General features: G+C 73.2%; 50 protein-coding genes, 3 tRNA genes and 1 pseudogene (2 of these 54 only partly in view). 37 read left to right on the top strand and 17 right to left on the bottom strand.

From position 1 onward, the window contains the following. The 3 genes from E4P39_RS23095 to E4P39_RS02470 all read right to left on the bottom strand — a co-directional run. Positions 1-175 carry the start of an ATP-binding cassette domain-containing protein gene (locus E4P39_RS23095; RefSeq protein ID WP_280790771.1) on the bottom strand. The gene continues 179 nt to the left of window position 1, outside the view, so the window shows 175 of its 354 coding nt (coding positions 1-175); its start codon is at positions 173-175; its stop codon lies off the left edge, out of view. A gap of 499 nt (positions 176-674) precedes the next feature. Next, positions 675-1,139, bottom strand: a complete 465-nt coding sequence (locus tag E4P39_RS02475; protein ID WP_135134773.1) for a pyridoxamine 5'-phosphate oxidase family protein — start codon at positions 1,137-1,139, stop codon at positions 675-677. A 414-nt stretch (positions 1,140-1,553) separates the two neighbouring features. Beyond that, positions 1,554-1,627: transfer RNA gene (locus E4P39_RS02470), tRNA-Gly, on the bottom strand. Positions 1,628-1,983: 356 nt separating this feature from the next. Between E4P39_RS02470 and E4P39_RS02465 the strand changes: the two genes are divergently transcribed. Further along, on the top strand, positions 1,984-2,862 hold the full coding sequence (locus E4P39_RS02465; protein WP_135134772.1) for a cobalamin-binding protein: 879 nt from the start codon (positions 1,984-1,986) through the stop codon (positions 2,860-2,862). Between the two features lie 72 nt (positions 2,863-2,934). Here the strand turns inward: E4P39_RS02465 and E4P39_RS02460 are convergent, their stop codons facing one another. Then, positions 2,935-3,924, bottom strand: coding sequence for an SMP-30/gluconolactonase/LRE family protein (locus E4P39_RS02460; protein WP_135134771.1), 990 nt, complete (start codon positions 3,922-3,924; stop codon positions 2,935-2,937). 143 nt (positions 3,925-4,067) lie between these two features. Between E4P39_RS02460 and E4P39_RS02455 the strand changes: the two genes are divergently transcribed. Further along, positions 4,068-4,141: transfer RNA gene (locus E4P39_RS02455), tRNA-Pro, on the top strand. A 48-nt stretch (positions 4,142-4,189) separates the two neighbouring features. Here E4P39_RS02455 and E4P39_RS02450 read toward each other — a convergent pair. Next, complete coding sequence (locus E4P39_RS02450) at positions 4,190-5,302, bottom strand: alpha/beta hydrolase fold domain-containing protein (RefSeq protein WP_135134770.1); 1,113 nt, start codon at positions 5,300-5,302, stop codon at positions 4,190-4,192. Between the two features lie 359 nt (positions 5,303-5,661). Here E4P39_RS02450 and tig point away from each other — a divergent pair, with 359 nt between their 5' ends. From tig to clpX, 4 genes are all read left to right on the top strand, one after another. After that, a complete protein-coding gene (gene tig, locus E4P39_RS02445; protein ID WP_135134769.1) occupies positions 5,662-7,071 on the top strand; it encodes a trigger factor in 1,410 nt (469 codons plus the stop codon). A 313-nt stretch (positions 7,072-7,384) separates the two neighbouring features. Then, positions 7,385-7,966, top strand: a complete 582-nt coding sequence (locus tag E4P39_RS02440) for an ATP-dependent Clp protease proteolytic subunit (RefSeq protein WP_135134848.1) — start codon at positions 7,385-7,387, stop codon at positions 7,964-7,966. An 18-nt stretch (positions 7,967-7,984) separates the two neighbouring features. Continuing rightward, positions 7,985-8,614, top strand: coding sequence for an ATP-dependent Clp protease proteolytic subunit (locus tag E4P39_RS02435; RefSeq protein ID WP_135134768.1), 630 nt, complete (start codon positions 7,985-7,987; stop codon positions 8,612-8,614). Positions 8,615-8,947: 333 nt separating this feature from the next. Then, a complete protein-coding gene (clpX, locus tag E4P39_RS02430) occupies positions 8,948-10,222 on the top strand; it encodes an ATP-dependent Clp protease ATP-binding subunit ClpX (RefSeq protein ID WP_135134767.1) in 1,275 nt (424 codons plus the stop codon). Between the two features lie 59 nt (positions 10,223-10,281). Here the strand turns inward: clpX and E4P39_RS02425 are convergent, their stop codons facing one another. Further along, complete coding sequence (locus E4P39_RS02425) at positions 10,282-11,160, bottom strand: DUF559 domain-containing protein (RefSeq protein ID WP_135134766.1); 879 nt, start codon at positions 11,158-11,160, stop codon at positions 10,282-10,284. A gap of 243 nt (positions 11,161-11,403) precedes the next feature. After that, positions 11,404-13,989, bottom strand: coding sequence for a valine--tRNA ligase (valS, locus tag E4P39_RS02420; protein WP_135134765.1), 2,586 nt, complete (start codon positions 13,987-13,989; stop codon positions 11,404-11,406). Positions 13,990-14,177: 188 nt separating this feature from the next. On the opposite strand from valS, the gene E4P39_RS02415 reads away from it, so the two are divergent. The 11 genes from E4P39_RS02415 (at position 14,178) to def (ending at position 26,484) form a co-directional block, all read left to right on the top strand. Then, a complete protein-coding gene (locus E4P39_RS02415) occupies positions 14,178-15,533 on the top strand; it encodes a folylpolyglutamate synthase/dihydrofolate synthase family protein (protein WP_135134764.1) in 1,356 nt (451 codons plus the stop codon). After that, positions 15,530-15,928 carry a DUF4233 domain-containing protein gene (locus E4P39_RS02410; protein ID WP_135134763.1) on the top strand — a complete coding sequence of 133 codons (399 nt, stop codon included), beginning with the start codon at positions 15,530-15,532 and terminating at the stop codon, positions 15,926-15,928. The genes E4P39_RS02415 and E4P39_RS02410 overlap by 4 nt, the downstream gene beginning before the upstream one ends. 11 nt (positions 15,929-15,939) lie before the next feature. Continuing rightward, on the top strand, positions 15,940-16,350 hold the full coding sequence (gene ndk / locus E4P39_RS02405) for a nucleoside-diphosphate kinase (protein ID WP_135134762.1): 411 nt from the start codon (positions 15,940-15,942) through the stop codon (positions 16,348-16,350). An 86-nt stretch (positions 16,351-16,436) separates the two neighbouring features. Continuing rightward, on the top strand, positions 16,437-18,359 hold the full coding sequence (locus tag E4P39_RS02400) for a TIGR03960 family B12-binding radical SAM protein (RefSeq protein ID WP_135134761.1): 1,923 nt from the start codon (positions 16,437-16,439) through the stop codon (positions 18,357-18,359). Next, a complete protein-coding gene (locus tag E4P39_RS02395) occupies positions 18,359-19,126 on the top strand; it encodes a TIGR03936 family radical SAM-associated protein (RefSeq protein WP_135134760.1) in 768 nt (255 codons plus the stop codon). The genes E4P39_RS02400 and E4P39_RS02395 overlap by 1 nt, the downstream gene beginning before the upstream one ends. Positions 19,127-19,498: 372 nt before the next feature. After that, positions 19,499-22,483 (top strand): ribonuclease E/G, encoded by a 2,985-nt coding sequence (locus E4P39_RS02390; protein WP_135134759.1) that lies wholly within the window; start codon positions 19,499-19,501, stop codon positions 22,481-22,483. A gap of 209 nt (positions 22,484-22,692) precedes the next feature. Next, positions 22,693-23,004 carry a 50S ribosomal protein L21 gene (rplU, locus tag E4P39_RS02385; protein WP_135134758.1) on the top strand — a complete coding sequence of 104 codons (312 nt, stop codon included), beginning with the start codon at positions 22,693-22,695 and terminating at the stop codon, positions 23,002-23,004. 7 nt (positions 23,005-23,011) lie between these two features. Then, the gene (gene rpmA, locus E4P39_RS02380; RefSeq protein ID WP_135134757.1) at positions 23,012-23,269 is read left to right on the top strand and encodes a 50S ribosomal protein L27; all 258 of its coding nucleotides are present in this window, start codon (positions 23,012-23,014) and stop codon (positions 23,267-23,269) included. A 92-nt stretch (positions 23,270-23,361) separates the two neighbouring features. Further along, on the top strand, positions 23,362-24,849 hold the full coding sequence (gene obgE / locus E4P39_RS02375; protein ID WP_135134756.1) for a GTPase ObgE: 1,488 nt from the start codon (positions 23,362-23,364) through the stop codon (positions 24,847-24,849). Then, on the top strand, positions 24,846-25,988 hold the full coding sequence (gene proB, locus E4P39_RS02370) for a glutamate 5-kinase (protein WP_135134755.1): 1,143 nt from the start codon (positions 24,846-24,848) through the stop codon (positions 25,986-25,988). Before obgE ends, proB begins: the two co-directional genes overlap by 4 nt. Positions 25,989-26,001: 13 nt before the next feature. Then, a complete protein-coding gene (gene def / locus E4P39_RS02365; RefSeq protein WP_135134754.1) occupies positions 26,002-26,484 on the top strand; it encodes a peptide deformylase in 483 nt (160 codons plus the stop codon). 9 nt (positions 26,485-26,493) lie between these two features. On the opposite strand, the gene E4P39_RS02360 is transcribed toward def, so the two are convergent. Beyond that, positions 26,494-26,805, bottom strand: coding sequence for a hypothetical protein (locus tag E4P39_RS02360; RefSeq protein ID WP_135134753.1), 312 nt, complete (start codon positions 26,803-26,805; stop codon positions 26,494-26,496). Beyond that, positions 26,802-27,449, bottom strand: a complete 648-nt coding sequence (locus E4P39_RS02355) for a maleylpyruvate isomerase family mycothiol-dependent enzyme (protein WP_135134752.1) — start codon at positions 27,447-27,449, stop codon at positions 26,802-26,804. The genes E4P39_RS02360 and E4P39_RS02355 overlap by 4 nt, the downstream gene beginning before the upstream one ends. Before the next feature lie 72 nt (positions 27,450-27,521). Between E4P39_RS02355 and E4P39_RS02350 the strand changes: the two genes are divergently transcribed. The 8 genes from E4P39_RS02350 (at position 27,522) to E4P39_RS02315 (ending at position 34,848) form a co-directional block, all read left to right on the top strand. Further along, complete coding sequence (locus E4P39_RS02350; RefSeq protein WP_245159586.1) at positions 27,522-27,968, top strand: MarR family transcriptional regulator; 447 nt, start codon at positions 27,522-27,524, stop codon at positions 27,966-27,968. Positions 27,969-28,029: 61 nt separating this feature from the next. Continuing rightward, on the top strand, positions 28,030-29,283 hold the full coding sequence (locus E4P39_RS02345) for a glutamate-5-semialdehyde dehydrogenase (RefSeq protein WP_209306288.1): 1,254 nt from the start codon (positions 28,030-28,032) through the stop codon (positions 29,281-29,283). A gap of 24 nt (positions 29,284-29,307) precedes the next feature. Next, complete coding sequence (locus tag E4P39_RS02340) at positions 29,308-30,195, top strand: MoxR family ATPase (RefSeq protein WP_135134751.1); 888 nt, start codon at positions 29,308-29,310, stop codon at positions 30,193-30,195. Next, positions 30,195-31,622: a VWA domain-containing protein gene (locus tag E4P39_RS02335; RefSeq protein WP_135134750.1), complete on the top strand. Its 1,428-nt coding sequence runs from the start codon at positions 30,195-30,197 to the stop codon at positions 31,620-31,622. Before E4P39_RS02340 ends, E4P39_RS02335 begins: the two co-directional genes overlap by 1 nt. Before the next feature lie 462 nt (positions 31,623-32,084). Further along, positions 32,085-32,741 carry a nicotinate-nucleotide adenylyltransferase gene (gene nadD / locus E4P39_RS02330; protein ID WP_135134749.1) on the top strand — a complete coding sequence of 219 codons (657 nt, stop codon included), beginning with the start codon at positions 32,085-32,087 and terminating at the stop codon, positions 32,739-32,741. Then, positions 32,738-33,148 (top strand): ribosome silencing factor, encoded by a 411-nt coding sequence (gene rsfS, locus E4P39_RS02325; protein ID WP_135134748.1) that lies wholly within the window; start codon positions 32,738-32,740, stop codon positions 33,146-33,148. The genes nadD and rsfS overlap by 4 nt, the downstream gene beginning before the upstream one ends. Continuing rightward, positions 33,145-33,897 (top strand): histidine phosphatase family protein, encoded by a 753-nt coding sequence (locus E4P39_RS02320; protein ID WP_135134747.1) that lies wholly within the window; start codon positions 33,145-33,147, stop codon positions 33,895-33,897. The genes rsfS and E4P39_RS02320 overlap by 4 nt, the downstream gene beginning before the upstream one ends. A gap of 60 nt (positions 33,898-33,957) precedes the next feature. Beyond that, positions 33,958-34,848 carry a DegV family protein gene (locus E4P39_RS02315; protein WP_135134746.1) on the top strand — a complete coding sequence of 297 codons (891 nt, stop codon included), beginning with the start codon at positions 33,958-33,960 and terminating at the stop codon, positions 34,846-34,848. Between the two features lie 71 nt (positions 34,849-34,919). On the opposite strand, the gene E4P39_RS02310 is transcribed toward E4P39_RS02315, so the two are convergent. Both E4P39_RS02310 and E4P39_RS02305 read right to left on the bottom strand, forming a co-directional pair. After that, the gene (locus tag E4P39_RS02310) at positions 34,920-35,408 is read right to left on the bottom strand and encodes a hypothetical protein (RefSeq protein ID WP_135134745.1); all 489 of its coding nucleotides are present in this window, start codon (positions 35,406-35,408) and stop codon (positions 34,920-34,922) included. 20 nt (positions 35,409-35,428) lie between these two features. Beyond that, complete coding sequence (locus E4P39_RS02305; RefSeq protein WP_135134744.1) at positions 35,429-35,971, bottom strand: hypothetical protein; 543 nt, start codon at positions 35,969-35,971, stop codon at positions 35,429-35,431. Positions 35,972-36,370: 399 nt separating this feature from the next. Between E4P39_RS02305 and E4P39_RS02300 the strand changes: the two genes are divergently transcribed. The 3 genes and pseudogenes from E4P39_RS02300 (at position 36,371) to holA (ending at position 40,681) form a co-directional block, all read left to right on the top strand. Continuing rightward, the gene (locus E4P39_RS02300; protein WP_135134743.1) at positions 36,371-37,252 is read left to right on the top strand and encodes a ComEA family DNA-binding protein; all 882 of its coding nucleotides are present in this window, start codon (positions 36,371-36,373) and stop codon (positions 37,250-37,252) included. Further along, a pseudogene (locus E4P39_RS22785) lies at positions 37,249-39,321 on the top strand (ComEC/Rec2 family competence protein); the annotation flags it as partial. The gene E4P39_RS02300 and the pseudogene E4P39_RS22785, both read left to right, overlap by 4 nt. A gap of 355 nt (positions 39,322-39,676) precedes the next feature. Beyond that, the gene (gene holA, locus E4P39_RS22780) at positions 39,677-40,681 is read left to right on the top strand and encodes a DNA polymerase III subunit delta (protein ID WP_245159585.1); all 1,005 of its coding nucleotides are present in this window, start codon (positions 39,677-39,679) and stop codon (positions 40,679-40,681) included. Positions 40,682-40,852: 171 nt separating this feature from the next. Here the strand turns inward: holA and rpsT are convergent, their stop codons facing one another. Then, a complete protein-coding gene (gene rpsT / locus E4P39_RS02290) occupies positions 40,853-41,113 on the bottom strand; it encodes a 30S ribosomal protein S20 (RefSeq protein WP_135134742.1) in 261 nt (86 codons plus the stop codon). Between the two features lie 193 nt (positions 41,114-41,306). Here rpsT and lepA point away from each other — a divergent pair, with 193 nt between their 5' ends. The 7 genes from lepA (at position 41,307) to E4P39_RS02255 (ending at position 52,901) form a co-directional block, all read left to right on the top strand. Beyond that, positions 41,307-43,151 carry a translation elongation factor 4 gene (gene lepA, locus E4P39_RS02285; protein WP_135134741.1) on the top strand — a complete coding sequence of 615 codons (1,845 nt, stop codon included), beginning with the start codon at positions 41,307-41,309 and terminating at the stop codon, positions 43,149-43,151. A gap of 122 nt (positions 43,152-43,273) precedes the next feature. Further along, a complete protein-coding gene (locus tag E4P39_RS02280; protein WP_245159584.1) occupies positions 43,274-43,846 on the top strand; it encodes an MOSC domain-containing protein in 573 nt (190 codons plus the stop codon). Between the two features lie 67 nt (positions 43,847-43,913). Further along, the gene (locus tag E4P39_RS02275) at positions 43,914-44,618 is read left to right on the top strand and encodes an LppX_LprAFG lipoprotein (protein ID WP_135134740.1); all 705 of its coding nucleotides are present in this window, start codon (positions 43,914-43,916) and stop codon (positions 44,616-44,618) included. Then, entirely contained in the window at positions 44,587-46,335 is a 1,749-nt protein-coding gene (locus E4P39_RS02270) for an MFS transporter (protein ID WP_135134739.1), read from the top strand. Before E4P39_RS02275 ends, E4P39_RS02270 begins: the two co-directional genes overlap by 32 nt. Before the next feature lie 59 nt (positions 46,336-46,394). Further along, positions 46,395-50,027: a BTAD domain-containing putative transcriptional regulator gene (locus E4P39_RS02265; RefSeq protein WP_135134738.1), complete on the top strand. Its 3,633-nt coding sequence runs from the start codon at positions 46,395-46,397 to the stop codon at positions 50,025-50,027. After that, entirely contained in the window at positions 50,024-51,406 is a 1,383-nt protein-coding gene (locus E4P39_RS02260) for an FAD-binding oxidoreductase (RefSeq protein WP_135134736.1), read from the top strand. Before E4P39_RS02265 ends, E4P39_RS02260 begins: the two co-directional genes overlap by 4 nt. Positions 51,407-51,506: 100 nt before the next feature. After that, complete coding sequence (locus E4P39_RS02255) at positions 51,507-52,901, top strand: FAD-binding protein (RefSeq protein WP_135134734.1); 1,395 nt, start codon at positions 51,507-51,509, stop codon at positions 52,899-52,901. A 72-nt stretch (positions 52,902-52,973) separates the two neighbouring features. Here E4P39_RS02255 and E4P39_RS02250 read toward each other — a convergent pair whose 3' ends face one another. From E4P39_RS02250 to E4P39_RS02230, 5 genes are all read right to left on the bottom strand, one after another. After that, positions 52,974-53,516, bottom strand: coding sequence for a Clp protease N-terminal domain-containing protein (locus E4P39_RS02250; RefSeq protein ID WP_135134732.1), 543 nt, complete (start codon positions 53,514-53,516; stop codon positions 52,974-52,976). Between the two features lies 1 nt (position 53,517). Then, on the bottom strand, positions 53,518-53,751 hold the full coding sequence (locus E4P39_RS02245; RefSeq protein WP_135134730.1) for a helix-turn-helix domain-containing protein: 234 nt from the start codon (positions 53,749-53,751) through the stop codon (positions 53,518-53,520). A 125-nt stretch (positions 53,752-53,876) separates the two neighbouring features. Further along, entirely contained in the window at positions 53,877-54,842 is a 966-nt protein-coding gene (locus E4P39_RS02240) for a zinc-binding dehydrogenase (RefSeq protein ID WP_135134729.1), read from the bottom strand. A 68-nt stretch (positions 54,843-54,910) separates the two neighbouring features. Continuing rightward, positions 54,911-55,918, bottom strand: a complete 1,008-nt coding sequence (selD, locus tag E4P39_RS02235) for a selenide, water dikinase SelD (protein ID WP_209306287.1) — start codon at positions 55,916-55,918, stop codon at positions 54,911-54,913. Next, positions 55,915-56,547, bottom strand: coding sequence for a WYL domain-containing protein (locus E4P39_RS02230; protein ID WP_135134727.1), 633 nt, complete (start codon positions 56,545-56,547; stop codon positions 55,915-55,917). The genes selD and E4P39_RS02230 overlap by 4 nt, the downstream gene beginning before the upstream one ends. 62 nt (positions 56,548-56,609) lie before the next feature. On the opposite strand from E4P39_RS02230, the gene E4P39_RS22100 reads away from it, so the two are divergent. Further along, a tRNA-OTHER gene (locus tag E4P39_RS22100) sits at positions 56,610-56,705 on the top strand. 29 nt (positions 56,706-56,734) lie between these two features. Continuing rightward, positions 56,735-57,671, top strand: partial view of an L-seryl-tRNA(Sec) selenium transferase gene (gene selA, locus E4P39_RS02225; RefSeq protein WP_135134725.1) — the 5' portion only. 371 nt of this gene lie beyond the right edge of the window; the window shows 937 of its 1,308 coding nt (coding positions 1-937); it begins with the start codon at positions 56,735-56,737; the stop codon falls past the right edge of the window.

The following is a 57,671-nucleotide window of genomic DNA, read 5'->3' as shown; positions in this document are numbered from 1 at the left end:
CGGTCGTCGCGCCGACGCCGTAGGTCCGGCGGGCACCTTGCACGAGGGCGGCGAGCCCACCGGTCGGGCGGCTGCTGTCGGACGCGGGCGACGAGACGCGGTCGAGCGTGCCGATGCTGGACGGCTGCGGTGCGACACGAAGTTCAGGGGACACCGGGGTGCGTTGTGCGGGCATGGTTCACCCTGACCCCGATGGCCGGTTGCCGCACGGGGACCGATGCCCTGCAACCCGCGGGGAGAAGTCCTCTCGCGCTCCTGAGAAGGACTGGTGGAGGCGACCCGCACGCACACCCAGCGACCAATGGCCCGCGCCGTCGGGCCGCATGCCTCTACCCGGCTTGCCGGGGCGCGAGGATCGGGCTGTGCCCGTTGGAAGACTGGCCTGCAGTTGGCGGCGGTTGTTGAACCGTCGCCAGCACCTCCTCGCCGAGACGGCAGGGGCCCGCATTGCTGATACGCCTGCCTGGCAACGCTCAGCGTCCTGGCACTGACCGTCGTGCGGGCTGGGTCCGGGCGCACCTCATGCCGGCCCGGCGGGTTGGACAGCCGGTGGCCCAGGAGATCGCCTCGGATCGTCGCCTACCCCTCGGCCTGGACTACTGCGTAGGGGGTCGCGGCGGGGGATCCCGATGGTCGCGGCGGCACCTTTGGGCAGTGCAAACACGGGGCGATCGCTATTCCATCGACGCGCGCTTCACACCCGAAAGCGGCGTCAGCCACACACTCGGGTCGGCGACCGGGAAACGCCGACCGCTGGTCGTTGTCGGAACGATTCGCACGAAGCGTCCTTTGTCTCCTGCCTGCCATGGGAAGAGTGCTAGCTCGACGGTGTCGAGCAAAGCCTGACTTGTGGTGATCTCCTCGGCGTGTCCGGTGATGACGACGCTCCACGCCTCTGCGCTGTCGGCGTCGAAACCGTCAGCTTCGAGGCCGACCAGGGAGTCGGACAATGCGGCGGACATCTTGGTGCCGGCCGCCGAGCGGAAGACCACGGTTCCGTGGTCGACCGCATAGTTGATCGGGAAGATGTCGGGTTGGTTGTTCATGCACACGGCCAGTCGGCCGACGCTGGTTGTACGGAGCAGCGCCCAGCACCCGTCTTCGGACAAGTTCCGGACCGTCGATTCCGTCTCAGCCATGGCTCTCGCACTCTCTCGATCGCGGCAACAGGGACATGTCTCCTTGGACCAGCGGCACGCGGGTGACACCTCTCGGGTGAGGAGGACCCGGTTTCCCGCCGCCCTCACGCCTTGCGCTGACTGGACCCGCCCAACAAGGCGGACGACTGGGCGCGTATGACCACCCCTTTCGCTGGCCCAGCGGAAACCGACTGTCCGTCCCTCCACGGTTCAGGAGCCGCATGTCTCCGCACAGGGATGTAGGCCGAGAGAGCGCCCGGAACTCTGGGCCATGGCGAACATCGTGGCCGAGGCATCAATCCGCCGTCCACGGTCGAACGACCCGGATCGGTCGTCGAACGGCCTCACTTGTGGTCCGTCACCGTGCGCGAACCGCCCGACAGACCTTGGTGGACGCCACTCCCGCGACATCGCTGGAGCGGGTGACCGGGATCGAACCGGCATGGCCAGCTTGGAAGGCTGGGGCTCTACCATTGAGCTACACCCGCGGGACGTGGGACAGGTCGGGGGATCCCGGCCGCTCCCGGTGAGTGACCCGCCGGATCATGGCTCCGCGGGACCCTCGGTCCGGGTCGAGAGTAGCGCCCGACGATTCCGGGCTGCGTCGGGGCGCGACAGCACGTCGGTCGCGCGCATGTCGAGTCTCGGCAGGTGGGGCTCTCCGAGTCTCCAGCCAGGACCGCCGGCAACGTGGGCGAGCACCTCGAGGACGACACGAGGTGGCGCACGGCCACCGCCGCCGCCACCCTCGCCGGTCGTACCGCGATCCCCACAACGGGAGCCGACGCCCCGCCTCCTCCTCCTCGCGAGGATCTTTGCCGCCGCCCGGCCCTACGGTGACCGGGTGCGCATCGCCTCGCTCCTGCCCGCCGCCACCGAGATCGTGAGCGAGCTCGGCATCGCCGATGAGCTGGTGGGCGTCACCTTCGAGTGCGCCGGAGACGCTCGGGAGCGTTGTCCTGTCGTCGTCGACACCGCCCTTCCGCCGGACCTCTCGCCGCAGGAGATCGACGCGTGGGTGCGCCAACGCACCGCCCTCGGCCTCCCGATGTACGAGCTCGATCGCGCTGCCCTCGTCGCCCTGGCGCCGGACCTGATCCTCACCCAGGACCTCTGCCGCGTGTGCGCGCTCCCGGCCGGCACGGTGGAGGAGGCGTGCAGGGCGATCGGCACCGACGCCGCTGTGCTCTCGCTCGACCCCCATTCGCTGGACGACGTCCTGGACTGCATCACCGCCGTCGGGAATGCCGCCGGCGCAGCAGACGCGGCGACGGCGTTGAACGCGGAGCTCCGGACACGGTTGTCCGCAGTCGAGCGGGCCGTGGCCGGCCGGTCCAGGCCACGGGTACTGGTCCTGGAGTGGACCGATCCGCCGTTCCTCGCGGGGCACTGGGTGCCGGAGCTGGTCGTCCGGGCCGGGGGTGATCCGGTCGGTGGGGCGGCCGGCGGCCGCAGCGTGGCCACCCGGTGGGCGGACCTCCCCGCGGCCGACGTCGTCGTGGTCGCGCCGTGCGGCTTCGGGCTGGACGCCGCCCTCGAGCAGTGCTCCCCGGTGGCAGCCCGGCTGCCAGAAATCCCACTGGTCGCGATCGACTCCGCACGTCTCGTCGTCCAGCCCGGTCCGGGGCTGGTCTCGGGCGTCGAGGCGCTGGCGTGGCTGCTGCACCCCGATGCCGTCGCCGAGCCGCCGCCCGGGCGGGTGGCTCGGATCGGCCACAGCTGACACGAGGCGCGGTCGGAGCCGTACGACCGCGGCCACGGCGACGGGGCGAGGACGAGCGGGCTTGGGGAGGCGTCAGGGCCGGAAGGGCCGCGCCACGACCTCCGAGTCGGGGGAGGGCGGCTCCTCGTCGAACTGGCTGTCCACCAGCAGCAGGCGCCGCTCGGCGACGTCCCCGGTGGTGAACACCCGGTCGGGATCGGTCGGCACCTCGGCGAGCAACTCCGCCGACGTGACGTCGTCGTCCAGCCGCAGGTAGGTGAGCACCTGCGGGAAGTTGCGGACGGCGACGAGCGTGTCGCCCTTCACCACGAGACCGTCGGTGGACGTGAGGTCGACGTCGCCGGCGTCGATCCGGGTCGGTTCCGCCGTCTCCAGGTCGTAGCGCCACAGCGCGCCGACGTCGCTCTGCGCGACGATCACCGACCGGCAGTCGGGGCCGACCTCGATGCCGTTGAGTCCGAATCCTTCTCCGGGCTCGGGTGCCCCGGGCGCGTCGGCCGCGGCCCAGACCGTGGCCTGCCAGTCGCCGTCCTCGCGGGCGATCCGGAAGATCTGCGGGGTCACCGAGTCGGTGACGTACGCCGCGCCGTCCGGGCCGACGACGACGTCGTTGAGGAACACCGGACCGTCGGCGGGCACGCGCAGGGAAGCCAGCAGTTCGCCGTCCTCGTCGTAGACCCAGAAGTCGGGATCGTCGGCCGCAGCGTCCGGTTGGGTCGCGTTGTCACCACCTGCGACGTAGACCCGGTCGCGGTGGTCGGTGGCGAGTCCGATGGCGGCGCGACGGCCGTCCCTGATGGCGTCGTCCGCGTCGAGCCAGACCTCCGTCCCGGCCTCGTCGACCTCGCCGCGGTGGATCTCCCCGCCGGTGATCTCGCTGACGTAGAAGGTCTCCCGGTCGCGCGACACCGCGATGCCCTCGAACAGCGAACCCTCCGGGTCACCGTGCAGCCGGTAGGCGGCAGGGAGCTCGTCGTGCGCGAGGGCGGGCGCCGCGGAGGCGAGGAGCAGCGGAGGGAGGAGAACGACGGCCGCGGCGGCGTGCCGGAGTGGACGGCGCATGAGGTCCCCCTGAGAACTCGTCATGGTTGCCCGTCGTCGGTCAGCCTGGCGCGGACCGGCGGGTGCCGCCAGGGCCTCCTGCGCGAGAGGCCCGCAGATCCGCCCGCGCCCCGGTCGGGCCTGGACCTAGACTCGGGCGGCCACGGGGTGTGGCGCAGCTTGGTAGCGCACCTGCTTTGGGAGCAGGGGGCCGCAGGTTCAAATCCTGTCACCCCGACCGTGAGCGCTGTAGGTGGCGCAGCCCGCCACACGACGTCAGGTTCGGTCAGAGGCTGCCTGCGAAGCCGCGGATGTCGCGGACCGTCGCCTTGTACGCGTCCATCACCGCCTGACGGAACGACATGTCCGCGGCATGGGTCAGACCCAGGTTCACCCGCCCGACCACCGGGACGCCGGCGCGCTGCAGCAAGCGGAAGTAGGCGATCCCCTCGTCCCGCAACGGATCCAGTTCGTTGACGCTGATGACGTGCGGCGGCATGCCCTCGACGTCGGCCTCGGTGGCGAAGTACGGCCAGCAGAGCGGGTTCTCGGCGTTCTCGCCGGTCGGGTCGTAGACCGCGACCAGCATGTCCATCATCGCGCAGTTGAGGTAGTGCCCTTCGTTCTCCACCATCGACGGCAGTTCCCGCAGCTTGCGGTCGGTGTACCAGCCGTAGCCACCGCTGATGTAGGGCACCATCGCGTAGACGCCGTCGATCCGGTCCAGGCGCCCTTCCCGCTTGGCCTTCAGCGCGGTCGCGAGCACGAGGTTGGCGCCGCCGGATTCCCCCTGCAGCACCAGCGTCGTCATGCCCAGTTCGTCGCGGTGCTCGTGGATCCAGTCCAGGGCGGTGCTGCAGTCGTTCAACCCGGCCGGGAACGGCTTCGCTCCGTCCGGGGTCCACGCGTTGCGGAAGCCCACGGTCACCACGACCATCCCGGACGCGGCGAGGTCCTCGCTCCACTGCCGGTGCACGCGGTTGTGCGCGTCGAGGATCGTCATCCCCCCGCCGTGGATGTAGACGGTGCCCGGCAGCGGTCCGTCCGCCCCGGCCGGTCGGTAGATGTGCAGCGGGATCTCGTTGCCGTCCACGCCCTGCACCGTCTCGGTCCGGTGGGTGACGCCGGACGGCGCCTCGTCGGGCCATTCGTTGGGCAGGGCCGCGTACAGCCCCTCGAATCCTGCGTGCACCTGGCCGACGAACTCGGCGAGTGCCTCCGGCGGCGCGCTCCGATCGATGGACGGGCCCGCCGCGTGTCCGTCGAGACCGAACGCGGCCAGCGCGGCCAACAGCCGCGGGTGCAGCCGGGGGTCGTTTCGCAGCTCGATGGTCGGGTCACCCAGCCGGCCTTCCTGCCGGGCGTGCTGGGACGGCGGCGCCTGGCTCGTGTCGGTCATGCCGGCGACTGTGTCGTGGGTCACTCTGCTCGTCAAGATCGCCGGAGGCACGCAGCGAGAGTGGATCGGTCGGCGCGGGAGGACGCGCACCTCGGCGGTGGAGAGTCCGTCCGGCCGGCGGTGGACCCGGGGCTCCGGCCGGTGAGCACCGTCAGCAGCCCCGGGCCTCCTCGGCCGGCTCGGTCCCTTCGTCACCGGTCAGCCGGTGGAATGCGGTCGCCTCCGCCCTGCATGTCCAGGGCTGCTCCGCCCGCCACGGCGGCGGCGCGCCCGACGTCTCTAGACTCGGGGGCGATCCGGCGCCGTCCACCCCCTGGACGCGCCCCACCCCCCGCCTGCGATCGAGGAGCACTGCCGCTGTGAAGAGCACCATCGAGGAACTCGGCCCCACACGGGTCCGGATGGCGATCGAGGTGCCCTGGGGGGACCTGGACCACGCCTTCGGTGAGGTCTACAAGGAGCTCGGCAAGCAGGTGCGCGTGCCTGGCTTCCGCCCCGGCAAGGTGCCCAACCGCGTGCTCGACCAGCGGATCGGCCGCCCCGTCGTCCTGGAGCAGGTCGTCCAGCACGCCATCCCGGAGGTCTACTCCGAGGTCGTCCGCGAGAACCAGGTCCGCGTCCTGGGCCAGCCCGACATCGAGGTCACCCGCCTCGACGACAACGACACCCTCGCCTTCACCGCCGAGGTCGACGTCGCCCCGCAGGTGGAGCTCCCGCCGCTGGAGAACCTCGCCGTCACGGTCGAGGACGTCGAGGTCGCCGACGAGGACATCGACAAGCAGGTCGACGTCATGCGCGAGCGCTTCGCGATGCTCACCGGCGTCGAGCGCGCGGCGCAGGACGGCGACTTCGTCTCGATCGACCTCGAGGCCAAGCTGAACGGCGAGGTCCTCGAGGACGGCTCGACGACCGGCATGTCCTACGAGGTCGGTTCGGGCAACCTGATGGAGGGCCTGGACGACGCCGTCCGCGGGCTGTCCGCCGAGGAGTCGAAGACCTTCTCGACGGCCCTGCTCTCCGGGCCGAACGCCGGCGAGTCCGCCGACGTCACCGTCACGGTCCGCTCGGTCAAGACCAAGGACCTGCCGGAGCTGGACGACGAGTTCGCCTCCACGGCGAGCGAGTTCGACACCCTGGCCGAGCTGCGCGACGACGTCCGCACCCGGCTGGCCCGCACCAAGACGCTCCAGCAGGGGGCGCAGGCCCGCGACAAGCTGGTCGAGCACCTGCTCGAGGTCGTCGAGGTGCCGGTGCCCGAGAAGCTGGTGGAGCGCGAGATCGAGTGGCGCAACCGCGCCTTCGAGCAGGAGCTGCAGCAGGCCGGCATGGACTGGGACAGCTACCTCAAGATCGCCGGCACCGAGGACCGCGAGGCCTACGAGGCCGAGCAGCGCAAGACGGTCGAGGAGGCGGTGCGCACCCAGTTCATCCTGGATGCGATCGCCGACGCCCGTGAGGTCACCGTCGACAACGAGGACCTCTCCGCGCAGATCATGGCCCAGGCCCAGCGCAGCCGGATGAGCCCGGAGCAGTACGCCCAGCAGCTGCAGCAGGGCGGCAACATCGCCGAGTTCGTGGCCGACGTCCGCCGCACGAAGACCCTCGCGAAGCTGCTCGAGGAGACGACGATCACCGACGCATCGGGCAACGTCGTCGACCTCGAGGCGCTGCGCCCGAAGACGGTCCAGGCGCCGGCCGCGGCCGCCGACGACGACGCCGCACCGGCCAAGGTCGCCGACGTCGAGGTCCAGGAGGGCGCCGACGGCTGACGCCGGCGAGCCCGACGACGCCGCCCCCTCCCGATCCGGGACGGGGCGGCGCTGTCGTTTCGGGGCGTTCTGCTGCGCCGTCGGCGAACACCGCCCCGAGGAGGACTGCGACGTCGGAGGTGCGCGTTAGGGTCGACAGGACTCAGGCGACCGCCGGGGGGTACCGCTTCCCGGGGCGCCGCTCTGGCCCGCACCACCGACTCATTCGCCCACCGAGACCGACTGCATCGACAGTCCTACGGAGGTCATTCCACCCGTGAGCACCCTCGACCCGAACCTGGCGAGCGCGCCCGTGCTGCGCGGCGCCGGGGGGATGATGAACCTCGGCGACTCGGTCTACGAGCGCCTGCTGCGCGAGCGGATCATCTTCCTGGGCAGCCAGGTCGACGACGTCATCGCCAACCAGCTGGCCGCTCAGATGCTCCTGCTGTCCGCCGAGGACCCGAAGCGCGACATCCACCTCTACATCAACTCGCCCGGTGGCTCGGTCACCGCGGGCATGGCGATCTACGACACGATGCAGTTCATCGACTGCGACGTCGCCACCTACGGCATGGGGCTGGCCGCCTCGATGGGGCAGTTCCTGCTCACCGCCGGCACCAGCGGCAAGCGGTACGCCCTGCCGCACGCGCGGATCATGATGCACCAGCCGTCGGCCGGCGTCGGGGGCACCGCCTCGGACATCGCCATCCAGGCCGACCTGTTCCGCCGCACCAAGCAGGAGCTCAACGAGCTGCAGGCGCAGCACACCGGTCAGCCGGTGGAGCAGATCGAGAAGGACTCCGACCGTGACCGCTGGTTCACGGCGAAGGAGGCCCTGGAGTACGGCTTCGTCGACCACGTGGTCAGCCGCGCCGCCATGACCGACAGCACCAACCCGGTCACCGACAACTGACGGTTCGGAGAACAGACGATGAGCTTCCAGATGCCCTCCAGCCGCTACATCCTGCCTTCCTTCGTGGAGCGCACGAGCTACGGCATGAAGGAGTCCAACCCCTACAACAAGCTCTTCGAGGAACGGATCATCTTCCTCGGCGTGCAGATCGACGACGCCTCGGCCAACGACGTCATGGCCCAGCTGATCACGCTGGAGTCCACCGACCCCGACCGTGACATCACGATCTACATCAACTCGCCCGGCGGCTCGTTCACGTCGCTCATGGCCATCTACGACACGATGATGTTCGTCCGCCCCGACATCCAGACCGTCTGCATGGGCCAGGCCGCCTCGGCCGCCGCCGTCCTGCTCGCGGCCGGCACACCGGGCAAGCGGCTGGCGCTGCCGTACTCGCGGGTGCTGATCCACCAGCCCTCGGGCGAGTCCGGCGGTCAGGTCTCGGACCTGGAGATCCACGCCGCCGAGATCCAGCGGGTGCGCTCGCAGATGGAGGAGATCCTGGCGCGGCACACGGGGCAGACCGTGGCGCAGGTCCGCACCGACATCGAGCGGGACAAGATCCTCACCGCCCAGGAGTGCAAGGAGTACGGCATCGTCGACGAGGTCATCCAGAGCCGGAAGCTGAACGCGCTCCCGGCGGTCTGACGGAGTGGGCCGAGGGCGCGCGTGTCGCGTCCTCGGCCCGTACCGTCGGTCGTCTCGCGGTCACGAGGAGCGCAGTCGTCCGAGGGGCGCGGGGCACCAGCGGGACAGAAGTGGGACGGTCGGCAGAACCGGGTGAGTCACTGCCCGGGGACGTCGGTGGCGAGGGTTACGGTCTTCGAGAGCCCGATCCCCGGCCACGAACGCCGGGAGGAATGCCTCGCAGGGCCGCCCGAATTGCAGCCCGAAACATGAGGCCGATCAGGGGCAGAGCAGCCAGAATCAACCGCAGGCTCCTGAGACCAGGGCCCGCGCTTCACAGGTGGAGGTCAGCAGGTGGCACGAATCGGTGAGAGCGGTGACCTGCTCAAGTGCTCGTTCTGCGGGAAGAGCCAGAAGCAGGTCAAGAAGCTCATCGCGGGCCCCGGGGTCTACATCTGCGACGAGTGCATCGATCTCTGCAACGAGATCATCGAGGAGGAGCTCTCGGAGTCCTCGGACCTCAAGTTCGACGAGCTGCCGAAGCCCAAGGAGATCCACGACTTCCTCGAGCAGTACGTCATCGGCCAGGACAAGGCCAAGCGAACCCTGTCGGTCGCCGTCTACAACCACTACAAGCGCATCCAGGCCGGCGCGGCCAGTGGCTCCCGCGACGAGTCGGTGGAGCTGGCCAAGTCCAACATCCTGCTGATGGGCCCGACCGGCTGCGGCAAGACGCACCTGGCCCAGACCCTCGCCCGCATGCTCAACGTGCCCTTCGCCATCGCCGACGCCACCGCGCTCACCGAGGCCGGCTACGTCGGTGAGGACGTCGAGAACATCCTGCTCAAGCTCATCCAGGCGGCGGACTACGACGTCAAGCGGGCCGAGACCGGGATCATCTACATCGACGAGGTCGACAAGATTGCCCGCAAGAGCGAGAACCCGTCGATCACCCGCGACGTCTCCGGTGAGGGCGTCCAGCAGGCGCTGCTGAAGATCCTCGAGGGGACGACGGCGTCGGTTCCCCCGCAGGGTGGCCGCAAGCACCCGCACCAGGAGTTCATCCAGATCGACACGACGAACGTGCTGTTCATCGTGGGTGGCGCCTTCGCCGGCCTGGAGAAGGTCATAGAGCAGCGCACCAGCAAGCAGGGCATCGGCTTCGGTGCCGAGATCCGCGGCAAGGCCGAGATCGCGGAGGCCAACGCCTTCGCCGAGGTCATGCCCGAGGACCTGCTGAAGTTCGGGATGATCCCCGAGTTCATCGGCCGTCTGCCGGTGATCACCAGCGTGCAGAAGCTCGACCGTGAGGCGCTGATCAACATCCTCACCGAGCCGAAGAACGCCCTGGTGCGTCAGTACCGGAAGCTCTTCGAGCTCGACGGCGTGGAGCTCGAGTTCACCGACGACGCGCTCGAGGCGATCGCCGACCAGGCCATCCTCCGCGGCACCGGCGCCCGTGGGCTCCGCGCGATCATGGAGGAGGTGCTCCAGTCGGTGATGTACGACATCCCCAGCCGTGAGGACGTCGGCTCCGTCGTCATCACGAAGGAGGTCGTCCTCGAGCACGTGAACCCGACGATCGTCCCGCGCAAGCCCACCCGGGCCCCCCGCGAGAAGTCCGCCTAGTCCCTCCCGAACGAGCCCGTCCCCTGCGGGGGGCGGGCTCGTTCGCGTTGGTGGGCTGCTCAGCGTGCGACCGTTGTCCCTGCACCGGACATTCCGGGCGGTGAAATGTCCGGCATAGCGACATCGCTCAGCCGGCTCCGGTAGGCGGCAGCGATCTGAGCGCGGCACGCGGTCGGATCGCGGGTCACTCGTCGATAGCTGAAGCGGATCACGAGCCAGCCCATGGCCGCGAGGGCGGCATCCCGGCGCAGGTCGCGTTCGCGTGCCTCCTGGCTTCCGTGGAATGCCGCACCGTCCAGCTCGATCGCGAGCTTGACCTCGGGCCAGGCCGCGTCGAGGAACACCGGGCCGTCGGGGAGCAGCACCCGGTGCTGCTGTCGTGCCGGGGGCAATCCCGGGACGGCGAGCACGTGACGGACGGCGAAGATCTCCAGCTCGCTCTGCGCGCCCGAGCCGATCAACCCCAGCAGTTCGACCAGTGCGGCGCGTCCCGGGAGCTCGGGTCGCATCTCCAGTTCAGCGTGCAGTTCGACGACACGTACCCGCCGTTCGCGCGTGGCCCGAAGGAAGGCCTCACGTGCGACAGCGTCGAATCCGCGCATGGCCCGCGAGCGGTGAGCGTCGCCCCACGTGTCCACGAGCGAGCGCGCAATCGTCGTCGCCGGCAGTCCCCGTGCCCGGACGACCACGAACGGATTCCGGCTGCGATGCACGCGCAACCAGCGTGACGTCCTGACCCGTGAAGGCGACGCGACGGTCACGTTGAGCCGGGTGACCTCGTTGTCGACGACTCCGTGGACGGCCAACGCACTCATATGGCTCAGCGGCCCACCGGCATAGCCGGTCGCGGCGTGGGCCCGGACCGTCCAGTCGTCGGCGAGTCCGGGACGGTGACCCAGCCGGGATGCAGCCGCACCAGCCGCCCGGACGCGAGCCATCGGGTCACCGTCCGGGGATCGACCTCCGTCGACAGGGCAGCCGTGGACGAGGTACGGGAGGGGCCGAGGAGTGCGAGGAGGTCGTGCACGCGCAGATCCTGCGCGGCGGCGCCGTTGTCGTGCGGCCACGACGACGAAGGCTGTGGACAGCCGACAAGCGTTGTCCCTGCACCGGACGTTTCACCGCCGGGAATGTCCGACTCAAGGACAACGCTCCGACGCCCGCAGGAGGATCGACGCGGGTCAGGCGTCCGGGAGCGGGGCCAGGACGACGTCCACGGTCAGCGGGCCGGTGCCGGCGACGATCGAGAGCGTCGCGATGCGGCCGGCGTCCACCAGGTCGGAGCGGGCGGCCTCCACCAGCGCCACCTGCTCGGCGGGGGCGGTCACGGTCGCCGTCTCGACGTCGGCCCGCATCGACTGCTTGGCGTCCGACTTGGCCTTGCGCACCCCGGCCAGCGCCTCGGCGGCCGCCGTCACCACCGCTGGGTCGCCGCCGGCTGGCAGCTCGGAGACGACCGGCCACGCGGCGCGGTGCACCGACCCGGCCTGCCACCACGACCAGACCTCCTCGGTGACGAACGGCAGCACCGGGGCGAACAGCCGCAGCTGCACCGACAGCGCCAGGGCCAGCGTCGCCTGGGCCGACTCGGCGGCCGGGCCGGAGCCGTAGGCCCGCGACTTCACCAGCTCGACGTAGTCGTCGCAGAACGACCAGAAGAACGATTCGGCCACCTCGAGCGCGCGGGTGTAGTTGAAGGACTCGAACGCCGCCGTGGCCTCGTCGACCACCACAGCCAGCGACGCGAGCAGCCCGCGGTCGATCGCCTCGGTGACGCGGTCGGCCGGAAGATCCGCCGAGGCGCCCAGCCCCAGCACGAACTTGCCGACGTTGAGGACCTTCATCGCCAGCCGCCGGCCGACCTTCATCTGCGCCTCGTCGAAGGGCGAGTCCGCCCCTGGCCGGGCGCCTGCCGCACGCCAGCGGACGGCGTCGGTGCCGTACCGCTCCAGGACGTCGATCGGCGTGGTCGCGTTGCCCTTCGACTTCGACATCTTCTTGCGGTCGGGGTCGACCACGAAGCCGGAGATCGTGGCGTGCGTCCAGGGCACCGCGCCGTGCTCGAAGTGCGCGCGGACCACGGTGGAGAACAGCCAGGTGCGGATGATGTCGTGGGCCTGCGGGCGCTGGTCCATCGGGAAGACCTTGGCGAAAAGCTCCGGGTCGGTGTCCCACCCGGAGGCCACCTGCGGGGACAGCGACGACGTCGCCCAGGTGTCCATGACGTCGGGGTCCGCCATGAACCCGCCCGGGATGCCGCGCTGGTCCTCCGAGAACCCGTCCGGGACGTCGGACGACGGGTCGACCGGCAGCGACTCCTCGGCCGCGAGGATCGGCGAGGTGTAGTCCGGCTCGCCCTCGGCGTCCAGGCGGTACCAGACCGGGAACGGCACCCCGAAGAAGCGCTGGCGGCTGATCAGCCAGTCGCCGTTGAGCCCCTCGACCCAGTTCTCGTACCGGTGCCGCATGTGCTCGGGGACCCACTGGATCTCCCGGCCGCGCTCGATCAGGGCGGCCCGCAGGTCGGCGTCCCGGCCGCCGTTGCGGATGTACCACTGCCGCGTGGTGACGATCTCGAGCGGGCGCTCGCCCTTCTCGAAGAACTTCACCTGGTGGGTGATCTGCCGCGGCTCGCCGTGCAGGTCGCCGGACTCGCGCAGCAGCTCCACGGTGCGGGCCTGGGCGCTGAACATCGTCTTGCCGGCGATCTCGTCGTAGGGCGAGGCAGGCACCCCCGGCGGCGGATCGGCGAGGATCCGGCCGTCCCAGCCCACGATCGGGCGGGTGGGCAGCTGCAGCTCCCGCCACCACGTGACGTCGTTGAGGTCGCCGAAGGTGCAGATCATCGCGATGCCCGAGCCCTTGTCCGGCTCCGCGAGGCGATGGGCGACGACCGGCACCTCGACGCCGAACAGCGGCGTCCGGACCGTCTTGCCGAACAGCGGCTGGTAGCGCTCGTCGTCCGGGTGCGCGACGAGTGCCACGCAGGCCGGGAGCAGCTCGGGCCGGGTGGTCTCGATGAACACCGGGCCGTCGGGGCCGGAGAAGGAGATCCGGTGGTAGGCGCCGGGGCGCTCGCGGTCCTCGAGCTCCGCCTGGGCGACGGCGGTCCGGAACGTGATGTCCCAGAGGGTCGGCGCCTCCTGGGCGTAGGCCTCGCCGCGGGCCAGGTTGTGCAGGAACATCCGCTGCGCCGTGGCGCGGGAGGACTCCGAGATGGTCCGGTAGACGTCCGACCAGTCGACGGAGAGCGCGACGCGGCGCCAGAGCTTCTCGTACTCGGCCTCGTCCTCGCCGGTCAGGCGCATGCACAGCTCGACGAAGTTGCGCCGCGAGATGGGCACCTGGTCCTTGCCCGGGTTCGCCGGCGGCTCGAACGACGGGTCGTAGTGCAGCGACGGGTCGCACCGGACGCCGTAGTAGTTCTGCACCCGCCGCTCCGTCGGGAGGCCGTTGTCGTCCCAGCCCATCGGGTAGAAGACGTGCCTGCCGCGCATCCGCTGGTAGCGGGCGACGAAGTCGGTGTGGGTGTAGCTGAAGACGTGCCCCACGTGCAGGGAGCCGCTGGCCGTTGGCGGGGGAGTGTCGATCGAGTAGATCTGCTCGCGCGGCCCGGCGAGAGCGGCCGCCCGGTCGAAGGCATAGGTGTCGTCGGCCGCCCAGCGGTCGACCCACTTCTCCTCGAGCCCGTCCAGCGAGGGCTTCTCGGGTACGCCGACGGTCGCTCCCAGGGCAGGGGTGGCCGGGGTCGCGGTGTCGGGAACCATGTGCCTCATCCTAGGAACCCTGCGGCTGACGACAGCCCCGGGAGCATCGCAGCGAGGAACGAGCGAGGAGCGGACCGGGGCGCGGAGCCAGCCAGGTGTCACGACTGACCACAGCCCGGGGAGCATCGAGCGAGGAGCGGACCGGGGCGCGGGGTCGGTCCAGTGTCCCGGCTGGCATCCTGACGAGGATGAGCAGCAGCAGCACCGGTGAACTGGCCCGGGTCGAGGGTGAGCTGCTCGCCCGCTGGCCGGAGAGCCGGGTCGAGCCGTCCCTCACCCGCATCCACGCCCTGGTCGACCTGCTCGGTTCCCCCCACCGCGCGATGCCGGTCATCCAGGTGGCCGGCACCAACGGCAAGACGACGACGGCGCGGATGGTCGACGAGCTGCTGCGCGGCTTCGGGCTCCGGGTGGGCCGGTTCACCAGCCCGCACCTGGAGTCGATGCGGGAGCGGATCGTCCTGGACGGCGAGCCGGTGAGCGCGGAGCGGTTCGTCGAGACCTACGCCGACATCGCGCCGTACGTGCAGATGGTCGACGCGGGCAGCGACGTCCCGATGAGCTTCTTCGAGGTCATGGTGGGCATGGCCTACGCGCTGTTCGCCGACGCTCCGGTCGACGTCGCCGTGATCGAGGTGGGCATGGGCGGGACGTGGGACGCGACCAACGTGGCCGACGCGCGGGTCGCCGTCGTGACGCCGGTCGACCTCGACCACGCCGAGTACCTCGGTCCCGACGTCGCCACGATCGCGGGGGAGAAGGCCGGGATCATCAAGACCGAGGCCATCGCGGTGCTCGCCCACCAGCAGCCGGGCGCCCTCGACGCGCTGGTCCGCCGGGCGGTCGAGGTGGAGGCCGTGGTGGCCCGGGAGGGCACCGAGTTCGGCGTCCTGGAGCGGCGGGTCGCCGTCGGCGGTCAGCAGGTGCGGCTGCAGGGTCTGGGCGGCGAGTACGAGGAGGTCTTCCTGCCCCTGTTCGGCGCGCATCAGGCGCAGAACGCGGTCACGGCCCTGGCCGCCGTCGAGGCGTTCCTCGGCGCGGGTGCCGCGACCGGGCCGATCGAGCAGGAGACCGTCCGCGCGGCGTTCGCCGCCGTCCGCTCGCCCGGCCGCCTGGAGCGGGTCCGCACCAGCCCGACGGTGCTCGTCGACGCCGCGCACAACCCGGCCGGCATGGCGGCCAGCGTGGACGCGCTCAAGGAGTCGTTCGACTTCACCCGGCTGGTCGGCGTCGTCGGCTGCGTCCGCGGCAAGGACGTCGCCGGGATGCTGGCCGCGCTCGAGGACGTCTGCGCCGAGGTCGTCGTCACCCAGAACAGCTCGCCCCGCGCCATGCCCGCCGACGAGCTGGGTGCCCTGGCCGTCGACGTCTTCGGGGCCGACCGGGTCAGCGTCTCCCCGCAGCTGGCCGACGCGATCGGTGAGGCGATCGAGCTGGCCGAGGCCGGTCCCGACGACGCCCTCGGCGGTTCGGGCGTGCTGGTGACCGGCAGCGTGATCACGGCGGGGGAGGCGCGCACCCTGCTCGCGGGACGGCGGACATGACCGCGCCCGACCCGGTGCGGGCCGGCCGGGCGCTGGGCGGGGTCGCCGCCGGCCTCCTGGTGCTCGAGGGCATCGCCACCCTGTTCGTCCCCCGCGGGATCGCGCAGGCCGAGGGTGGACTCAGCGGTGCCCGGCTCACCTACCTGCTCGCGCTCGCCGTCGTCCTGATCCTGGCGTCGGGGATCCAGCGCCGTCCGCCCGGCGTGCTGGTGGGCACCGCGCTGCAGGTGCCGCTGCTGCTCACCGGCCTGTTCAACAGCGTGATGTGGTTCGTCGCGGGCGCCTTCGCGCTGATCTGGCTGTACCTGCTGCAGGTGCGCAAGGAACTGCTCGGCTCGCCCTTCGGAGTACCGGCTCCCGGCGACGGCGGGAGCGCCGGCCCGGCCGCCACGTAGGCTGCCGCCCCGTGACCGATCGCACCCTGATTCTCGTCAAGCCTGATGGCGTCGCCCGCGGCCTGGTCGGCGAGGTGATCTCGCGGCTGGAGGCCAAGGGCCTGCGCCTGGTCGCCGCCGAGCTGCGCACCCTCGACCGCGAGACCGCCGAGACCCACTACGCCGAGCACCGCGAGCGGCCGTTCTTCGGCTCCCTCGTCGAGTTCATCACCGGCGGGCCGCTGCTCGCGCTGGTGGCCGAGGGCCCGCGCGCCGTCGAGGCGTTCCGCGCGCTGGCCGGCGCGACCGACCCGGTGAAGGCCGCCCCCGGCACGATCCGCGGCGACTTCGCCCTCGAGGTGCAGAACAACATCGTGCACGGCTCCGACTCCGACGAGTCCGCCGAGCGCGAGGTCAAGCTCTTCTTCCCCGACCTGGGCTGATCCACCCGAGGGGCCGAGATGGCCATCTTGGCCCCTCGGATCGCGCGGGTAACCGGTTCACGAGGGGCGGCTACCCTGGACCGGTCATGACTGGTGAGACTCTCTACCCCCGCCTCGAACCGCTGCTGGCTCAGATCCAGAAGCCGATCCAGTACGTCGGCGGTGAACTGAACTCCCAGGTCAAGCCATGGGACGGCGCCGCCGTGCACTGGGCGCTGATGTATCCCGACGCCTACGAGGTGGGCCTGCCCAACCAGGGCCTGATGATCCTGTACGAGGTGCTCAACGAGCGCCCCGACGCCCTGGCCGAGCGCACGTACGCCGTCTGGCCCGACCTCGCCGCCCTCATGCGCGAGAACGGCGTCCCCCAGTTCACCGTCGACGGCCACCGCGCGGTGAAGGACTTCGACCTGCTCGGCGTCAGCTTCGCCACCGAGCTCGGTTACACCAACCTGCTCGAGGCGCTCGACCTCGCCGGCGTCCCGCTGCACGCCGTCGACCGCGACGAGACCCACCCCGTCGTCGTCGCCGGTGGGCACGCGGCCTTCAACCCCGAGCCCGTATCCGACTTCGTCGACGCAGCCGTCCTCGGTGACGGCGAGCAGGTGGTCGGCGACATCACCGACGTCGTCAAGGCGTGGAAGGCCCAGGGGCGCCCCGGCGGCCGCGTCGAGCTCCTCGCCCGCCTGGCGCGGGTGGACGGCGTCTACGTGCCGTCCTTCTACGCCGTCTCCTACGCCGCGGACGGCGCGATCGCCGCGGTCACGCGGACGCGCGACGACGTCCCGGTCAAGGTCGGCAAGCGCACCGTCATGGACCTCGACGAGTGGCCCTACCCGAAGACGCCGATCGTGCCGCTGGCGGAGAGCGTGCACGAGCGGATGAGCGTGGAGATCTTCCGTGGCTGCACCCGGGGCTGCCGCTTCTGCCAGGCCGGGATGATCACCCGCCCGGTGCGCGAGCGGACGATCACCGGCATCGGCTCGATGGTGGAGCAGGGGCTCAAGGCGACCGGCTACGAGGAGGTCGGGCTGCTGTCGCTGTCCAGCGCCGACCACTCCGAGATCGGCCAGCTGGCCAAGGAGCTCGCCGACCGGTACGAGGGCACCAACACCAGCCTCTCCCTGCCGAGCACCCGGGTCGACGCCTTCAACGTCACCCTGGCCAACGAGCTCTCCCGGAACGGACGGCGCTCCGGCCTGACCTTCGCGCCCGAGGGCGGCAGCGAGCGGATCCGACGCGTGATCAACAAGACGGTGTCCAAGGAGGACCTCGTCCGGACGGTCACCACCGCCTACGCCAACGGCTGGCGCCAGGTGAAGCTGTACTTCATGTGCGGTCTGCCCACCGAGACCGACGAGGACGTGCTGGAGATCGCCGAGCTGGCCGTCGAGGTCATCCGGGCCGGCCGGGAGGCCAGCGGCCAGAAGGACGTCCGCTGCACCGTCTCCATCGGTGGCTTCGTGCCCAAGCCGCACACCCCGTTCCAGTGGGCGGGTCAGGCCAGCGCCGACACGATCGACCACCGGCTGCGCATCCTGCGGCAGGCGATCAACGCCGACCGGCGGATCGGCAAGTCCATCGGCCTGCGCTACCACGACGGCAAGCCCGGCGTGATCGAAGGCCTGCTCTCCCGGGGCGACCGCCGCGTCGGCCGGGTCATCGAGCGCGTCTGGCGCGAGGGCGGGAAGTTCGACGGCTGGAGCGAGCACTTCTCCTTCGACCGCTGGACGACGGCGGCCGCCGAGGAGCTGGCCCCCTTCGGCGTCGACCTCGACTGGTTCACCACCCGGGAGCGCACCGAGCACGAGATCCTCCCGTGGGACCACCTCGACTCCGGCCTGGACAAGGAGTTCCTCTGGGACGACTGGCAGGAGGCGCTGAACGAGGAGGAGGTCGCCGACTGCCGGTGGACGCCCTGCTACGACTGCGGCGTCTGCCCGACCATGGGCACCGAGATCCAGATAGGCCCCACCGGCCGCAGTCTGATCCCGCTCACCGTCGTCTGATGGCCCGTCAGCCCGAGGGCCCGCCCCCGCCGCCGACCGTCCAGAAGCTGCGCATCCGGTACGCCAAGCGCGGCCGGCTCCGGTTCGCGTCCCACCGCGACCTGGCCCGCACGCTCGAGCGCGCGCTGCGCCGGGCCCAGGTGCCGATGGCGTTCTCGGCCGGGTTCAGCCCCCATCCCAAGATCTCCTACCTCGGTGCCGCGCCGACCGGGTCGGCCAGCGAGGCCGAGTACCTGGAGATCGGGCTGAGCGTCCGGTGCGACCCCGAAGCGGTGCGGGCCGCCCTGGACGCCGCCCTGCCGGAGGACCTCGCCGTCGTCGAGTGCGTGGAGGCGCTGGAGGGGACCGGCTCGCTGGCCGACCGGATCGACACGTCGGTGTGGCGCGTGGAGCTGCCCGGGGTGGCACTCGCGGAACTGGAGCCGGCGCTGGCGGAGTTCCTCTCGCGGGACGTCGTGACCGTCGCCAAGCGCACCAAGAACGGCCTCCGGGACATCGATGCGCGCGCGTCGGTCACCAGCGCGTTCGCGGTCGAAGAGGCAGGTTGTGCCATACTGCACATGGTCGTCCGGCAGGGAACGCCCGCCGTACGACCGGACGACGTGTTGGCCGCCCTGACTGCCGTCGCCGACCTGCGCCCGCCGTTGCCCCCACGGGCCGTGCGTGCGGCGCAGGGCCGGCTCGACGACACCGGGACCGTGGCCGATCCGCTCGGGCCTGACCGTGCGGCGCGCACCCGCTGCCAGGGGGAGCACGCGACGATCTGACCTGGGTGGACCCGGAGGCCTCGCGCCGTCGAGCGGCACGGCTGCCAGACGTGACGCACCGCTCCGGACCAGCCGGCCCGGACGACGCAGACCACCGCGCGACCCACGACCCAGCTCCCGAAGGACCAGCACCACCGAAGACCCGGCACGACGCATCCAGGCACCGCGCATCCAGGCTCCATCGGGTGCGGCACCACCAGCACTCCGGCTCCCGGCCGCGGCAACCACCGCCCGGGGGACGGCCCACCAGACTTCAGCAGGACGAGCCACCACCGCCGTACCCCGTGCGGCGGCCCGTCCCGCCCAACCCGTGCTCCTGCGCGGTCGCCAGTCATCCGATCGGCGCCCGGGAGCCTTGAGGAGACGACCCTCGTGGCCGACGACAACGACACCACCACCGACGAGACCGGCGCAGGAACCCCGGGCAGCGGGAGCGCCGCGGAGCCCGAGACCGCCGCGGAGACCGAGACCGCGGCGGAGACCCCCGGGACTCCGGAGGGCCACGCCGACGAACTCGCGGCCCCCGACGACGAGGCCGACCCAGAGCTCGAGACGGAAGCGGAGCCCGAGCCGGAGCCCGAGCCCGAGCCGGAAGCGGAGGCCCAGCCGGAAGCGGAGGCCGAGCCGGAAGCGGAGGCCGAGCCCGAGCTTCCTCGCTTCGCCACCGCCTTCAGCTCCCCGGAGCCGACCGCGGTCGTCGCGCGCCCCCGGCGCCGTGCCACGCGGCCGTCCTTCGCTGCCGAGCCGGTCGAGGCCGCCGAGTCCGCTCCGCCGGCCCCCGCCCCGGCGTTCATCACGTTCGTCGCCCCGTCGGAGACCGACGCCCCGCCCCCGCCCCGCCGTCGCGGCCGCCGTCCGGCCGAGACGGTGGAGGCCGACGGCGCCGGCGACGAGGCCCTCGACGCCGAGGCGACGCCCACCGAGGACCGCGACGACCTCCCCGAGCCGAGCACCGGCCGCAGCCGTTCCCGGCGCAGCCGGTCGCGGCGCGGTCCCGCCGACGAGCCCGACGTCGCGGAGATCACGGAGGACGACGCCGAGGACATCGTCGACATCACCGACGAGGACACCGAGGACGAGACGGGCGCGGGCAGCCGTCGCCGGCGGCGTGGCCGCCGTGGCCGCGGTCGTGGCCGGACCGGCGAGGACGCCGCCGAGGGCGAGGACGAGAGCTCCGACGAGCTCGCCGAGACCGAGGGCGACGACGAGGACGCCGAGGAGTCCGGCGACACCGACGAGGAGTCCGCGTCGAGCACGCGGCGCCGTCGCCGCCGCCGTCGCCGCGGTGGCAGTGCCGGCAGCGCGGACGCCGCCGGCGAGGAGGTCGACGACGACGACCGGCCCGAGCGGGCCGGTCGCAACGGCCGGACCACCAGCGACGACGACGTCCGCGGCGTCGCGGGCTCCACGCGCCTCGAGGCGAAGCGCCAGCGCCGCCGGGACGGCCGGGACACCGGCCGCCGCCGCGCGCCGATCCTGACCGAGAGCGAGTTCCTGGCCCGCCGCGAGGCGGTCGACCGCAAGATGGTCATCCGCCAGCGGGGCGAGCGCACGCAGATCGCCGTCCTCGAGGACGACGTCCTGGTCGAGCACTACGTGACCCAGGCGTCGGCGACGTCCTTCGCCGGCAACGTCTACCTCGGCCGCGTGCAGAACGTGCTGCCCTCGATGGAGGCGGCCTTCGTCGACGTCGGCAAGGGGCGCAACGCCGTCCTCTACGCCGGCGAGGTCAACTGGGACGCGGCCGGCCTGTCCGGCAAGTCGCGCTCGATCGAGACGGCGCTCAAGTCCGGCGACAAGGTCCTCGTGCAGGTGACGAAGGACCCGATCGGCCACAAGGGCGCCCGGCTCACCCAGCAGATCAACCTGCCCGGCCGGTTCCTGGTCTACGTGCCCGGCGGGTCGATGACCGGCATCAGCCGCAAGCTGCCCGACACCGAGCGGCAGCGGCTCAAGGACATCCTGAAGAAGATCGTCCCCGAGGACGCCGGCGTCATCATCCGGACCGCCGCGGAGGGCGCCTCGGAGGAGGAGCTCACCCGCGACGTCAACCGGCTGACCGCGCAGTGGGAGGTCATCCAGAAGAAGGCCGAGTCGACGTCGAACGCGCCGACCCTGCTCTACGGCGAGCCCGACCTGGCGATCCGCGTCATCCGCGACGTCTTCAACGAGGACTTCAAGGAGCTCGTCGTCCAGGGCGACGACGCCTGGGACACCGTCGAGGCCTACGTCGCGCACGTCTCGCCCGAGCTCACCGGGCGGCTGACCCGGTTCACCGGCGAGGGCGACGTCTTCCACAACCTGCGCGTCGACGAGCAGCTGGCCAAGGCGCTCGACCGCAAGGTGTGGCTGCCCTCGGGTGGCTCGCTGGTCATCGACCGCACCGAGGCGATGACCGTCGTCGACGTCAACACCGGCAAGTTCGTGGGCTCGGGCGGCAACCTGGAGCAGACCGTCACGCGGAACAACATGGAGGCGGCCGAGGAGATCGTCCGCCAGCTCCGGCTGCGCGACGTCGGCGGCATCATCGTCATCGACTTCATCGACATGGTGCTCGAGAGCAACCGGGACCTCGTCCTGCGGCGGCTCACCGAGTGCCTGGGCCGCGACCGCACCAAGCACCAGGTCGCCGAGGTCACCTCGCTGGGCCTGGTGCAGATGACCCGCAAGCGGGTCGGCCAGGGCCTGCTCGAGGTCTTCTCCGAGCCCTGCGACCACTGCCGCGGCCGCGGCGTGATCGTCTCCACCGACCCGGTCGACGAGAAGCGCCGTTCCGGCGGCAACGGCGGCACGAGCTCGGGGAGCGGGAGCTCCGGCAGCGGCGGCGGGGCGAGAGGTCGCGACCGGTCCGGCTCCCGGGACGGTGCCAGGGACGATGCGGGCAGGGTCGAGGCGAAGGGCGACGTCATGGACGCGGGTCAGGAAGCCGGCGAGGACGCAACCGGACCGGCGGAGACCGGCGACGGCGACGCCGCCCGCACCGGGGGCCGGCGCAACCGTGGGCGGCGCGGCCGGGGCCAGTCCGGTGAGGAGCGCGCCGCGGAGGACGCCGCCGTGCTCGACGGCGTTCCGGCCGCGGGGACCGGCGACGAGACCGCCGGGGCGGACGAGGTGGCCGACTACCGGCCCGAGGACACCTCCGAGGACCTCCCGCCGGCCGCGCAGACGCCGGTGGAGAGCAACACCATGACGATCGTGCCGGCGCCCGACGGGTCCTCGTCCGAGCCCGTCGCGAGCGAGATGGCCGTCCTCGAGACGGGGCCGGTCGAGCCGGCCGGCGTCCCCGAGGAGATCCCGGCCACAGGCCGACCGCGCCGTCGTCGGGCCGCCAGCCGTCCGGCGGGCCCGCCCGTCTGAACAGTGCGTCCGGAACCCCGGACGCAGACCGTCGCCCGACCGGGCCGTGTCGACCGGCTGCGCGCCGCTCGGGTACGCTGGCCGGGTTGCCTCGCCACCGGCCGCGCACCGTCAGGTGCTGCCGGGTCCGGCGTCCGCAGCCCGTCCAGCACCCGGCGCCCGCTCCGGTCGTGCGCGCAGGACACGAAGAAGCGATCGAGGAGTCAGTGGTGTACGCAGTGGTGAAGGCCGGTGGCAGCCAGCACAAGGTTGCCGTGGGCGACACGTTCACGATCAACCGGCTCGCCGGTGCGGCGGGCGACACGGTCGCCCTCCCGGCGATCCTGCTGGTCGACGGCGAGACCGTCACCAGTGACGCCGCCGCGCTGGCGAAGGTCACCGTGACCGGCGAGATCGTCGGCCACGGCAAGGGCCCGAAGATCCACATCCACAAGTTCAAGAACAAGACCGGCTACCACAAGCGGCAGGGGCACCGTCAGCCCCTGACCGACGTCGTGGTCCGCGACATCTCGAAGGGCTGACGCCGACATGGCACACAAGAAGGGCGCCTCGTCGTCCCGCAACGGTCGCGACTCCAACGCCCAGCGCCTCGGCGTGAAGCGTTTCGGCGGTCAGGTCGTGAAGGCCGGCGAGATCATCGTGCGCCAGCGCGGCACCCACTTCCACCCGGGTCTCGGGGTCGGCCGTGGCAGCGACGACACGCTGTTCGCGCTCGACGCCGGTGCAGTGACCTTCGGTATGCGACGGGGACGCAAGACCGTCTCCATCAGCGCCGTCGAGGCCTGATCACCCGCACGTCCGCCATCCGAGCGCACGGGCCTTCGGGCTCGTGCGCTCGCTGGCTTTGTCAACCGCGTAACAGCTAGGAGGCGGCGGAGATGGCCGCTTTCGTCGATCGGGTGACGGTGCACGTGGCCGCCGGCAACGGCGGGCACGGTGTGTCCTCGGTCCATCGGGAGAAGTACAAGCCGCTGGGTGGGCCCGACGGGGGCAACGGCGGGAACGGCGGCGACGTCGTCCTCGAGGTGGACCCCAACGTGCACACGCTGCTGGACTTCCACCACCGCCCGCACCAGAAGGCCGGCAACGGCCAGCCGGGCGAGGGCAGCAACCGCAGCGGCGCCCGTGGTGAGGACCGCGTCCTCCGGGTGCCCGCGGGAACGGTCGTCAGCACGCCCGACGGCCGGGTCATCGCCGACCTCGTCGGCGCCGGAACCCGCGTGGTGCTGGCGCAGGGCGGCAAGGGCGGGCTCGGCAACGCCGCGCTGGCCAACTCCCGGCGGAAGGCTCCCGGCTTCGCCCTGCTCGGGGAACCAGGCGAGGCCTTCGACGCCGTCATCGAGCTCAAGAGCATCGCCGACGTCGGCCTCGTCGGCTTCCCGTCGGCCGGTAAGTCCTCGCTGATCGCGGCCATGTCCGCGGCGCGGCCGAAGATCGCCGACTACCCGTTCACCACGCTCGTCCCGAACCTCGGCGTGATCCGGTCGGGCGACGTCACGTACACGATGGCCGACGTCCCGGGGCTGATCCCCGGCGCGTCCACCGGCAAGGGCCTGGGCGTGCAGTTCCTCCGCCACGTCGAGCGCTGCGCGGTCCTGGTGCACGTCGTCGACATGGCGACGATGGAGCCCGGCCGCGACCCGGAGACCGACATCGAGGCGCTGGAGCACGAGCTGGCCGAGTACGGCGGCGACGAGCTCGACCTGGTCGGCCGGCTGCGGATCGCCGTCCTCAACAAGATCGACGTCCCGGACGCCCGGGAGCTGGTCGATCTCGTGCGCGATTCGCTGGAGGAGCGTGGTCTCGAGGTCTTCGCGATAAGCGCCGCCACCGGCGAGGGGCTGACCGAGCTCGGCTACGGCCTCGGCCGCGCCGTCGAGGAGCACCGCGCGAGCCTGCCGCCGATGGAGTCGGTCCGGGTGACGATCACCCCGCGCGCCGTCGACGACTCCGGCTTCACGGTCGAGCGGGACACCGAGTACACGGACGGCTTCGTCGTCCGCGGCGTCCGGCCGGAGCGCTGGGTCCGGCAGACCGACTTCAGCAACGACGAGGCCGTCGGCTTCCTCGCCGACCGGCTCAACCGTCTCGGGGTCGAGGAGCAGCTGGCCAAGGCCGGTGCCGTCGAGGGCGACGCGGTCACCATCGGCGGCGTGACTTTCGACTTCGTGCCGACCCTGCCGGCCGGCACCCTCACCGCGGAGGAGTCCGCCGGTCTCGGCGGCCGGGGTACGGACAACCGGCTGGAGCCGGCCCACCGGGTCCGGGCCGAGGAGCGGCTGGCCGCCAAGCGCGAGCGCCGCATCCCCTACGAGCTCAGCGAGTCCGGGTGGACGGACGAGGACCTCCCGGACGACGCGCAGTGACCGGGGTCGCCTCCTCCGGCGCGGCCCGCCCGCAGATCGCCGGCGCGCGCCGGGTCGTGGTGAAGGTCGGGTCGTCCTCGCTCACCACGCTGCCCGGGGGCCTGGACGCCGCGCGGCTGTCGGCGCTGGTCGACGTCCTGGGCGCGGAACGCTCCGCCGGCCGCGAGGTCGTGCTGGTCTCCTCCGGGGCGATCGCCGCGGGCCTGGCGCCGCTGGGGATCGAGGGCCGGCCCCGCGATCTCGCCACCGCGCAGGCCGCCGCCAGCGTCGGGCAGCTGCGGCTGGTGCAGACCTACGCCGACGCGTTCGCCCGGCACGGGGTCACCGTCGGGCAGGTGCTGCTCACGGCCGACGACCTCACCCGGCGCAGCCATTACCGCAACGCCCGCCAGACGGTGGAGCGGCTGCTGACCCTCGGCGTGCTGCCGGTGGTCAACGAGAACGACACGGTGGCCACCGAGGAGATCCGCTTCGGCGACAACGACCGCCTGGCCGCGCTGGTCGCGCACGTGGCGCGGGCCGACGCCCTCGTCCTGCTCTCCGACGTCGACGGCGTCTACGACGGCGATCCGCGTACCGGCCCCGCCCGGCTGGTCGACACGGTGCACGGGCCCGCCGACCTGGGTGCGATCTCGCTCGGCTCGGCCCGCCGCAACGGGGTCGGCACCGGCGGGATGGCGACCAAGGTCGAGGCGGCGCTGATCGCCTCGCACGCCGGCGTCCCCGTCGTCGTCACCTCGACGGCGCAGGCGGCCGCGGCGCTGGCCGGCGAGGCGGTCGGCACCCTGTTCCCGGCCACGGGTCGGCGGCCCAGCGCCCGGCAGTTCTGGCTCGGCTACGCCAGCGACCCCCGCGGCCGGCTGCTGCTGGACGACGGCGCGGTCCGGGCGGTCCTCGAGCGGAACGCGTCGCTGCTGGCGGCGGGCATCACCGGCGTGGTGGGTGACTTCCTGGCGGACGACCCGGTCGAGCTCGTGGGCCCGGACGGCGCCGTCGTCGCCCGCGGGCTGGTGGCCTACGACGCGCGGGAGATGCCGGCCCTGCTCGGCCGCAAGACCGGGGACCTCCCCGCGGAGTACCGCCGCGAGGTCGTGCACCGCGACGAGATGGTGCTGGTCAGGTCCCGGACCGACGGCTGAGAGACTGCACCGCGTGACGATCCGCCCGATCCGGGAGCTCGGTGACCCGGTGCTTCGCACCCCCGCCGACGAGGTGCGCGTCTTCGACGGCTGGCTGGCCGCCCTGGTGCGCGACCTCGTCGAGACCGTCGACCACCCCGGGCGGGCCGGCCTGGCCGCCCCGCAGATCGGGGTCAGCGTGCGGGCGTTCTCCTACAACATCGACGGCGTCATCGGCCACATGGTCAACCCGGTGGTCGTCGAGCTGTCGGAGGAGATCCAGGACGGCGACGAGGGCTGCCTGTCGGTGCCCGGTATCTGGGCGCCGACGGTGCGCGCGAACCATGCGGTCGTCGAGGGCTTCGACGTGGAGGGCAAGCCCCTGCGGCTCGAGGGCGAGGGCCTCATGGCGCGGTGCCTGCAGCACGAGGTGGACCACCTCGACGGCAAGGTCTTCCTCGACCGGCTGACCGGCGACGCCCGCAAGTCCGCGCTTCGGGCGCTGCGCTCGCGCTGACGGCCGGGGTCAGACCGCGATCCCGGCCGCAGGGACGACGAGACCGCGCACGTCGAACTCCCTGACGACCGGGGCCTCGCTGGCTGGTCCGTCGGCGCCGGTCAGCTCCGCGAGCAGTGGCCCGATGAGTTCCGTCTGGTATCGCTCGAACCGGTCCTTCGACTCCCACACGTCGACGATCTGGAAGCCGGTCTCCGTGGCTCGCGCCAGGTGGACCAGCAGGCCGTCGGCCTTGCCGCCCGTGAGGTCCAACAGGCGCGCGTGCATCGCGTCGTAGACCTGGGCCGGGGCCGCGACGTCCGTGATCAGACCCCACGTCATCTCTGCCTCCTCGATTCGTTGGTCCCGCCGGCCAGGGCACCGACGCCCTCGCCGGTCAGCTCGTCCAGTGCGGCGTCGCGACCGGTGACCAGGAGCAGGAGCGCGGAGATCGGGCCCTCGATCGGCGCTCCCGAGCCGACCGTCCAGTCGGCGTCCGTGGCGGCCAGCCGGACGCCGGCCAGCCGTTTGCGGGCGCGGAAGGGGAACCCCACGTCCCACGCTCGCTGCGCGGCCGCGGCCGCGGCTGCGGTGGGCATCGGCCGGGTCCGGCCCAACGGGACCGCGATGTCCTGGCCGTGGACCAGTACGTCGATGAGCGGCTCCATCGGCGTGAGGAACGGTGCCGTACGCCGGGAGCCGACCATCGCGCGGAGTCGCCGGGCGTACTCCGCGGGTGGCAGGGATGCGGCGCGGAGGGCGGTGTCCCGGATCATCCCGTCGAAACTTCCCCGCGCCCGTACGGCGGCGACGACGGCCGCGCGGTAGCCCATGTGCGCCAGCGTCAGGTGGGCGGCGACGTCGCCCACCCGCCAGGCGGCGCACAACGAGGGCGCCTCCCACTCGGCGGGGGAGAGGTCGTCGATGAGATCGGCCAGGTCGGCCCGCTCGGCGTCGATGCTCGGCCATACGTCGTCGAGGTCCATGACGTCTCTCCGCGATTGGTAAGATGCACTGACTATTTTCGTCAGAGCATCTGACCATCGTCAAGGGGTCACGTGACCGAGGATCCGGCGGAGCGACAGAACCTGGGCCTGCTGTGCTTCTACCCGTCCAGGGCCATGGAGACCCGCCTGTTCGCGGCCCTGGCCGCGGCCGGCTTCGACGACATCACCCCCGCCCAGGGCCGCATCGCCGCGCGTATCGGCCCTCACGGCACCCGGCTCACCGACCTCGCCGAGCAGGCGCTGGTCACCAAGCAGACCGCTGGTCACCTGGTCGACCAGCTGGAGCGGGCCGGGTACGTCCGCCGCGTGCCCGACCCGACCGACGCACGCGCGCGCCTCGTGCAGATGGCCGGCCGCGGGGAGGCTGTCGTCGCGCTGGCGCGGAAGGTGGAAGCCGAGGTCGAGGCGGAGTGGACCGCGTACCTCGGTGCGAAGGCCGCCGGCCAGCTGCGAGCGGCGCTCGAGCGGCTGCGGGAGATCACCGATCCTTACGCCTGACCGGGTCCCGTCCGTCGCGGAGGCTCGGGACGAGCCCGTCCGCCCGCGTACCCTCGCGGACGTGTCCGACGTCGCAGACCTGCCGCTGATCGGTGCCGCCGCGCTGCGCGCGCGGGCGGCCGCCCGGGTGCTGCGCACCCTGCCCACCGACACCAAGGACGCCGCACTCGCGGCGATGGCCGACGCGCTGGTCGAGCGCACCGAGGAGGTGCTGGCCGCCAACGCCGCCGACGTCGAGGCCGCCGCTGCCGCGGGAACGCCCGAGTCCGTGCTCGACCGGCTCCGCCTGGACGCCGCCCGCGTGGCCGGGGTTGCCGAGGCGCTCCGCCAGCTGATCGCCCTGCCCGACCCGGTGGGCGACGTCGTCCGCGGCTCCCGGCTGGCCACCGGCCTGCAGCTGCGCCAGGTGCGGGTGCCGATGGGCGTCGTGGGGATCGTCTACGAGGCCCGGCCCAACGTCACCGTCGACGCGACCGGGCTGTGCCTGAAGAGCGGGAACGCGGCGCTGCTGCGGGGCTCGGCGTCGGCGTTCGGCACCAACACCGCCCTGGTCGCCGTCCTGACCGAGGCGGGGACGAAGGCCGGCCTGCCGGAGGGCTTCGTCGAGCTGCTGCCGGCCGACCGCGCATCGGTGGGGGAGCTGCTGGGCGCCCGCGGCGTGGTCGACGTCGTCATCCCACGAGGTGGGGCGTCGCTGATCGAGCGGGTCGTGCGCGAGGCGACCGTGCCGGTGATCGAGACCGGGGTCGGCAACTGCCACGTCTACGTCGACGCCTCCGCCGACCCCGCGATGGCCGAGGCGATCGTGCTCAACTCCAAGACCCACCGCGTGAGCGTGTGCAACTCCGCCGAGACGCTGCTCGTGCACCGCGACGTCCCCTTCCTGCCCCGGCTGCTCGCCGCCCTGGCCGACGCGGGCGTGACCCTGCACGGGGACGACGCCTCGCGGTCCGCGCACGACGCCGTCGTCCCGGCGACCGATGAGGACTGGGCGACGGAGTACCTGTCGATGGACATGGCCGTGCGCGTGGTCGATGACCTGCCGGCCGCGCTGGAGCACATCGCGCGGTGGGGGAGCGGCCACAGCGAGGCGATCGTCACCGACTCCGCGACCGCGATCGCCGACTTCACCGCCGGTGTCGACGCGGCCGCCGTGCTGGTCAACGCCTCGACCCGGTTCACCGACGGTGGCGAGTTCGGTTTCGGCGCCGAGATCGGCATCTCCACCCAGAAGCTGCATGCGCGCGGGCCCCTCGGCCTGCCCGAGCTGACCTCCACGACGTACGTCGTGACCGGCAACGGTCACACCCGCTGACCCCGCCCTGTACGAGGAGCCGCATTGCCCCGCCCGCCGTCGCAGTCCCCGCAGTTCTCCTCGGTCGCGGACGTCAGCAAGCGGCTGTCGACCGCCGGGTACCTGCCCGACGCCCAGATCGCCACGACGGTCTTCCTCGCCGACCGGCTCGCCAAGCCCCTGCTGGTCGAGGGGCCGGCCGGCACGGGCAAGACGGAGCTGGCCAAGGCGTTGGCGACGGCGACGGGTTCGGAGCTGATCCGGCTGCAGTGCTACGAGGGCCTGGACGAGGCGCGGGCGCTCTACGAGTGGAACTACAAGAAGCAGCTGCTGCGGATCCAGGCGTCGCAGGGGACCGACGGCGCGGACTGGGACACCGTCCACGACGACATCTTCGGCGAGGAGTTCCTGCTCTCCCGCCCGCTGCTGACGGCGATCCGGCGCACCGACCCGACCGTGCTGCTCGTCGACGAGACCGACAAGGCCGACGTCGAGGTCGAGGGTCTGCTGCTGGAGGTGCTGTCGGACTTCCAGGTGACCATCCCCGAGCTCGGTACGATCACCGCTGAGCGCCGTCCCATGGTGGTGCTCACCTCGAACGCCACCCGTGAGCTGTCCGAGGCGCTGAAGCGGCGCTGCCTGTACCTGGCGCTGGACTACCCGTCGGCCGAGCGGGAGCGGGAGATCGTGCTGTCCCGGGTGCCCGACCTCGCGCCGGGCCTGGCCGACCAGCTGGTCCGGACGGTGCGGGCGTTGCGTGCGCTGGAGCTGAAGAAGTCACCGTCCATCTCCGAGACCCTCGACTGGGCGCAGACCCTGCTGGAGCTGGGCCTGGACACGCTCGACGAGCCGGCGATGCGGTCGACCCTCGGCGTCGTCCTCAAGCACGCCAGCGACCAGGTCCGCGCCGCGGCCGAGCTCCGGCTCAACTGATGACCGCCTCGGCTGCTGCCACCGGCGGACTGGCCGGGCACCTCGACGGGTTCGTCCGCGCGGTGCGGGAGGCCGGCATCCCGGTCGGGATCAGCCAGGCCGTGGACGCCGCGGAGATCCTCACCGTCGTCGACCTGCTGGAGCGGGAGCAGTTGCGGCACGGGCTGGCGGCGGTGCTGCTGCAGCGGGCCGCGCAGCGACCGACGTACGACGTCCTGTTCGACCTGTGGTGGCCGTTGTCGGACCGGCCGGCGGCGTCGTCGGACGACGGCGACGCCGGCGAGGCGGCGGAACGGCGGAGCTCGACGCTGGACGTGCCGGGGTCCGACGACGCCGACCTGTCCGAGCTCATGCGCGCGCAGCTGCTCCGCCTGCTGATGGACGGAGACCCGGAGGCGCTGCGGAGGTTCGCGCGCGAGGCGGTCGACCGGCTGGGCCGGGGTCAGCCCTCGCCGTCCGGGCAGTCGTTCTTCAGCTACCGCGTGCTGCGGGCGCTGTCGCCGGACACGCTGGTCGCGCAGTTGCTCGCGGGGCTGCTCGCTGAGGGCGACCGCGGCGGGCTGGCCGAGCAGGTGGCCCGGCAGACCGTGCGGGAGCGGCTGACCGCGTTCCGGGCCGCGATCGAGGCCGAGGTGCGCCGGCGGACGGCCGCGGAGAAGGGGCGGGAGAAGGTCGCCAAGAACGCGATCCGGCCGCTGGCCGACCAGGTGGACTTCCTCCGTGCCCAGGCCTCGGACCTCGCGGAGCTGCGGCGGGCCGTGGCGCCGCTCGCCCGCCGGCTCGCGGTGCGCCTGTCCGCCCGCCGGCGGCTCGGACGCGAGGGCCGGCTCGACTTCCGCAAGACGGTGCGGGCGTCGCTGGGCACGGGTGGGGTGCCGGTGGTGACCCACCACCGGCCGCGGAAGGTGCACAAGCCGGAGCTGGTCGTGCTCTGCGACGTGAGCGGCTCGGTGGCCGGGTTCAGCCACTTCACCCTCATGCTCACGCAGGCGCTGCGCGAGCACTTCACCGGCGTGCGGGCGTTCGCGTTCGTCGACACCACCGACGAGGTCACCCGCTTCTTCCGGCCCGGCGCCGACGTCGTCGACGCCGTGGCGCGGATCGGCCGGGAGGCCGACGTCGTCGGCTTCGACGGGCACAGCGACTACGGCACCGCCTTCGAGGTGTTCGCCGACCGGTGGGCCTCGGCGATCGGCCCGAAGACGTCGCTGCTCGTGCTCGGTGACGGTCGGACGAACTACCGGCCGGCGGGCCTGCCGGTCCTCGCCGACCTGGTCCGGCGGTCGCGGTCGGCGCACTGGCTCAATCCCGAGCCGCGGCGGATGTGGGGGAGCGGCGACTCGGCGGCCGATCGGTACGGCGAGGTGATGGACATGGTCGAGTGCCGCAACGCGGCCCAGCTCGCCGACTTCGTCACCACGCTGTGAGCGGCTGACCGGCTCGCTTCCGGTGTCGACACGGGAATCCGGTGTCGACACGGCGCTTCGTCGACAGGGCGCTTCGTCGACAGGGCGCTTCCTCGACAGGGCGCTTCCTCGACAGGGCGCTTCCTCGACAGGGCGCTCCGGCGGTCGTCCGCGCGTGGATCCGCCCGGCCGGCGCCGCCGGACGCGCCGTTCTGTTGCCCGGGGGGCCGGTGGGACCTCTTTTTCGCAAGTTTCGGGGCTGAGCCGTAACCGAACTCGTTCCATGCCGTTGTCATGGCGGTGCTGGCATTCCTTCCCGCATCAGCTCCGCCTCCGCAATGCCGCGGACGGGGTGCGACCGGCTGCACGGGGGAGCCGGTCGCCGGATGGGGTCGGCCCGGCTCAGGGTCGGGGGTACCCGGATCTGCCGGCCGGAGCCGGTCCTCACGGACCGGCTCCGGCCGGCACCGATAGGCTCCGGCGATGGCAGGTGGCCGGGTCGGCGTGATGGGCGGGACGTTCGATCCCATCCACCACGGTCACCTGGTCGCCGCGAGCGAGGTCGCCGGGCTGTTCGGCCTCGACGAGGTCGTCTTCGTGCCGACCGGTCAGCCGTGGCAGAAGACCGAGCGGGAGGTCAGCCCTCCCGAGGACCGCTACCTCATGACGGTGATCGCCACGGCGTCCAACCCGCGGTTCTCCGTCAGCCGGGTGGACGTCGACCGGGGCGGCCCGACCTACACGATCGACACGCTCACCGATCTCCGGCGGCTGCGCCCGGAGGCCGAGCTGTTCTTCATCACGGGCGCCGACGCGCTGGCCCAGATCGTCAGCTGGCGGGACAACGCCCAGCTGTTCGACTTGGCCCACTTCATCGGCGTGACCCGACCGGGTTTCCATCTCGCCGACTCGCACCTGCCGGAGGGCGTGGTCAGTCTGGTGGAGGTGCCCGCGATGGCGATCAGCTCCACCGACTGCCGCGAGCGGGTCGGGAGGGGGATGCCGGTCTGGTACCTCGTGCCCGACGGCGTCGTCCAGTACATCGAGAAGCGCGGGCTCTACCGCGGTGGCACCCGCGGGCCCGCCCGGGCACCCGACCACCGACCGCCCGACACCCATCTCCAGGAGGTACCCCGATGACCGCCTCGGCCGAGGCGCGGGAAACCGCGCTGCTCGCCGCTCAGGCGGCTGCGGACAAGCTCGCCACGGACGTCTCCATCGTCGACGTGAGCGACCGTCTTGCCATCACCGACGCCTTCGTCCTGGCCGCGGCACCCAGCGAACGCCAGGTGCAGGCCATCGTCGACGAGGTGGAGGAACGCCTGCGCGGGCACGGCATCAAGCCGGTCCGGCGTGAGGGTCTCGCCGAGGCCCGCTGGGTCCTGCTCGACTTCGTCGACGTGGTCGTGCACGTGCAGCATGCGGAGGAGCGCGCGTACTACGCCCTCGAGCGCCTGTGGAAGGACTGCCCGACCATCCCGTTCACCGACCGTGGCCCCGCAACCGCCGATGCCGTCCCGTCCGCCGAGGAGACGGCCGGACCGTGACCAGCTCCACCCTGCCCGTGCTCCCGGTGCCGCGGCTGGTGCTGTGGCGGCACGGCCGGACCGAGTGGAACGCTGCCGGCCGCTTCCAGGGCCAGCTCGACCCGCCGCTCGACGCTGACGGGCATCGGGAGGCCGCGGTCGCGGCGGCCCGCCTCGCCGTCACTGCCGGGCTCGACCCGGAGAGCTCGGTCGTCGTCTCCAGCGACCTCGATCGCACGGTGCAGACCGCGAGGGTGCTCACCGGCCTGCTGGGCGTGCCGCTGCGCCTGGACCGCCGGCTGCGGGAGCACGGCATGGGCTGCTGGGAGGGACTGACCCGCGCCGAGGTGGCCGAGCGGTACCCGGACCAGTACGCGGACTGGATCGCCGGCCGGCCCGTGCTGGGCCGCGGCGGCGAGGAGTCCGCCGCCGTTGCCGAGCGCGCGCTGGCGGCCCTGGTGGACCTGCCGGAGGCATCGGTGGCGGTCGTCGTCACGCACGGCGGGACAGCCGGGCGCCTCCTCGAACGCCTCCTCGGCCTCGGCCCCGAGCACCGTCGAGCGTTCGGTGCGCTGGACAACTGTGCGTGGAGCGAGCTCGTCACCCAGGGCGGGCGCTGGCGTCTGCTGCGGCACAACGTCTCGGCCGTGCCCGCCTCGGACGGCCGGGTCGACGGGGCGAGGGAGCCGGCGCCCGCGTCGTCGTCGGCGGGCGGCCGGCCCGAGGGCGCTGATCGGGTGCCCGCCGCGGACGCCGACGCCGTTCTCTGACCCGACGCCGCCTGTCCTCGCGATCGCTGGGGTCCCGGAGGCGGGCGCTAACCTCGCCGGGTGTCCGTCGCCGTCATCACCGATTCGGCGGCATATCTCCCCCCGGATCTGGTCGAGGGCTACGGCATCCACGTCGTTCCGCTGTACGTGGTGCTGGCCGGCCGTTCGGGCCGCGAGGGCCAGGACATCGGGCCCGACGACGTGGCGCGCGTGCTGTCGGCCCGTGGGCAGACGGTCTCCACCTCCCGGCCGACGCCGGGCGACTTCGTCGCGGCCTACCGTCGCGCGCTGGACGCGGGGGCCGACAGCCTCGTGTCCATCCATCTGTCCTCCGAGCTGTCCGGCACCTGGGACGCGGCGCGGCTGGCGGCCTCGCAGGTCGGCGAGCACATCGTGACGGTCGTGGACTCGCGGTCGGCGGCGATGGGCAACGGCTTCGCGGTGCTCGCGGCCGCCCGCTCCGCCGCCGCCGGGGCGGGGGCCGCCGCGGTGGCGCGGACAGCTCGGGAGATGGCGGCCGCGACCCGGACGATGTTCGTCGTCGACACCCTCGAGCACCTGCGCCGAGGTGGCCGTATCGGAGCGGCAGCCGCGATCCTCGGTTCGGCCCTCGCCGTCAAGCCGGTGCTCCACGTCCTGGACGGTCGGGTGGTCCCGCTGGAGAAGGTCCGGACCACCGCCCGTGCCCTGAACCGGCTCGTCCAGCGGGCCGTGGAGGCGGCCGGCCCGGGACCCGTCTCGGTGGCGGTGCACCACCTCGCCGCTGCCGAGCGCGCCGAGCGGCTGGCCACGGAACTCCGGGACCGCCTGCCGTCCCTGCGGGAGCTGCACGTCAGCGAGCTCGGGCCCGCGATCGGGGCGCACGTCGGCCCGGGCGCGGTCGGCATCGTGGTGGCGCCCTTCTGGCGGCAGCCGGACGACGACGAGTCCGACCTGTCCCCGGACGCGTAGTCCGGTAGACGCATCCCGGACAGCACTGGGCCGGCGTCAAGGCGACCGGCGAGGCTGGCTCCTGCCGGGGTCTAACCCTTCTCCGGCGTCCAGGCGGCGAGCTCGCGGTCATGCTGCGCCCGGGGGACGCCGGCGTCCGGGTCGGCGTCCGCGGTCCGCGGCTCCGACGTGACGAGAGCCAGGGCGAGGCCGAGCACGAGCAAGCCCGCCAGGGCAGGGATCCGGTCGTCGCTCGTGAACACGGGCGGCGGCACCGCTTCGCGGGTGAGCGCCTCGTTCTGCTGCTCGGCCATGGTCGTCAGCAGGTCCTTGGCCAGCCAGCCGTTCACCACCGCCTGCTGGGGGGCTCCCTGGGTCCGGGCATTGTTCAGCTCGTACGCGGAGAGCGCTGCGTCGATCTCGCTGCTGCGGTCGCTCACGGGTGTCGGGGCCTGGATCACGGGCTCGTCGGGGGCCAGGAGAAACCAGACGGCGAAGGCAGCGACGGCCAGGACTGCAGCGCCCACTCGTCGGACCATGATCACGAACTGCTCCTCGAACTCGTTCCGGAATGCGCGCAAGCGCGTCCGGGTCCTCCGGCTCACTGCTTGACGAAGGTCCCGCACCGGTTGTTGGTGAAGTCCTGGCCCGCGCTCAGCGTGACGGTTGGGAAGCCGCCCTTGACGATGTCGTTCCGGACGATGTCGCCGCCGTTGGTGCCGGAGCGGGTGATGGCCCAGTAGCAGTCCCCGGTCACTGCCTGGGCCGTCGTGTAGGTACCCGGCTCGACGTCGCGGCCGACCGTCCACGTCCCCTCGTCGATGGAGGTTGCCGCGATCCGCTGCTCCACAGCGGCAACGGCCTGCTCGCGGCCGGCGATGTCCTGCTCCCGCTGGTCGAGTGCAGCCTGCCGGCTGTCCGCTGACGCAACCGCCGAACTGGCGCTCGCCTCCGCGCTGGTCGCACGGCCGTCGGCCCGGCGCGCGCGGTCCTCGAGCTCTTGTGCCTCACCCTGCAGGAAATCGACCTGCGCCTGGAGCCCGCGGTACTCATCGGACCGCGTGGGGTCGCTCAAGGCGAGCGCCATGCTGGCGCCGGTCGCACCGCCGAGCACCAGGCCGGCGACGAGCGCGCCCACCGCCAAGGCCCAGCGGCCACCTGGTCGGCGCGTCTTCGGCGGTCGCGCCGGAACGGGTCCGGACCACGGCGCGTCCGAATGGCCCGATGCGGACGGCGCAGCATTGTTCTCGATCACGCGAGTTCTCCCCGTTGAGATGGCTGCGCGAAGCTACCGGTCCCGGCAGGTACCGGATGGGCACGCGGCCGGGGCGCCACCCCAAGGAGTGGCACTCGCGGAAGCCGGGTTCGTCGCGTCCGGGTCCGCCGATCCGGTTCATCGCGGACCTTCGGGCTGGGGAGTCACGGGCGTGATGCTGCCCGTGCGAACTGTCGGGACGCGGATCCTTGTCCACAAGCGGACCGCGGATCCACAGATGCCGCGGAGGCAGTCGTCGCGGGAGTCCTGGTCCCTAACGTCCCGGCGGTGCGCTTCTCCTCCCGCCGCAGTGACGCCGACGCGGACGTCATCCGAGCGCGACTGCGGGCACTGCTCGAGGACCGCCCCGTCGGGGGATGGGTGCCGGACGCCGACGACGAGCCGATCGAGGGCGAGCCCCCGTGGACGGCCGGCTCCGCTCTCCGGACGCCTCTCGGCGCTGCGGGCTCCTTCCCCGACGAGGAGGAGGCGCCGTACTCCGCTGACCTGCCTCCCGGTATCGGAAGGCACCGGGCGCCCGGCCGCGCCGCCCGGTGGGATCCCGGCCGAGGGGGCGCCAGGTCGCTCTGGATCGCCGGGCTGCTGGCCGCCCTCCTGCTGGCCGGCTGGACCTGGCTGGACCGCCCACGGGTCGAGGCCGTCCTCCCGGCCCCGGCCGGCGCCACCGCCGGTGCGGCGACGAAGGCTGCCACCCCCACGGTCGGGGAGGCTGCCGGCACGTCGGCCGTCGTGGTGGTCTCGGTCGTCGGCCTGGTGGTCCGCCCGGGGCTGGTCACGCTCCCGGCCGGCGCGCGGGTCGCCGACGCCGTGCAGGCCGCCGGAGGTCTCCTTCCGGAGGCCGATCCGGCCTCGGTCAACCTCGCCGCCCTCGTCGCAGACGGCGCGCAGATCTCCGTGGGCGTGCCGGGCAGCGCGCCTGGACCGGGATCCGGCAGCGCCGGCGCGCCGGGCTCCGGGGGCCGCGTCGATCTGAACACCGCCACCGCGGGGGACCTGGACGCCCTGCCGGGCATCGGCCCGGTCCTCGCCCAGCGGATCGTGGACCACCGCACCCGCAACGGGCCGTTCCGGTCCGTCGATCAACTGGACGACGTGCCGGGCATCGGACCGGCGACCGCCGCGGAACTGGCCGAACTGGTCGGGGTGTGAGCAGAATCCCGAGCCCCGTGGCCGAGGACCGGCCGGCCGGGCGCTGGGTCTGGGTGGATCTCCGTCTCGTGCCGGTTGCCGCGGCCGTCTGGGCGGTCAGCGCCGGCGCGCCGCTGCTGGCCCCGACCCAGCTGGCGCTGAGCGCTGTGGGCGCGACGGGGTGCGCCGCGGCCGTGGCACGCCGACGGCAAGGATGGACGGCGACCGTCGCCCTGGCGGTGCTCGCCGGACTGGCCGTCGCCACCGCGACCGCCGCCGTCCGGGGGGCCGCGCGCGAGGCCTCCCCGCTCCGCTCGCTGTCGGAGGCGGGACGCACGGTGGAACTCGTCCTCGAGCTGAGCGACGACCCGCACGTGCTGCCGGGGTCCGGCGGCTCACGGGTCATCGCGGACGCGACCGTCGCCGTCGTCGGCGACGGGACGGTGACGCACCGGCTGGGCGCCGAGGTCCTGCTGTTCGCCTCCGCCGACGGCTGGCGCGACCTGCTGCCCGGGCAACCGGTTCGTGTCCGCGCGGATCTGTCCGCGCCACGGCCGGGCGACGACGTGGCCGCCGTGGTCACGGCCCGGGGTCCGCCGACTCCGCTGGGCCGGCCCGGCGCGCTCCTCCGGGCCGCGGGATCGCTGCGCGACGGGCTGGCCGGGTCGGCGGAACGGGTCCTGGACCCGAGGCCGGCCGGACTGCTCCCCGGACTGGTCGTCGGCGACACGCGGGCCATGGACCCCGTGCTCGACGAGGACTTCCGGCGCGCGGGGCTCGCTCACCTCACGGCGGTGTCCGGGGCGAACGTGGCGATCATCCTCACGGCGGTGCTCTGGCCCCTCCGCCGCCGGGCCGTGGACCGCCGGATCCAGGCGGCCGTCGCGGGGCTCCTGCTCATCGGTTTCGTCGTGCTGGCGGGGGCGGGTCCGAGCGTCGTCCGTGCCGCCGCCATGGGTGCGGTCACGCTGCTGGCGCTGGCTGCGGGGCGACCACGCGCCGCCCTGCCCGCGCTGGCGGCGGCCGTCTGCGTGCTGCTGCTGGTCGACCCGGGGCTGGCGCGCGACGCCGGGTTCGCCCTCTCGGTGGCCGCGACCGCGGCGATCGTGCTGGTTGCGCCCGCCTGGTCACGGCGACTGCGGAGCCACGGGTGCTGGCCCGTCCTGGCCGATGCGCTGGCGGTGAGCGCCGCCGCGGGCCTGGCGACCGCGCCCCTCGTCGCGGGCCTCTCCGGAACGGTCAGCCTGGTCTCCCTGCCGGCCAACCTGCTCGCGGTGCCCGCCGTCGCGCCGGCCACCGTGCTCGGCCTGGCCGCTACCGTCCTCGGTCCGCTGCTGCCGGCCGCCGCGGACCTCCTGGTCCGGTGCGCCGGCTGGCCGGCGCGCTGGCTGGTCCTCGTCGCCGAGCGCGCGTCCGCGCTGCCGGACGCGGCCACGGGATGGCCGGCCGGAACGGCGGGTGCCGTCCTCCTGACGCTTCTGCTCCTTGCCGGATCCTGGACGCTCTGGCGGTTTCCGGGCATCCGACCGCTCGCGCTGGCCGCGCTGGTCGGTCTGGTCGCGATCGGCTGGCCGCTGCGGCAGGTGGTCCGGGGCTGGCCACCGACGGACGCCCTCGTGGTCGCGTGCGACGTCGGGCAGGGAGACGCCCTCGTCGTGCCGACCGGGGCGAGGGCCGGCGTGTTGATCGACGCCGGGCCGGACGTCGGGGCCGTCGACCGGTGCCTGGACCGGCTCGGGATCGACTCGTTGCCGCTGGTCCTGATGTCGCACCTGGACGCCGACCATGCGGCCGGTCTGGCCGGCGCGCTGACCGGGCGGAGGGTCGGGATCGTCGCCACCGGCACGCTGGCTCCCGACGACGAGCGGGTGGCCGCGTTCGACAGCCTCGTCCGTCGCAGCGGCGGGGAGCGCGCGGTCCTCGTGCCCGGGGACCGGCGCACGGTGGGAGAGGCGGCGGTCGAGGTGCTGGCCCCGGAACCGGAACGGGCCACCGCGGCCGCCGAGGCGAACGACCTGTCGATGGTCGTCCGGATCACGCAGCGCGGGGTGCGGATCCTGTTCACCGGCGACCTGAGTGCCCAGGCCGAGGCGCGGATCCTGGCCTCGGGAACCGACCTCAGCGCAGACGTGCTGAAGGTTCCCCACCACGGCAGCGGGGACGCCGATCCGGCGTTCCTCGCGGCCAGCGGCGCCCGGGTGGCGCTCGTCTCGGTCGGGGCGGACAACACCTACGGGCATCCCACGCGTCGGCTGCTGTCCTGGCTGGCGCGGGCCGGGATGCGGGTGCACCGGACCGACCGCGGCGGGGACCTGGCGGTCGTCGGGTCGGCGGCGTCGTGGGGTGTGGCGGAGCTGGACGGCGATGCCTCGGCGGGTGCGGCAGCGGCTCGTCGGAGCTCCGGAACGGCGCAGCGGTGTCAGCTCCCCGTGACACCATGCAGGCGTGCCGGCCGACCCCGTGGAACCCACCTCCCGCCTGCGCGTGGTGATGGGGGAGGAGGAGCTCCTCCGATCCCGCGCGGTCGCCGCGGTCCGGACCGCGGTTCTGGCCCACCACGAGGATGCGGAGGAGCACGAGCTGGCGGCCGGAGGGCTGCCGGTCGGCCAGCTGGCCGACGTGCTCGCGCCCTCCCTGTTCGGCGGCCACCGGCTGATCGTGGTCACCGGTGTGCAGGAGGCGGCGGGGGCGCTGAACGACTCGCTGACCAGCTATGCCAAGGATCCCGACCCAGAGCTCACGCTGGTGCTGGTCCACAACGGCGGAAAGCGCAACGACGGGCTGGTCAAGGCCTTCAAGCAGGCCGGCGCCGCGATCGACGAGTGCCCCAAGCTGAAGTCCCCTGGCGACCTGGCGAACTTCGTCCGCAACGAGGTCCGCACGTTCGGCGGCCGGATCACGATGGACGCCGTCAATGCGGTCGTCGAGGCCATCGGCAACGACCTGCGTCAGCTGTCCGCGGCCGCCGGCCAGCTGGTCTCCGACTTCGGCGGCACCATCGACGCCGATGCCGTGGCCCGCTTCTACCGGGGCCAGGCCGAGGTCACCGGCTTCGACGTCGCCGAACGGGCCTTGATGGGCGACCGGGAGAAATCCGTCGAGCAGCTGCGGTGGGCCCTGCAGCGCGGGGTGGCCCACGTGCTGATCGCCGACGCCCTCGCCGACAGCGTGCGCACCGCCGCCCGCGTCACCAGCCTGAGCACCTCGGACCCGGGCGAGCTGGCACGCATCCTGAAGCTGCCCTTCTGGAAGGTGAAGAAGGGCCTGGCGCACGCCCGCGGCTGGAGCATCGACGGCCTGCAGCAGGCCATCGGCGTGACGGCCGAGCTCAACGCCGACGTGAAGGGTGCCGCCGCGAGTGCGGACTACGCGCTCGAGCGTGCGGTTCGCCGGATCGTCACGATCCGGGCCGAGACCGGACGAGGCAGCCGGCTGCGCGCGGGCCGCTGAACGGGGTGCGGCCGAGCCGGGGGCGGGTCATCCGGCGGGCCGAGGTTCCGTGCGGGGAGTCGACCCCAGAGGCACACGGGAACCAGAGCTGCCCGGACATGCGACGAGCCCCGTCCCGGAGGGGGAGGGGGCTCGTTCGCGACCGCGCCGGCACCGGCGCGGAGCACCGGCTCAGATGCCGGCGACCTGCTTGGCCAGACCCGACTTGCGGTTGGCGGCCTGGTTCTTGTGGATGACGCCCTTGCTGGCGGCCTTGTCGAGCTGCTTGGCGGCGACCTGGAAGGCGGTGGCTGCGGCGGCGGCGTCACCGGACTCGGCGGCGGTGCGGACGCGCCGGACCGCCGTCTTCAGAGCCGACCGCACCGCGACATTGCGCTGACGCGCCTTCTCGTTGGTGCGGATCCGCTTGATCTGGGACTTGATGTTCGCCACGCGTGAGCCTCGGGTGTCTCGCAGGAGGGAGTACTTCTGACAGTGCGTCCAGGCGCCGTGCTTCCAGGGCAGGCACCAGCGGACCGGTCTGCCAAGATACCAGCGTCCGAGCGGAGACCCCAACCCGCGTCCGGCACACGCTCCAGCGGCGGTCGCTCGGTCCGCCCCGGTGCCGTGGGACGATGGCAGCACTGTGACGACTCCCGCTGCCACCGATCCGGCGCTCATCCGGAACTTCTGCATCATCGCCCACATCGACCATGGCAAGTCGACGCTGGCCGACCGCATGCTCGAGGTCACCGGCATCGTCGAGGGCCGGAACATGCGCGCCCAGTACCTCGACCGCATGGACATCGAGCGCGAGCGCGGCATCACCATCAAGGCGCAGAACGTCCGGCTGCCGTGGACGCCCCGCACCGGCGAGCACACAGGCACCGAGTACGTGCTGGACATGATCGACACACCGGGCCACGTCGACTTCACCTACGAGGTGTCCCGCTCCCTGGCCGCCTGCGAGGGTGCCGTCCTCCTCGTCGACGCCGCCCAGGGCATCGAGGCCCAGACCCTGGCGAACCTCTATCTGGCGCTGGAGAACGACCTCACCATCATCCCGGTGCTGAACAAGATCGACCTCCCGGCCGCCCAGCCGGAGAAGTACGCCGCCGAGATCGCGCACATCATCGGCTGCGAGCCCGACGACGTGCTGCGGGTCAGCGGCAAGACCGGCGTCGGCGTCCCCGAGCTGCTCGACCTGATCGTCGACCGGATCCCGGCGCCCACCGGCCGGGCCGAGGGCCCCGCCCGGGCGATGATCTTCGACTCGGTCTACGACATCTACCGCGGAGTCATCACCTACGTCCGGGTCGTCGACGGCCGCATCTCCTCCCGCGACAAGATCAAGATGATGTCGACCGGCGCGACCCACGAGCTGCTCGAGATCGGCGTCATCTCGCCGGAGCCCAAGCCCGTCGAGAGCCTCGGCGTCGGCGAGGTCGGCTACTTCATCACCGGCGTGAAGGACGTCCGCCAGTCCCGCGTGGGCGACACCGTCACGCTGCAGCACAAGCCGGCCACCGAGTCGATCGGCGGCTACCGCGACCCGAAGCCGATGGTCTACTCCGGCCTCTACCCGATCGACGGCAGCGACTACCCGCTGCTGCGCGAGGCGCTGGACAAGTTGCTGCTCAACGACGCCGCGCTGGTCTACGAGCCGGAGACCTCGGCCGCGCTGGGCTTCGGCTTCCGCGTCGGCTTCCTCGGCCTGCTGCACCTGGAGATCGTCCGCGAGCGGCTGGAGCGCGAGGCGGGCATCAGCCTCATCTCGACCGCGCCCAACGTCGTCTACCGCGTGGTCATGGAGGACGGCAGCGAGATCACCGTGACCAACCCCAGCGACTGGCCCGAGGGCAAGATCGCCACGATCTACGAGCCGGTCGTCAACGCGACGATCATCGCCCCCAGCGACTACACCGGCGTGATCATGGAGCTCTGCCAGGGCCGCCGGGGTCAGCTCGGCGGCATGGACTACCTGAGCGAGTCCCGCGTCGAGCTGCGGTACACGCTCCCGCTGGGCGAGATCATCTTCGACTTCTTCGACGCCCTGAAGTCACGCACCCGCGGATACGCCTCCCTGGACTACGCCGAGGCCGGCGAGCAGGAGTCGAAGCTGGTCAAGGTAGACATCCTGCTGCAGGGCGAGGCGGTGGACGCCTTCAGCGCGATCGTGCACAAGGACAAGGCCTACAGCTACGGGGTGCTGATGGCCGGCAAGCTGCGCGAGCTCATCCCGCGCCAGCAGTTCGAGGTGCCGATCCAGGCCGCCGTCGGTTCCCGCGTGATCGCTCGCGAGACGGTCCGCGCCATCCGCAAGGACGTCCTGGCCAAGTGCTACGGCGGTGACATCACGCGGAAGCGGAAGCTGCTGGAGAAGCAGAAGGAAGGCAAGAAGCGGATGAAGATGGTCGGCCGCGTCGAGGTCCCCCAGGAGGCGTTCGTCGCCGCCCTCTCCACCAACGAGTCGACCGCCTCCAAGAAGTGATCGACCGGGCCACCGGCCAGAATGGCCATTGTGGCCGGGTCGAGGCGGTCTGCGTCTCGGGCGCGGACCTGCTCCCGCTGCCCGACCGCAGACCGAACCGCAGCGGTATCGACAAGAGGCCGGTGACCGGCCGCGTCGCCGTCCACCCGCTCGGCCTCGACGGCGACGTGCAGGTCAACCGCAAGTACCACGGCGGGGACGGCCAGGCCCTCTACGCCTACGCCCAGGAGGACGCCGACTTCTGGATCGCCGAACTCGGCCGCGACCTCCCGCCCGGCCGGTTCGGGGAGAACCTCCGCACCACCGGCCTCGACCTGACCGGCGCGCTGCTCGGCGAACGGTGGCGGGTCGGGACGGTGCTGCTCGAGGTCAGCGCCCCGCGCATCCCGTGCGCCAACTTCGCCCGCTTCTGGGGCGTGCCCGACCTGGTCAAGCGGTTCGCCGCGCACGGCGCGACCGGCGCGTACCTGCGCGTTCTCGAGCCGGGCGAGATCGGCGCAGGGGACGTCGTGGAGATCGTCTCCCGGCCGGACCATCCGGTCACCACGGGCCGGGCCTTCCGTGCCTTCACCACCCAGAAGTACCGCCTTCCGGAGCTGGCGCCGGCGCAGCAGTTCCTCCCGGACCGGGACCGGGCGAAGTTCGGTGCCCGCATTCTGGCGCCGGTCGCCGCGCCGAGCGGCGTCCGGGCCTGACCACCGCGGCGCGCTAGTGTCCGCCGCGGTAGGCCGGGAGCGCTCCCGGCCCGACGGGGAGGTCGCCATGGGGATGCGCCGGACGGGCATCCGGCTGCTGGCCGCCGTCCTGCTCACGGCGCCCGTCCTGGCCGGCTGCAGCGGGGGCGAGGCCGAGGAGTCGGCGGCCGACCTGCTGGCGCGGGCGAAGACGACGCTGGACGGCGCCACCAGCGCCCACTTCGTCCTCGAGAGCGAGGGCGCGCCCGAGAGCGGCACCGTGCTGGTCGGAGGTGAAGGCGACATCGCGCGGCCGGCGGCGTTCGACGGGACGTTGAAGGTCCGGGCGATGGGGTCGACCCTCGACCTCCCGGTGATCTCCGTCGACGGCACCGTCTACGCCCGGGTCCCGTTCACGCCCGGCTTCAGCGAGGTCGACCCGGCGGCGTTCGGCTTCGGCGACCCCGGTGACCTGCTCGACCCGGAGACCGGGATCTCCCAGCTGCTGGAGTCGGCCGAAGGCGCGGAGCTGGGGGAGGAGCGCCGGGTGGACGGCGACGTGGTCCGCGAGGTGACCGCCGAGCTCACCGGCGAGCTGGTCGAGCAGCTCCTGACCAGCGAGGACCCGAGCACCGCCGTACGGGCACGGTTCTCCATCGCCACGGAGAGCGGCCAGCTGCGCCGGGCCGTCCTCACCGGACCGTTCTTCGCAGCCGGGGACGACGCGACGTACACGCTCGATCTCAGCGACTTCGGGGCCGATGTCGAGATCACCGCGCCGCCCACCGGCTGACCCGCCCGTCGATCGGGGGACGCCGAGCCTCGCCCTCGTCGTCCTGGCGACCCTCGCCGTCCTCGTCACCGCGGCCGACACCTACGTCGTCGTCCTGGCGCTGCCGGACATCCTCAGCGGGGTCGGCGTCGGGCTCGCCGAGCTGCAGCGGGCCACGCCGATCATCGGTGGGTTCCTGCTCGGCTACACCGCCACGCTGCCGCTGCTCGGCCGGCTGGCCGACGTGCACGGCCGGGTGCCCGTGCTGGTCGGCTGCCTGCTGCTGTTCGCGTTCGGCTCGCTGCTGACCGCCACCGCCGACTCGCTCGGCCCGGCCGTGCTCGGCCGCGGGCTGCAGGGCATCGGCGCCGGTGGGCTGGTGCCGGCCACGCTCGCGCTGGTCGCCGATCGCTGGCCGCCCGATCGCCGGTCGATGCCGCTCGGCGTCGTCGGTGCGGTCCAGGAGGCCGGCGCCGTGCTGGGTCCGCTCGCCGGCGCCGCGGTCCTGGCGGTCGCCGACTGGCGGGCGATCTTCTGGCTCAACCTGCTCCTCGGCCTGGGCCTGGCGGTCGGCGTCGCTGGATCCGGCCGGGTCGGGCGTCCGGACGGCGTCGGCATGGCGCTCGCCGTCGTCGCCGCCGTCGCCCTGGGGCTCCAGCTCGCCGCACCGGCCGCGCTGGCCGAGGACGTCACCGTCGGGCTGCTCTACGTCCCCCTCGTGCCCGCGATCGGGGCCAGCACACCGTTGGTCGTGGTGGCCGTGCTCGCCGCCGCGGGACTCGTGGCGCGCAGCCTTGCCCGGCCGGAGGGCGCCGTGCTGCCGCTGCGCGGGCTGGGCCGGCTGACCGCCGAGATCGACGTGCTCGGGTCCGCGCTCGCGGTGGTGGCCCTCGGCAGCCTGGTCTGGGCGTTCGCCGCCGCCGACCCGGCGACCGAGATCGTGGCCCACGGCGCCGTCCTGCTGCCCCTGGCCGTCGTGGCCGGTGCCGCCTTCGTGGTGCACGAGCGGCGGACGCCCGATCCGGTGCTGCCGCTCCGTGCGCTGCGGCCGGTGGGGGCGTGGGGCGCGCTGGTGGTCAATCTGCTCGTGGGTGCCGCGCTGGTGGCTGCGCTGGTCGACGTCCCCCTGTTCGCCCGCAGCACCACGACGCCCGGGGACCAGCTCGGGGCGGCCCTGGTGCTGCTCCGGCTGCTCGTCGCCGTCCCGGTGGGGGCGGTGGCCGGCGGCTGGCTCTGCCGCACCGTGGCCCCGCGGGTGGTCGCGGCGGGTGGGATGGCACTGGCGGCGCTCGCCTTCGTGGCCATGACGAGGTGGGACGCCGGGTCGCTGGACGGCGTGGCCTCGACGGCCGTGCTCCTGGCCGCCGGCCTCGGGTTCGGGCTGGCCATCGCGCCGGTCACCACCGTGCTGCTGGCCGTGACCGGTTCGGAGGTGCACGGCAGCGCCGGCGCGCTGGCCGTCGTGGCCAGGACCGTCGGGATGCTGGTCGGGCTGTCCCTGCTGACGGCGGTCGCGCTGCGCCGGTTCACCGCCGAGGTCGAGGCGATCGGCAGGCCGTTCGAGCTGTGCCCCTCGAGCCCGGCCGACTGCGCCGCCTACGACGCGGCCACCTCCGCCGCCGTCCTCACCCAGCTGCACACCGTGTTCGGCGGGGCCGCGATCGCCGCCGGGCTGGCCGCCGTCGCGGCGCTGACGCTGCTGCGCTCCGCCCGGCCGACGGCGGTTCCGCGGCGCTGACGGCACGATTCCTCCACAAGACCGCTCTCCTCGTCTAGCTTTCCCGCGGAGGGGGTGTCGTGGAGGACTCGGGGCAGCTGCACATCAGCCTGCTCGGCACCTGCACGGCCTCGTTCGGAGGCGCCCCGCTCGACCTCGGCGGGCCCCGCCAGCGCGCCGTCCTCGCCGTCCTCGTCCTGGGCCGGGGCGAGGCGGTGCCGGTGGAACGGCTCACCGAGTCGGTGTGGGGAGAACGGACCCCGGCCGATCCGGCTGGCGCGCTGCAGGCCTACGTCTCCCATCTGCGCCGCCGTCTCCAGCCGGGCAGCGCCGCCCGCACGCGCTCGGCCGTCATCGTCAGCGAGGGCAGGGGGTACGCCGTCCGGCTGCCGCCCGATGCGGTCGACGTCTGGCGGTTCGAGCGGCTGCTGGACCGGGCCGGGACGACGACCGACCCGCGCGCCGCCGCCGGACTGCTCGCCGAGGCGCTGGCGCTCTGGCGGGGACCGCCGCTGGCCGAGTGGGCCGACGAGCCGTGGGCCGAGCCCGAGATCGCGCGGCTCACCGGGTTGCGGGCGGCGACCCGCGAACGGCTGCTCGCCGCCCGGCTCGAGCTGGGCGAGGCCGCGATGCTCGTGCCCGACCTCGAGGCCATGGTCGCCGAGGAGCCGCTGCGCGAGGAGCGGTGGCGGCTGCTGGTCCTCGCCCTCTACCGCGCGCACCGGCAGGCCGACGCGCTGGGCACCCTCCGCCGGGCACGGACGACGCTCGCCGACGAGCTCGGCGTCGATCCCGGGCCCGCCCTGCGGGAGCTCGAGCAGCAGGTGCTCGCCCAGTCGCCGACGCTCGTCGTCCCCGAGCAGCGGTCCCGGCTGCGGCCGACGGCGGACTCCCGGACGACGCCGCCGACCGATGCGGCACCCGCCGCCCCCGCGCCCGACGACCTGCTCGACCGCGACCCGGAGATGCGGGCGGTCCGCTCGGCGCTCGACGACCTGATCGCGGGGGAGCCGCGGCTGCTGCTGATCGAGGGGCCGGCGGGCATCGGGAAGACACGCCTGCTCACCGAGGCCCGGCGGCTCGCCGGCGAGCGGTCGCTGCGGGTGCTCACCGCGCGGGGCAGCCAGCTGGAGAAGGCGTTCGGCTTCGGCGCCGTCCGCCAGCTCTTCGAACCCGAGCTCACCACCGACGAGCGACGGCAGCAGCTGCTCGGCGGCGCCGCGGCCAGCGCGCGGACGGTCTTCGACCTCGCGCCCGGTGATGCTCCGGACGGCTCCTTCGCCGTCCTGCACGGCCTGTACTGGCTGGCGGTGAACCTGACGGCGGACGGTCCGCTGGTCCTGGCGATCGACGACCTGCAGTGGTGCGACAGCGCCTCGCTGCGCTGGCTGGCATACCTCGTGCGCCGGCTGGACGCGCTGCCCGTGCTCGTCGTCGGCACCGTGCGCACGGGTGAGCAGCACGCGGACGAGGAACTGCTGACCGAGTTGTCGCTGGAGCCGGCGGCCGCCGTGGTGCGGCCGGCCGCGCTCTCCCCGGAGGCCACCACGGACCTGGTCGAGCGGCGCCTCGGCGGGCCGGTCTCGCCGCTGTTCACCCTGGCCTGCCAGCGCACGACGTCGGGCAACCCGCTGCTGCTGCGGCAGTTGCTCCGGGGGTTGGAGGCCGACGCCGTGCGGCCCGATGCGGCGCACGCCGACATGGTCGTGGCCGTCGGTTCGCGCGCCGTGTCCAGCATGGTGCTCATGCGGCTGCGGCGGCTGCCCGGCGCGGCCGCCGACGTGGCGCGGGCCGCAGCGGTCCTCGGTGACGGCGCGCCCCTGCCGGCGGTGGCGACCCTGGCCGAGCTGTCCGAGGGGGAGACCGCGGGTGCCCTGGCGGCGCTGGCGCGCTGCGAGATCGTCAAGGACGAGCAGCCGATGGCCTTCGTGCACCCCCTGGTGCGCGAGGCGGTGTACCGCGACCTGCCCGCGGCCGAGCGCGCGCTGCGGCACGAGCGGGCGGCCGCGCTGCTGGGCGCCGCCGGGGCCAGTGACGAGCAGGTCGCCGCGCACCTGCTGCGTGCGCCGAGCCGCGGCGACCCGGGCACCGTCGAGGTGCTGCGCCGGGCGGCGCGCACGGCCGCCGACCGGGGTGCCTCCGACAGTGCGGTCACGCTCCTGCGCCGGGCCCTGGCCGAACTGCCCGCGGGGGAGCTGCGCTGCGAGGTCCTGACCGAGCTGGGCCTGCTGGAGTCGCTGATCGACGGCGCCGCCAGCACTGAGCACCTGCTGCAGGCCTACGCGCTGCACCAGGACCCGGAGGCCCGCGCCGTCATCGCCGTCGCGATCGCCCGCACCGAGGTGTTCGCCAGCCCGCCGGGCGTGGCCATGGCGTTCGCGCGGGAGGCGGCCGCCGGCCTGCCCCCCGAGCTGGCCGACCACCGCCAGGCGCTGCTCGCCATCCAGCGGACCAGCGGCTACATGCACGGCCTGGAGCGCGACGTGTGGGGGCGGACGGCGCCGCCGGAACCGGACGGGACCGGACACGGTGCCCAGATGCTGGCGGCCACCCTCGCCTTCGAGACGATGATCGAGGGCAGGGATCGCGACCGCGCCGTCGCCCTGGCCCGCTTCTCGCTGGACGGCGACCGGCTCTGGTCGGTCGACAGCGGCCTGTTCTGGGTGGTGGCGGCCGACGTCCGGATGCTCGCGGACGACGACCTCGGCGACTTCTGGGCGCGGGCGCGAGCGCAGGCGCACGCCCGCGGCTCGTTGTTCATGGTGATGTCGACCAGCCTCTGGGAGGGCTACTGGCGCTGGCGGCGCGGCGAGCTCGACGAGGCGCTGGCCTGCCTGACCGCGGCGCTCGACCAGGACCGGATGTGGGGCGGGTCCGGGATCGGGGAGCCGTACACGCGGTCGTTCCAGATCGGCTGCCACCTCGACCGCGGAGACGTCGCCGCCGCCCGGGAGGTCGCGGACGCGGCGCTGAAGGGACCGGCGCTGGGGGAGGGCGGCCGGCTGCTCCAGCACTCGCTCGCCCGCCTGCTCGCCGTCGAGGGCCGGCCCGCCGAGGCACTCGCCGCGCTCGACGCCATCCCCATGCCCGTGCCGGTCCGCAACCCGGTGTGGAACCCGTGGCTGACCACCGCGGCGATCGCGCTGGACCGGCTGGGCCGCACCGACGAGGCGGTGACCCTCATGCAGGAGGAGGTGGCCCGGCTGCGTCAGTGGGGCGCGCCGAGCTACCTCGGGACGGCGCTGTGCCGCCTCGGCCAGCTGCGCGGGGACGCCGGGCTCGACGACATGCGCGAGGCCGTGGAGGTGCTGACCCCCACGTACGCCGCGGTGGAGCTCGCGCGCGCCCGGTGCATGGTCGGCAGCCGCCCGCAGGTGCCGGACGACGAGGCCGTCGCGCTGCTCCACGCCGCGCTCGACACCGCCCTCGACCGGGGCGCACTCGGCATCCAGCGGCGCGCCCGGGCGGCACTGGCCCGCCGCGGCCGGCCCGACGACAGCGGGCGGGACGCACAGCGGTGCCCCACCTCGACCGAGCGCCGGATCGTGGAGCTCGCCGCCGCGGGCAACGGCGTCCGCGACGTCGCCCAGCAGCTGTTCCTGACCCCGGGCACCGTCCAGGCGGTGCTCGAGACGGTGTCCGCCGACGGCCTCAAGTTTCCCTCAAGTCCGGCGTTCGATGCTCGGTCCCTGGCAATCGGGAGGACCCTGTGACGCGTCAGTCAGCGCCCGCCCGCGCCGAGGGGCTGCGTGGGCTGTGCGGCGGCTCGGTGCAGCTGCCGGGTGACCCCGCCTACGACATGGCCCGCTCGCCGTGGAACCTGCAGATGCGGGACTACCCCGCCGCGGTGGCCTACCCCGCCTTCCCCGACGAGGTCGCGGAGGTGCTGCGAGCGGCCGCGGACGCCGGCCTGCAGGTCGCCGCGCAGGGCACCGGCCACGGCGCCCCGCCGCTGGAGGGCCGGCTCGGGAACGCCGTGCTGCTGCGGACCTCCGCGATGACCGAGCTGGAGGTGGACGCCGACCGGCGCACCGTCCGTGCGGGCGCCGGCGTGCTGTGGGGCGATCTCGCCGACGCCGCCGGGCACGCCGGTCTGGCGGCCCGGCACCCGTCGTCGCCCGACGTCGGGGTGGTCGGCTACACCCTCGGGGGCGGGATCGGCTGGTACGCCCGCCGGCTCGGCCTGCAGTGCAACGCGGTGACGGCGGTGGAGCTGGTGCTCGCGGACGGCACACTCGTGCGGGCAACGGCGGAGACCGAACCCGACCTGTTCTGGGCGTTGCGGGGCGGTGCCGCGCCCCTGGGGGTGGTCACCGCCCTGGAGTTCGAGCTCTTCCCCCTCGAGACCGTGGTCGCCGGCGCGCTGGCCTGGGACTGGACCGCCGTGGAGCGCGTGCTGCCCGCGTGGGTGGCCTGGTGCGCCGACGCGCCGGAGGCCGCGACCACCGCCTTCCGGCTGGTGGACGTGCCGGCCGTGGACCCGATCCCGGCCGAGCTGCGCGGCCGGCAGATCGCGATGATCGACGGCGCCGTGCTGGGGGACGACGCCTTCGCCGCCGAGGTGCTGGCGCCGCTGCGGGCGCTGCGACCGGAGTTCGACACGGTCGAGCGGGTGCCGGCGGCGTCCCTGGTGCGGCTGCACCTCGACCCGGAGGGTCCGACCCCGGCCTACGCGAGCAGCACGCTGGTCGCCGGACTCCCCGACGCCGCCATCGCCGGCGTGCTGGCTGCCGTGGGTCCCGGGTCCGGCACGCGGCTGGCCGCCGCCGAGCTGCGGCAGCTGGGCGGCGCCCTGGCACGGCCGGATCCCGACGGCGGTGCGCTGTCCTTCCTGGACGGGCAGTTCCTGGCGCTCGGCCTCGGCCTCGGCGGCGGCAACGACGAGGACTGGGAGCGGCAGCGGGCCGATGCCGCGCGCTTCCTCTCCGCGGTCGAGCCGTGGGCCACCGGGCGGCAGTACCTGCCGATGCTGGACGACTCGACCGACACGCGGAAGGTGTTCCCCCCGGGCGTGCACGCGCGGCTGTCGGCGATCCGGCGCGCCGCCGACCCGGGCGACCTGTTCCTCGCCCCGCACCCCGGCCACACCTGACGAGACTTGAGACGGTCGCCTCAAGGCGATCGCAGCCGGCCGTCAAGGACGTCGGCGCACGGTTCCTCCATTCGTTCGATCCGAACTGGAGGACATCCCCGTGACGCTCACCCTCGACGCCCCCGTCGTCGCCTCCGACGTCTCCTTCGACAGCCTGCGCGCGCGGCTGACCGGCTCGGTGCACACCCCGGACGAGCCGGAGTACGACGCGCTCGTCTCGCCGTGGAACCTCGCCGTCCCCATGCGGCCGGCCGCCGTCGTCGCCGTCCGCACCGCCGAGGACGTGGCCGAGGCCGTCCGCTTCGCCGGGGCCCACGGCTTCACCGCCGGTGTGCAGGCCACCGGCCACGGTGCCGAGCGCTCGCTGGCCGGGCACCTGCTCGTGATGACCCGCGGCCTCGACGAGGTGACCGTGCACCCCGAGGGCTGGGCCCGGGTGGGTGCCGGCGTGAAGTGGTCGCAGCTGGTTCCGGTCGCCGCGGCCTACGGCCTCGCCGGGGTCAACGGCTCCACCACCGACGTCGGCATCGTCGGCTACACGACCGGCGGCGGCGTCGGTCCCCTGGCCCGCACCTACGGCATCAACGCCGACCGGGTGCGCGCCTTCGAGGTGGTCACCGGTGACGGCGTCTTCCGCCGGGTGACCCCGACCGAGTACCCGGACCTGTACTTCGCGCTCCGCGGGGGCAAGGGCGCCGCCGGCATCGTGACCGCGCTCGAGTTCGACCTGATCCACATGCCGACCTTCTACGGCGGGGCGGTCTACTTCGACGGCGCCGACGCGGCCGAGGTCATCGACCGGTGGCGCGGCTGGGCCGACGACCTGCCGGAGCAGGGGACGACGTCGTTCGTGATCTTCCAGCTGCCGCCGCTGCCGGAGATCCCGCCGCCCCTGGCCGGGCGCATGAGCCTCGGGATCCGGTTCCTGTGGACCGGTGAGCCGGAGGAGGGGGCCCGGCTGCTGAACCAGATCCGGGCGGTCGCGCCGGTGATCCTGGACGACGCGAACCTGCGGCCCTACACCGAGATCGACCACGTGCACGCCGACCCGGTCGACCCGATGCCGGTCGTCGACCCGGCGATCCTGCTGAACGGGTTCCCGGCCGAGGCGGCCGAGAAGCTGCTCGCCGTCGCGGGCTACGGGTCGGGCTCGCCCCAGGTCCTGGTCGAGGTGCGCCACCTCGGCGGCGCGTACGCCCGCGAGGGCGCCCACCCGAGTGCCTTCAGCCACCGGGCGGCGAAGTTCAGCGTGCTGACGGTCGCGATGGCGGCGGACGAGGAGATGGCCGCGGGCGGGCTGGCGCACGCCGACCAGGTGTTCACGGCGCTGGCGGACTGGGACACCGGCGGGGTGTGGCCGAACTTCGGCATCCCGCACGACGCCGTCTCGGCGCGGCGGTGCTACGACGAGGCGACCCTCGCCCGGCTCCGGGAGGTCACCGCGACCTACGACCCCCAGGGCGTGCTGCAGGCCGGCGCGTACACGCGAGCCTGACAGGTGTTCGTTCCTCCGGTGCCCGGACGGGTTCGCCCGTCCGGGCGCCGTCGCCCCGTGCGGAAGGGTCGGTCAGGACGCCAGCGCCGCCGTGAGGTCCCGGCGCAGGTCCAGCGGGTCGACCCCCCGGTCGTGGATGACCTTCAGTGCCAGACCTTCGCCGGCGCGGAGCAGGGCGAGTGCGAGGTGCACGTCGCCGATGCTCCTGGACTTCAGCGCGATGGCCTCGCGGAGGGAGAGCTCGAGGACCTTCTTCGCGGGCCGCGTGAACGGGATGTGGTTGCCCGGCCCGTGACCGCGGCGACCCGCACTGTCGAGGGCCCCCGGACCGAACGCCGCCTCGACGCTGCTCCGGACCGCGTCCAGGTCGATGCCGAGGGTGGACAGGGCGTCGGCGTCCAGGTCGGTGCCGCGAACGTGGCCGGCCACCGCGTCGGTCACGACGTCGTGCGTGAGCCCGTACCGGGTCAGGACGGCGCCGCTCGCCGTTTCCGGCTGCGCCGCCAGTGCCAGCAGCAGGTGCTCGGTGCCGATCCAGTCGTGGTGCAGCGCCCGGGCCTCCTCCTGGGCGGCGACCACGGTCAGCCGGGCCTCGGTGGTGAAGCGTTCGAACATGTCAGTCCTTCCGCCGGAGCGGCCCGCGGCCGCTCGCGTACTTCTTGTGCACTGCCTGCCGGGTGACGCCCAGGAGCTGGGCGATCTGGTCCCACGTCCAGCCCTGGTCGCGGGCGTTGCCGACCTGGAGGGCCTCCAGGCGCTCGACGAGCGTCCGCAGCGAACGGACGGCGCGAAGTCCCACCGCCGGATCGCGGCTGCTGGCAGCGGATGCCACCTGCGCTGTGTCTGCCATGCCTGTCAACCTAGGTTGATTTCTGGCGCCCTGTCAACCTCGATTGACAGGATCGGGACGAGAACGCGCTGAGCGCCCTCACCCGGGTGGGATGTGGGCGCTCAGCGGGTGGTGATCTTGCGGCGCTAGACCGTGAAGACGATCTTCCCGGCGGTCCGGCCTTCGAGCATGCGCTCGAAGCCGTCGCGCGCCTGGGACAGCGGCAGCTCGACGTCGATCTGCGGGCGGATCCCGCTGACCCGGCACAGCTCGATCAGCGACTCCAGCTCCGCGCGGGTGCCCATCGTGGAGCCGATCACCGAGAGCTGGGTGAAGAAGATCCGGTTGAGCTCGGCGCCGGGGTTGAAGCCGGTCGTCGCGCCGGAGATGACGATCACGCCGCCCGGCTTCAGCGACTTGACGCTGTGCGACCAGGTCGCCTCGCCGACGGTCTCCATCACGCCGTCCACCCGGCCGGGGAGGCGCGCGCCGGTCTCGAACGCCTGGTCCGCACCCATCGCGATCGCGGCGGCCCGCTTCTCCTCGGTCCGGCCGGTCACCCACATCCGGAAGCCGGCGGCCCGGCCGAGCACGATCAGCGCGGTCGCGACGCCGCCGCTCGCGCCCTGCACGAGGACGGTCTGCCCCGGCCGCAGCCCGGACTTCACGAACAGCATGCGGTAGGCGGTGAGCCAGGCGGTGGGCAGGCAGGCGGCCTCGGCGAAGGACAGCTCGGCCGGCTTGGGCAGCAGGTTGCGCTTCGGGACGGCGACCCGCTCGGCCATGGTCCCCTGGTGCAGCTCGGAGAAGAGCGAACGCTTGGGGTCCAGCGTCTCGTCGCCCGTCCAGCCCGGGCTGGCCACGACGCCGTGGACGACGACCTCGTTGCCGTCCGCGTCGATCCCGGCGGCGTCGGTGCCGAGGGTCATCGGCATCCGCTCCTGCGGCAGCCCGACCCCCTGGAGGCTGAAGAGGTCGTGGTGGTTGAGCGATGCGGCCTTGACCTGCACCGTCGTCCAGCCGTCCGGCACCTCGGGCTCGGGACGGTCACCGACCTCCAGAACGGACATCGGGTCCTTCGGTGCGGGCGTGGAGACGAAGGCTGCAAGCATGTTCGGACGTTAACGGAGCGCCCCGGCAGCGGCGACGCGGGGACTTTCCGCGCGGAACGTCCCGCTGCTCACCGGACGACGACGACGTGCTCCCCGCGCGGCACGAACTCCCCGATCACGGCCGCCCCCGGGATCTCCCCGCCGAGCAGCAGCCCGCCGGAGGTCTGCGCGTCGGCGAGCAGCAGCGCCTCGTCCTCGGACACCGCCGACAGGTCGGTGTGCGGCCGCACCCAGTCGAGGTTGCGGCGGGTGCCGCCGGAGACGAACCCCTCCGCCAGCGCCTCCCGCGCGCCGAGCAGGTAGGGGACGGCGGCGGCGTCGACGACCGCGGTGACTCCGCTGGCCCGCGCCATCTTGTAGAGGTGCCCGAGCAGGCCGAAGCCGGTGACGTCGGTGCCGGCGCGGATGCCGGCGGCGACCGCCGCCTGCCCGGCCTCGCGGTTGAGTGCGGCCATCGAGGCGACCGCCTCCTCGGAGACCTCGCCGGTCGCCTTCATCCGGCTGTTCAGCACTCCCACCCCGAGTGGCTTGGACAGCGACAGCGCCGTCCCCGCGACCGCGGCGTCGTTCCGGAGGAGCCGGTCGAGATCGACCAGGCCTGTCACGGCCATCCCGTACTTGGGTTCCGGGTCGTCGATCGAGTGGCCCCCACCGACGTGACAGCCGGCCTCCTGCGCCACCTCGAGCCCGCCGCGCAGGACCTCCGCGGCGAGCTCGGCGGGCAGCACGTCGCGCGGCCAGCCGAGCAGGTTGACCGCGACGACGGGCGTGCCGCCCATGGCGTAGACGTCCGACAGCGCGTTGGCCGCCGCGATCCGGCCGAACGTGTAGGCGTCGTCCACGACGGGGGTGAAGAAGTCGGTGGTCAGGACGAGGCCCTGGCCGCCGGCGATCCGCACCACGGCGGCGTCGTCACCGTCGTCCAGGCCCACGACGAGTTCCGCGTTGGGTGCGGCAGGGCCGGTGGCGGTCAGCCCCGCGACCACCGCCTCCAGCTCACCGGGCGGGATCTTGCAGGCGCAGCCGCCGCCGTGCGCGAACTGGGTGAGCCGGATGCGGGCAGGTGCGGTGGTCACCCGTCGAATCTAGGTCGCGACGGGGACCTGCCGCCGGGCAGCACGACCAGCCGGGGAGGCGCCGCCGCGGTGACCGTGCCCGGGGACCGCTCCGCAGGGTGGGTCCTGCTCAGGGCCCGGCCCGCGGGATGCCCGTCGGCCGGAGGGGTGCCGAAGTCGGTGAGCTCCCGCCGCGGCGACGTCTCCGCGGTCAGCTCGACGCTCTCGATGCGGTCCTCCCGGAACCACCGCATCGCGTCCCGCTCCCGGCACCACGCCACCAGGAACCAGTGCCGGCCGCTCTTGGCGAGCAGCTGGGGCTCGACCTCGCGACGCGACGTGGCGCCCTTGCCGTCGCGGTAGCGGACGATCAGCACCCGCCGGCGGGTCACGGCCTGCTCGACGACCGACCGGACCTCGGCGGAGTGACCGGCCTCGGCGCTGACCCACAAGCTCGTCGCGAGCAGCCGGGCGCGCCGCTCCGGATCGGGCTCCAACGCCTCGAGGACCTTCTCCAGCGCGCCCCTGCCGTTCGCGGCGTACGGGCCGTCGGGCTGGGCCGCGAGCGCGACGGCCACGGCGGCTGCCTCCTCGGGGGCGAGGGTGACCGGCGGCAGCGTCGCGGCGGGGCGGAACTCGGTGCGGGTCATGGCGGGATGGTGACAACGCCCTCTGACATTTTCCGGCGGCCCCGGCACGTAGGCTCCCGATCGGAGGCGTCAGGGTGTCTGGTGACCCCCGCGGCCTCTAAAGCCGACGTGGCCGAGTAGCTCGGTCAGGCGGGTTCGATTCCCGTCCGCCTCCGCCATACCTCCCTGCCGCCTACGCTGCGCAGCGATGACCGATCCCCGCCGGCAGGTGCCGCGCACCGACACCCTCCTCGCCGACCCGCAGCTGGCCGCGGCCGGCGAGCGGCTGGGTCGCGGCCTGGTCAAGGGCGCCGTCCGACGCGTGCAGCAGCGGATCCGCGACGGCGAGGTCGCGCCCCCCGACGCCGTGGACGCCGTCCTCGCGTCCCTGCCCACGACCGCGGGCAGCCTCCGGCCGGTCCTCAACGCCACGGGCGTCCTCGTGCACACCAACCTCGGCCGTGCGCCGCTGTCCGAAGCCGCCGTCGAGGCCGTCGCCGCGGCCAGCGGCACCACCGACGTCGAGCTGGACCTCGGGACCGGCCGCCGCGGCCCGCGCGGGGAGGCGGCGATCGCCGCGTTGGTCGCCGCCGTCCCGGCGGCCGAGGCCGCGATCGTGGTCAACAACTGCGCCGCTGCCCTCGCCCTGGTCGCGACCGCACTGGGCGCCGGGCGGGAGCTGGTGCTGGCCCGCGGTGAGCTGGTCGAGATCGGCGACGGGTTCCGGATCCCCGAGCTGCTCGGTGCGACCGGCGCGCGGCTGCGCGAGGTGGGGACGACGAACCGGGTCACCCTCGCCGACTACCGGGGCGCCCTCGGGCCGGACACCGGAGCGGTGCTCAAGGTGCACCCGTCGAACTTCGTGGTCCGCGGGTTCACCCGGGCGGTCGAGGTGGGTGAGCTCGCCGCGGCGCTGGCCGGCACGGGCGTCCCGCTGATCGCCGACGTCGGCTCGGGTCTGCTCCGCCCGCATCCGACCCTGCCGGACGAGCCGGACCTGCAGAGCACGCTGGAAGCCGGTGCCGACCTCGTGCTGGCCAGCGGGGACAAGCTGCTCGGCGGTCCGCAGGCGGGTCTGGTGCTCGGGCGCACCGACCTGGTGCAGCGGCTGCGCCGGCACCCGCTCTACCGGGCGCTGCGGGTGG

The sequence above is a fragment of the Blastococcus sp. CT_GayMR19 genome (assembly GCF_004570385.1).
Lineage (GTDB): Bacteria > Actinomycetota > Actinomycetes > Mycobacteriales > Geodermatophilaceae > Blastococcus_B.
This window is presented reverse-complemented; position numbering and strand designations above follow the sequence as displayed.

What these genes read in the sequence shown, in the direction of transcription:
- rpmA (WP_135134757.1), top strand. Translation starts at nt 23,012, where the DNA reads ATGGCACACAAGAAGGGCGCCTCGTCGTCCCGCAACGGTCGCGACTCC.
- E4P39_RS02245 (WP_135134730.1), bottom strand. Translation starts at nt 53,751, where the DNA reads ATGGCAGACACAGCGCAGGTGGCATCCGCTGCCAGCAGCCGCGATCCG.
- rsfS (WP_135134748.1), top strand. Translation starts at nt 32,738, where the DNA reads ATGACCGCCTCGGCCGAGGCGCGGGAAACCGCGCTGCTCGCCGCTCAG.
- E4P39_RS02230 (WP_135134727.1), bottom strand. Translation starts at nt 56,547, where the DNA reads ATGACCCGCACCGAGTTCCGCCCCGCCGCGACGCTGCCGCCGGTCACC.
- E4P39_RS02275 (WP_135134740.1), top strand. Translation starts at nt 43,914, where the DNA reads ATGGGGATGCGCCGGACGGGCATCCGGCTGCTGGCCGCCGTCCTGCTC.
- E4P39_RS02435 (WP_135134768.1), top strand. Translation starts at nt 7,985, where the DNA reads ATGAGCTTCCAGATGCCCTCCAGCCGCTACATCCTGCCTTCCTTCGTG.
- E4P39_RS02475 (WP_135134773.1), bottom strand. Translation starts at nt 1,139, where the DNA reads ATGGCTGAGACGGAATCGACGGTCCGGAACTTGTCCGAAGACGGGTGC.
- E4P39_RS02395 (WP_135134760.1), top strand. Translation starts at nt 18,359, where the DNA reads ATGGCCCGTCAGCCCGAGGGCCCGCCCCCGCCGCCGACCGTCCAGAAG.
- E4P39_RS02450 (WP_135134770.1), bottom strand. Translation starts at nt 5,302, where the DNA reads ATGACCGACACGAGCCAGGCGCCGCCGTCCCAGCACGCCCGGCAGGAA.
- E4P39_RS02250 (WP_135134732.1), bottom strand. Translation starts at nt 53,516, where the DNA reads ATGTTCGAACGCTTCACCACCGAGGCCCGGCTGACCGTGGTCGCCGCC.
- E4P39_RS02240 (WP_135134729.1), bottom strand. Translation starts at nt 54,842, where the DNA reads ATGCTTGCAGCCTTCGTCTCCACGCCCGCACCGAAGGACCCGATGTCC.
- E4P39_RS02335 (WP_135134750.1), top strand. Translation starts at nt 30,195, where the DNA reads ATGACCGCCTCGGCTGCTGCCACCGGCGGACTGGCCGGGCACCTCGAC.
- obgE (WP_135134756.1), top strand. Translation starts at nt 23,362, where the DNA reads ATGGCCGCTTTCGTCGATCGGGTGACGGTGCACGTGGCCGCCGGCAAC.
- nadD (WP_135134749.1), top strand. Translation starts at nt 32,085, where the DNA reads ATGGCAGGTGGCCGGGTCGGCGTGATGGGCGGGACGTTCGATCCCATC.
- E4P39_RS02425 (WP_135134766.1), bottom strand. Translation starts at nt 11,160, where the DNA reads ATGGCTCGCGTCCGGGCGGCTGGTGCGGCTGCATCCCGGCTGGGTCAC.
- E4P39_RS02355 (WP_135134752.1), bottom strand. Translation starts at nt 27,449, where the DNA reads ATGGACCTCGACGACGTATGGCCGAGCATCGACGCCGAGCGGGCCGAC.
- valS (WP_135134765.1), bottom strand. Translation starts at nt 13,989, where the DNA reads ATGGTTCCCGACACCGCGACCCCGGCCACCCCTGCCCTGGGAGCGACC.
- E4P39_RS02460 (WP_135134771.1), bottom strand. Translation starts at nt 3,924, where the DNA reads ATGCGCCGTCCACTCCGGCACGCCGCCGCGGCCGTCGTTCTCCTCCCT.
- E4P39_RS02415 (WP_135134764.1), top strand. Translation starts at nt 14,178, where the DNA reads ATGAGCAGCAGCAGCACCGGTGAACTGGCCCGGGTCGAGGGTGAGCTG.
- E4P39_RS02270 (WP_135134739.1), top strand. Translation starts at nt 44,587, where the DNA reads ATGTCGAGATCACCGCGCCGCCCACCGGCTGACCCGCCCGTCGATCGG.
- E4P39_RS02360 (WP_135134753.1), bottom strand. Translation starts at nt 26,805, where the DNA reads ATGACGTGGGGTCTGATCACGGACGTCGCGGCCCCGGCCCAGGTCTAC.
- E4P39_RS02440 (WP_135134848.1), top strand. Translation starts at nt 7,385, where the DNA reads ATGATGAACCTCGGCGACTCGGTCTACGAGCGCCTGCTGCGCGAGCGG.
- E4P39_RS02410 (WP_135134763.1), top strand. Translation starts at nt 15,530, where the DNA reads ATGACCGCGCCCGACCCGGTGCGGGCCGGCCGGGCGCTGGGCGGGGTC.
- E4P39_RS02400 (WP_135134761.1), top strand. Translation starts at nt 16,437, where the DNA reads ATGACTGGTGAGACTCTCTACCCCCGCCTCGAACCGCTGCTGGCTCAG.